General features: G+C 52.3%; 37 protein-coding genes. 17 read left to right on the top strand and 20 right to left on the bottom strand.

The features are described 5' to 3' along the window. Positions 1-466 precede the first annotated feature (466 nt). The 3 genes from uraH (at position 467) to H8B15_RS20060 (ending at position 2,966) form a co-directional block, all read left to right on the top strand. A complete protein-coding gene (gene uraH / locus H8B15_RS20070) occupies positions 467-886 on the top strand; it encodes a hydroxyisourate hydrolase (RefSeq protein WP_185284508.1) in 420 nt (139 codons plus the stop codon). Positions 887-1,167: 281 nt separating this feature from the next. Further along, a complete protein-coding gene (locus tag H8B15_RS20065; RefSeq protein ID WP_187321433.1) occupies positions 1,168-2,394 on the top strand; it encodes an amidohydrolase family protein in 1,227 nt (408 codons plus the stop codon). 65 nt (positions 2,395-2,459) lie between these two features. Then, positions 2,460-2,966, top strand: a complete 507-nt coding sequence (locus H8B15_RS20060; RefSeq protein WP_185284510.1) for a nucleoside deaminase — start codon at positions 2,460-2,462, stop codon at positions 2,964-2,966. Positions 2,967-3,218: 252 nt separating this feature from the next. On the opposite strand, the gene H8B15_RS20055 is transcribed toward H8B15_RS20060, so the two are convergent. From H8B15_RS20055 to H8B15_RS20015, 9 genes are all read right to left on the bottom strand, one after another. Then, positions 3,219-4,658 (bottom strand): bifunctional metallophosphatase/5'-nucleotidase, encoded by a 1,440-nt coding sequence (locus H8B15_RS20055; RefSeq protein WP_216859221.1) that lies wholly within the window; start codon positions 4,656-4,658, stop codon positions 3,219-3,221. 66 nt (positions 4,659-4,724) lie between these two features. Then, positions 4,725-5,087, bottom strand: coding sequence for a hypothetical protein (locus H8B15_RS20050; RefSeq protein WP_185284511.1), 363 nt, complete (start codon positions 5,085-5,087; stop codon positions 4,725-4,727). 161 nt (positions 5,088-5,248) lie between these two features. Continuing rightward, a complete protein-coding gene (gene rnk / locus H8B15_RS20045; protein ID WP_185284512.1) occupies positions 5,249-5,647 on the bottom strand; it encodes a nucleoside diphosphate kinase regulator in 399 nt (132 codons plus the stop codon). 133 nt (positions 5,648-5,780) lie between these two features. Next, positions 5,781-6,200, bottom strand: a complete 420-nt coding sequence (gene rnk, locus H8B15_RS20040) for a nucleoside diphosphate kinase regulator (protein WP_185284513.1) — start codon at positions 6,198-6,200, stop codon at positions 5,781-5,783. Positions 6,201-6,530: 330 nt separating this feature from the next. Then, positions 6,531-7,913, bottom strand: coding sequence for a HAMP domain-containing sensor histidine kinase (locus H8B15_RS20035; protein ID WP_185284514.1), 1,383 nt, complete (start codon positions 7,911-7,913; stop codon positions 6,531-6,533). Between the two features lie 164 nt (positions 7,914-8,077). Further along, positions 8,078-8,752 (bottom strand): response regulator transcription factor, encoded by a 675-nt coding sequence (locus tag H8B15_RS20030; protein ID WP_185284515.1) that lies wholly within the window; start codon positions 8,750-8,752, stop codon positions 8,078-8,080. Positions 8,753-9,340: 588 nt separating this feature from the next. Further along, positions 9,341-9,613 carry a CPCC family cysteine-rich protein gene (locus H8B15_RS20025; RefSeq protein ID WP_185284516.1) on the bottom strand — a complete coding sequence of 91 codons (273 nt, stop codon included), beginning with the start codon at positions 9,611-9,613 and terminating at the stop codon, positions 9,341-9,343. Between the two features lie 155 nt (positions 9,614-9,768). Then, entirely contained in the window at positions 9,769-10,905 is a 1,137-nt protein-coding gene (locus H8B15_RS20020; protein WP_187321432.1) for an acyltransferase family protein, read from the bottom strand. Between the two features lie 219 nt (positions 10,906-11,124). Then, on the bottom strand, positions 11,125-11,445 hold the full coding sequence (locus H8B15_RS20015) for a hypothetical protein (RefSeq protein ID WP_185284518.1): 321 nt from the start codon (positions 11,443-11,445) through the stop codon (positions 11,125-11,127). 196 nt (positions 11,446-11,641) lie between these two features. On the opposite strand from H8B15_RS20015, the gene H8B15_RS20010 reads away from it, so the two are divergent. From H8B15_RS20010 to H8B15_RS19985, 6 genes are all read left to right on the top strand, one after another. Continuing rightward, a complete protein-coding gene (locus tag H8B15_RS20010) occupies positions 11,642-12,148 on the top strand; it encodes a hypothetical protein (protein WP_187321431.1) in 507 nt (168 codons plus the stop codon). 196 nt (positions 12,149-12,344) lie between these two features. Continuing rightward, positions 12,345-12,701 (top strand): hypothetical protein, encoded by a 357-nt coding sequence (locus H8B15_RS20005; protein WP_187321430.1) that lies wholly within the window; start codon positions 12,345-12,347, stop codon positions 12,699-12,701. Between the two features lie 187 nt (positions 12,702-12,888). After that, positions 12,889-13,815, top strand: a complete 927-nt coding sequence (locus H8B15_RS20000; protein ID WP_187321429.1) for a hypothetical protein — start codon at positions 12,889-12,891, stop codon at positions 13,813-13,815. A 254-nt stretch (positions 13,816-14,069) separates the two neighbouring features. Continuing rightward, entirely contained in the window at positions 14,070-14,870 is an 801-nt protein-coding gene (locus H8B15_RS19995) for an AAA family ATPase (protein ID WP_187321428.1), read from the top strand. Beyond that, positions 14,870-15,190: a hypothetical protein gene (locus H8B15_RS19990; RefSeq protein ID WP_187321427.1), complete on the top strand. Its 321-nt coding sequence runs from the start codon at positions 14,870-14,872 to the stop codon at positions 15,188-15,190. Before H8B15_RS19995 ends, H8B15_RS19990 begins: the two co-directional genes overlap by 1 nt. A 414-nt stretch (positions 15,191-15,604) precedes the next feature. Next, positions 15,605-16,798, top strand: a complete 1,194-nt coding sequence (locus H8B15_RS19985; RefSeq protein WP_187321426.1) for a replication initiation protein — start codon at positions 15,605-15,607, stop codon at positions 16,796-16,798. Between the two features lie 345 nt (positions 16,799-17,143). Here the strand turns inward: H8B15_RS19985 and H8B15_RS19980 are convergent, their stop codons facing one another. Beyond that, positions 17,144-18,400 carry a hypothetical protein gene (locus H8B15_RS19980; protein ID WP_187321425.1) on the bottom strand — a complete coding sequence of 419 codons (1,257 nt, stop codon included), beginning with the start codon at positions 18,398-18,400 and terminating at the stop codon, positions 17,144-17,146. 1,131 nt (positions 18,401-19,531) lie between these two features. Here H8B15_RS19980 and H8B15_RS19975 point away from each other — a divergent pair. Then, the gene (locus H8B15_RS19975; protein WP_187321424.1) at positions 19,532-20,026 is read left to right on the top strand and encodes a helix-turn-helix domain-containing protein; all 495 of its coding nucleotides are present in this window, start codon (positions 19,532-19,534) and stop codon (positions 20,024-20,026) included. Between the two features lie 273 nt (positions 20,027-20,299). Here the strand turns inward: H8B15_RS19975 and H8B15_RS19970 are convergent, their stop codons facing one another. Then, positions 20,300-20,530 (bottom strand): XRE family transcriptional regulator, encoded by a 231-nt coding sequence (locus H8B15_RS19970; RefSeq protein ID WP_187321423.1) that lies wholly within the window; start codon positions 20,528-20,530, stop codon positions 20,300-20,302. Positions 20,531-20,686: 156 nt separating this feature from the next. Between H8B15_RS19970 and H8B15_RS19965 the strand changes: the two genes are divergently transcribed. Further along, entirely contained in the window at positions 20,687-21,895 is a 1,209-nt protein-coding gene (locus tag H8B15_RS19965) for a hypothetical protein (protein ID WP_187321422.1), read from the top strand. 389 nt (positions 21,896-22,284) lie between these two features. On the opposite strand, the gene H8B15_RS19960 is transcribed toward H8B15_RS19965, so the two are convergent. The 7 genes from H8B15_RS19960 to H8B15_RS19930 form a co-directional block, all read right to left on the bottom strand. Continuing rightward, complete coding sequence (locus H8B15_RS19960) at positions 22,285-24,780, bottom strand: S8 family peptidase (RefSeq protein WP_187321421.1); 2,496 nt, start codon at positions 24,778-24,780, stop codon at positions 22,285-22,287. A gap of 7 nt (positions 24,781-24,787) precedes the next feature. Continuing rightward, complete coding sequence (locus H8B15_RS19955) at positions 24,788-25,804, bottom strand: AAA family ATPase (protein ID WP_187321420.1); 1,017 nt, start codon at positions 25,802-25,804, stop codon at positions 24,788-24,790. A 529-nt stretch (positions 25,805-26,333) separates the two neighbouring features. Then, the gene (locus H8B15_RS19950; RefSeq protein WP_187321419.1) at positions 26,334-27,953 is read right to left on the bottom strand and encodes a type I restriction-modification system subunit M; all 1,620 of its coding nucleotides are present in this window, start codon (positions 27,951-27,953) and stop codon (positions 26,334-26,336) included. Next, positions 27,950-29,029, bottom strand: a complete 1,080-nt coding sequence (locus tag H8B15_RS19945) for an AAA family ATPase (protein ID WP_187321418.1) — start codon at positions 29,027-29,029, stop codon at positions 27,950-27,952. The genes H8B15_RS19950 and H8B15_RS19945 overlap by 4 nt, the downstream gene beginning before the upstream one ends. An 11-nt stretch (positions 29,030-29,040) precedes the next feature. Then, entirely contained in the window at positions 29,041-30,255 is a 1,215-nt protein-coding gene (locus H8B15_RS19940; protein WP_187321417.1) for a restriction endonuclease subunit S, read from the bottom strand. Further along, complete coding sequence (locus H8B15_RS19935; protein WP_187321416.1) at positions 30,252-31,265, bottom strand: PDDEXK nuclease domain-containing protein; 1,014 nt, start codon at positions 31,263-31,265, stop codon at positions 30,252-30,254. Before H8B15_RS19935 ends, H8B15_RS19940 begins: the two co-directional genes overlap by 4 nt. Further along, positions 31,258-34,227, bottom strand: coding sequence for a type I restriction endonuclease subunit R (locus H8B15_RS19930; protein WP_187321415.1), 2,970 nt, complete (start codon positions 34,225-34,227; stop codon positions 31,258-31,260). Before H8B15_RS19930 ends, H8B15_RS19935 begins: the two co-directional genes overlap by 8 nt. A 476-nt stretch (positions 34,228-34,703) precedes the next feature. Between H8B15_RS19930 and H8B15_RS19925 the strand changes: the two genes are divergently transcribed. The 6 genes from H8B15_RS19925 (at position 34,704) to H8B15_RS19900 (ending at position 43,322) form a co-directional block, all read left to right on the top strand. Beyond that, on the top strand, positions 34,704-36,791 hold the full coding sequence (locus H8B15_RS19925) for a DUF262 and DUF1524 domain-containing protein (RefSeq protein ID WP_187321414.1): 2,088 nt from the start codon (positions 34,704-34,706) through the stop codon (positions 36,789-36,791). Positions 36,792-36,918: 127 nt separating this feature from the next. After that, complete coding sequence (locus tag H8B15_RS21325) at positions 36,919-37,224, top strand: UvrD-helicase domain-containing protein (protein WP_343069188.1); 306 nt, start codon at positions 36,919-36,921, stop codon at positions 37,222-37,224. Between the two features lie 50 nt (positions 37,225-37,274). Then, positions 37,275-37,991 carry a UvrD-helicase domain-containing protein gene (locus H8B15_RS19915; RefSeq protein WP_187321412.1) on the top strand — a complete coding sequence of 239 codons (717 nt, stop codon included), beginning with the start codon at positions 37,275-37,277 and terminating at the stop codon, positions 37,989-37,991. A 33-nt stretch (positions 37,992-38,024) separates the two neighbouring features. Continuing rightward, complete coding sequence (locus H8B15_RS19910) at positions 38,025-38,579, top strand: 3'-5' exonuclease (protein WP_187321411.1); 555 nt, start codon at positions 38,025-38,027, stop codon at positions 38,577-38,579. 810 nt (positions 38,580-39,389) lie between these two features. Then, positions 39,390-40,088 (top strand): recombinase family protein, encoded by a 699-nt coding sequence (locus tag H8B15_RS19905; protein ID WP_187321410.1) that lies wholly within the window; start codon positions 39,390-39,392, stop codon positions 40,086-40,088. Between the two features lie 159 nt (positions 40,089-40,247). Continuing rightward, complete coding sequence (locus H8B15_RS19900; protein ID WP_187321409.1) at positions 40,248-43,322, top strand: caspase family protein; 3,075 nt, start codon at positions 40,248-40,250, stop codon at positions 43,320-43,322. 913 nt (positions 43,323-44,235) lie between these two features. Here H8B15_RS19900 and H8B15_RS19895 read toward each other — a convergent pair. Further along, positions 44,236-45,219, bottom strand: a complete 984-nt coding sequence (locus H8B15_RS19895) for a tyrosine-type recombinase/integrase (protein WP_343069187.1) — start codon at positions 45,217-45,219, stop codon at positions 44,236-44,238. 340 nt (positions 45,220-45,559) lie between these two features. Further along, the gene (locus H8B15_RS19890) at positions 45,560-45,946 is read right to left on the bottom strand and encodes a recombinase family protein (protein WP_343069189.1); all 387 of its coding nucleotides are present in this window, start codon (positions 45,944-45,946) and stop codon (positions 45,560-45,562) included. Positions 45,947-46,215: the final 269 nt, after the last annotated feature.

The following is a 46,215-nucleotide window of genomic DNA, read 5'->3' as shown; positions in this document are numbered from 1 at the left end:
ACTCTTTATTGCTTCGACTTCGCACAGCGTTATGTTCTGTTGACTTTCTACACAGCTTCCGTATGTAAAGGGGAAGCTGCTGCTGCGAAGCCATCAGTAATTCAGCGCTGAACGCAACGCATCTGGAAAATAACCGGGAGTAGACAAGCAGTTAGGGCGATACATATACCGCATCCGGTCCACTAGCCTGACCGCCACTGTATAAGAGCGACATCATGTTTGCTGGGCTTTTTTCCTTTGTGGTGGTCGCCGCTAAGCCTGAAAATCAAATCGCACCGTAAGTTCTGAGGTTGCTGTATAGTAAACTGTTTACGTGAATACTTACAAGTGTATCACCCGTACTCTCGTATAGCAGGCAGGTTCATGCTTCTTCATCCAAGCTCCTTTTTTGAAAATTGCTGCTGGGCGGCGGCATACCCGAGGCCGGCAGCACTACTTATTTAACTGCGTTTCATTTTTTGCCTGTATGAAAACCCTGCTTATTGTTCTGGCTAGCCTGTTGCCCCTGTTGGGTCTGGCGCAGCAAACGCCGCCTGCCTACCAACTCAGCACCCACATTCTCGACATCGGCCGCGGCCTGCCCGCGCCCGGCGTCACGGTGCGTCTGGAGAAGTATGATGGCGCGAAGAAAACCTGGAGCCAGGTAGCGGAGAAGCAAACCGATGCAGCCGGCCGCATCGGTGATTTCCTGCCCACCGCCGGCCAGAAAACGCCCGCCACCGGCACCTACCGTCTCACCTTCCTCACCAAGCCCTACTTCGCGGCGCAGCAGCAAACCTCGTTCTACCCTTTCGTGGAAGTGGTGTTTGAACTCACCGACGGCGCCCACTACCATGTGCCCATTACGCTGTCGGCCTTTGGCTACTCCACCTACCGCGGCAGCTGAGGTGGCTGACGGCCGCGGCCACCTCAAAACCCGTGACACCAAGGTGCTCTTCGGCGCGGGCTTCAGCAACGACTGCATAGTAGATGCTACTGCCTGTTTTACTGGCCCCTGTATTGGCCATAGAACCGGGGGCGGTGCGCACCGACACGCTGGCTACCGTGCTCACGCCCGAAACCGGAAAGCGCATACTGGCGTTTGCGAACGGCGGCGAGCAGACGCCGAGCCAGGGTGTTAATTCATTAAAAATAAGTAGCTTACATTTTTTTCTGTTGCCAACTTTCATGCTTGACCTACTCGTGAAAAATGCGCGCCTCGACGACTACCAGGCCAGCGTAGACATCGGAATCGTGGGCGAGCAGATTACGCTGCTGGAGGCCGACATCACGGCCCCGGCCCGCGTGGTGCTCGACGCTGAAAACCAGTTTGTGTGCGCTGGCTTCTACGAAACGCACATTCACCTCGACAAGGCCTGCATCCTGAGCCGCTGCCCGGTGCAGGCGGGCGGCAAGGAGGAGGCCTCGCAGCTCACCAAGGAGGCCAAAAAGGATTTCACCGAGCAGGACGTGTTTGCCCGAGCCAGTCGGGTAATCGAAATGGCTATCAAGAAAGGCACCATGGGCCTGCGCACCTTCGTCGAAACCGACCCCCGCGCCGGCTTGCGCTCGTTGGCGGCCCTCAAGCGGGTGCGGGAGGTGTACGCCCCGGCCATCGACATTGAACTGTGCGCCTTTGCTCAAGACGGTCTGACCCAGGAAATGGCTACCTACGAGCTGCTGCGACAGGCTCTGCAACAGGGGGCTGACCTAGTGGGCGGCTGCCCCTACACCGACCCCGACCCCGACCGCCACGTGGAATTGATTTTCGACTTGGCCGAGGAGTTTGAGGTGAACGTGGACTTTCACCTTGATTTCGACCTTAACCCCGCACAGTCGGGCATCCCCAAAATTGTCGAGCAAACCAAGCAGCGGGGCTACCAGGGCCGCGTGTCCATTGGGCACGTCAACAAGCTGAGCGCCATGCCCCCGGCCCAGCGTGCCGGGCTGGTGCAGCTGCTGCTGGAGGCCGAAATTGCCCTGACCGTACTGCCTGCTACCGACCTGCTGATGATGGGGCAGGAGCATACTCACCTCATTACCAGAGGGGTAGTAAACGCGCACGAATTGCAGGCGCAGGGCTTGCTTACCACCATTTCCAGCAATAACATCCTCAACGCCTTTACGCCCTACGGCGACGCCTCGCTGGTGCGCATGGCCAACCTATACGCCAACGTGGCCCAGCTTGCCACCGACGACGAAATCCGGGCCACTTACGAAATGGTAACCACCAATGCCGCCCGGCTGCTAGCCCGGCAGGCTCGCCTGCAAGTGGGTGGCCCGGCCACATTTGTGCTGCTGGAGGCCTCCAGCGCCACTGAGGCTATCCGCACCATCGCGCAGCCGCTGCTGGGCTACAAGAACGGCCGGCCCACGTTTACCAATCCGAAGGCCGTACTGTATCCAGCTGTCTGAGCCCTACTTCCCCTGCGGGGGGTAGGACTGACAAGTGCCCCTCGGCCCAACCTACTTCTTCCTTTATGCCCACCAACCTCCCCCTCACGCCCACCGACCTGCCCCACCTGCGCCAGTGCCTGGCCCTGGCCGCCGAAGCCCTGCACGCCGGCGACGAACCCTTCGGCTCGGTGCTGGTGGGCACTGACGGCACGGTGCTGGCTCAGGCCCGGAACCGCGTAAACGAACTCAACTCCCTGGCCCATCCCGAGTTGGCGCTGGCACAATGGGCTGCTGCCCACCTCGCGCCCGACGCCCGCGCCGCCGCCACCCTCTACACCAGCGGTGAGCACTGCCCTATGTGCGCCACCGCCCACGGCTGGGTAGGCCTGGGCAAAATCGTGTATCTCGCCTCGGCCCAGCAGCTTACGCACTGGCTTCAGGAGATTGGGGTACCGCCCGGGCCCGTGCACATGCTGCCGGTACAACAGCTTCTTGCCGATGCCCAGGTAGCAGGCCCCGCCGAGGGCGAGCTGTTGCAGGCCATTCGGGCCTTGCACGTGTCCTATCATACGCGGCCGAAAACGGCTTAGCAGCCTGAGCCAGGGCACCTTGCTGAGGCGCTCTTATGCCTGCAGAAGCGGATAACACGGCTTTCCGTAGAAGTACAGCGTGCCCACGTGGAGTGCTATGCAGGTAGCGCTTCGGTACGCGGTAAAACCTAGGCGGATTATCTACCAGCAGTAGGGTAGGGCGGGTGCGCCAAATGTGAGTATGCGTCGGACACTGGCTCAGGTTAAGCAAGCTGTGGCCTAGCGGACACTGTGTACTCACGATATCAAAGTTTACACTACTACGAACGAATCGGGGCAGCCCACGGCCAGCGGGCGGTGCTGGTCGAGGTAGGCGCGCATGGCGGCCACGGCGTGCTGGCCGGTGCTGCGGCGCGCGTGGCCCAGGTGGGAGGGCACGGCCTGCCCCGTCACGAAAGCCACCAAGTAGGTGCGGGCCGGGTCGAGCAGCTGGCCACCCACGAGGGCGCGCTGCACGCGGCTGCCAGCGGGGTTTTCCATCTTGAAGTACACCTTCAGTCCCAGGCCCCGCTTCACGTAGCCGCCCCGCTGGCGCAGCGCGTCGGGGCTGTAGGTGCTTTCCAGGTTGTCTTCCAACAACTGGTGCAGCTCGATGCCGGTCAGCTCCACGGTTTCGATTTCGGGATCCATCGGCACGATGTGGTAGAGGTCTTCCAGGCGCACGGGGCCGGGCAGCACGGGCGCGCCGTAGCGCCAGCCGTTGGACAGGTACACGTCAGCCGGTACGCAGGCGCGCAGGCTTTCGAGCAGGAAGTCGTCCATCGGCGCATTCACCGAGGTGCCCCGGTGCAAGGCGCCGCGCACAATGCCTACCATCTCGCGCAGATACGCGTACGGGAGCAAGGCTTGATCAATGAGGGCCTGCACCACCGGATCGGGGGCAATGTCGGCCCCAATTTCCCGTAGTTCATGGTCATACGCGGTGATGCGGCCTTCCTCGAGTGTGAGGGTGAGCCGGCCGGCAAAGGAACCATGCGAACCGGATTGCATCACCAGGCAGCGGCCTACCCGCACAGGCTCGTAGAGCCGGTTGTGGGTATGGCTGCTCAAGCACACATCGATGCCTTGGTGGCGCGTCAGCAGGTCTACATCCTGGGGAAAACCGCAGTGGGAAAGCAGCACGACCAGATCGGCCTGCTCCTGCTCGCGCAGCCGACTTACGCAGCCGGGTAGCTCCGCGTCGCCGGTAGTGAAGCGCAGCCCCTGGCTAAAGTGGGCGGGCATATTGGTGCCTACAGCAGGGCAGGCCAAACCAATTACCCCTACCCGCCGCCCGCCGACTTGGTAGACCCGGTAGGGAGGAAAAGCCAGTTCGCCCGACTGCTCGTTGTACACGTTGGCGGCCAGCAGCGGGTAGTTGAGCTGCGCAAGCAGCTGCTGCAAATGGGCCGGGCCGTAGGCAAAATCCCAGTGGGCCGTCATGCCCGCAATATCCAACTCGCGAAGAATGGGTAGTAGAATCTCGCCCTTGGTGCCTACTACCGGCCAGGTGCCGTGAAAGGTGTCGCCCCCGTCGAAGAGCAAGCTGTTGGGAAAGAGGGCCCGCCACATCCGCAGCGTGGTGGCCAGGCGAGCATACCCGCCGCAGGGACGGTACTCAAAATCGTCAGCCCCAGGAAACAGCTCCTGGTGCAGGTTGAGGTAGCCGTGTATGTCGTTGAGTTGGAATAAGGTAATCGTAGTGGTGGGCATGCGGCAAGGAAACTCTCGGGGAGAAGCAGGCTGATTGGGGAAGGGGGGTAGGTGAAGCGGCGGGCGTCAGCGGCTTTCCAGCAGGTAAATAGTTTCGGTGGAGGCCCCGGCCCCTACGGTGCTTTGCGCCACACTAACCAGACGCCAACCCTGGGCGTATAACTTATTGATCGTGACGGACTCAGCTTGGTGAATATCCACTGCGCCTGCCGGGCTGGGACCTTCCTTGCTCACCGGAATATCGGGGAGGGACTGCACCTGCCGGCGACCATTCGGCTGTATAATGGTGATTTCCGCCCGGTTTGAATTACCTGGCCGGCCGCTGCCTATCACCATCAGGTAGCCCGCCGGAGCGACTTCTTTTGGATAGGACGCCAACCCAGCGCAGGCCAACAGGCCGAGCACACAGCACAAAAAGACTTTTTTCATAAGGATAGAAAGCTATTTTATTTGAGAAGCGACAGGAGCCGCAGCAAGCCGCGGTGCGCCCGCCGAACAAAACGTTACCTTGTTTCTGCCTGCAAGTGCCAGGCGTTCATCGCTTTGCTAATGCTGGCTCAACCCGCAACAGCCTGGGGTGGCACCTGCTCTCACAGCGGTCCAGCAGCTTCGGGCTGATACAAAATGGCTTCTATTGCGTATGTAGCCGTGCCTTTTGGCAGGGGCCACTCTACCTGGTCGCCTACCCGGCAGCCGAGCACAGCGGTAGCCACCGGAGCCAGAATCGAGATTTTTCGGCGCCCCACATCCGCGTCCTTGGGATACACCAACGTGATTTCCAACTCTGTCTTGCTTTTCAGCTCCCGGAGGCGAACCACCGAGTTCATCGTGACAACATCTGGCGGCACGACTGCTGAATCAACCAGCTTGGCGCGTTTCAATTCAGTATCCAATGCCCCCACAGGCTGGTCGCCGCCGACTTGACGCTCCGCCTGTATTAGAGTTACTAGCTTAGCATGGTCCGCTTTCGTGATATAGATGGGCTGCATGTGTATGTTGTAAAGAATAAGGTGAACCAGGGGTGATTTACTGTTAAGCAGGTGGTTGGTGGTGTGAGTCCGTAGCCCCGGTAGCATAGTGCAACTGGCTGTGCTCCAGAAAATAAGCGACTGCGGAGCGTCTCTAGCTCACCCAGTCGCCGGCGGCTTCCGGTTGGTGCAGAACTGCTTCAATCCAGTAGCTGGTTGGCCCTTCCGGCGTACTCCACCGGACCTGGTCACCCAGCCGGCAGCCCAGCACGGCAATGCCCATGGGCGTCAGCACGGATACCCGTTCCCGGGCTTCGTTCGCCTCCGACGGGTATACCAGCGTGAAGTACCGCTCGTCGTTGGTTGTCGCCCGCAGCTTCAGGCGGGAATTCATGGTGATGACATCAGGAAGAACAGCGTAGGAATCAACAAGATGCGCGTGCTTGAGCTCCTGTTTCAGCACCTCTATCAGGTCGCTCATATCCGCTGGCTGCTCCTGCTGCACCAGGTTGGTTAGTCGCTCATGATCCAGCTTCGTGAGATAGATAGCATGAGCAGAAAGCTTGCTGTGCATGGCGTTAATCGTTTAGGTAGGGATGGGGACAGCGGCGGAAATGGCGGCCCGAGTGTGCAGCGGTGGTAGGGCTTCAGGTGGGCAAACGATGAATAGCCCAAACCTATACGGCACGGGTACTGCCTGCTAGTGTAGTACCCGGGCCATCTGGGTTCAAACGGCTTCCAACCAGAAAAACGCGCCGCAACCTGATGCAGATAGGCTAGGCAACGACCCGTATAAAGGTCCCGCCCCGGCATGAGAACGAGATGAGAAGCACATGAGAAAACATGAAAAAGCCCCCGGCCAGGCCGGGGGCTAACGGTACAGATGGCCGCCACCCTGCATCCGTTAAGAAGGATGAATAGGTAGCCAGACCTCCGCTACGGTACCTTGGTTAGGGACGGAAGTCAACTCGAGCCGCCCGCCGTGGCGCTGGATGATGCGTTGCGTCAACGGTAAGCCCAAACCGTAGCCCGGGCGGCCCTGGGCCCCGGCCGACCGATACAGCGGCTCGTAGATGTGGCTGAGCTCTTCCGCAGAAAGGCCGGGGCCCTCATCGGCTACCGCCAAGCGTAGGGTGGTGGCATCGGCATACATCACTTCCGTGCGCACCGGCCCACCAGAGTATTTACCCGCATTGTCAAGCAGGTTGAGCAGCGCGGTCGTGAGCAGCTCGGCGTTGCCAGTCAGCATAAATAGGTGTGCTTCGGGGCCAGTGGGTACGTTGCGGAAGGAGAGGTGCCACTCGCGGTTGGGGTACTTGGCCCGCGCCAGCGCCAGGGCGTGGCGGAGACATTCGTCGAGGCGCACGGGGGTAGCGGCCGGCAGGGCGCCGTCCACCTTCGCCAGGTTAAGCAACCCATTGGTCAGGGCGCTGAGGCGGCGGGCGGCCTCCAGGCTTTGGGTCATGCTCTGGCGGGCATCAAACAGGGTAGTATCGTATTCGAGCGCCGTTTCCAGGGTGCCAACCAGTCCTGTGAGCGGCGTGCGCAGCTCGTGCGAAGCATTGGAAAGAAAACTCTTCTGCGCTTCAAACGCCTGTTCCAGACCGGCCAGCATCGTGTTGAAATCGCGTGCGAGCTGGGCCAGCTCATCGCGACCGTTGCCTTCTGCTAGGCGCAGCTGCAGGCTACTAGCTGAAATGCGCTGCGCCTGCTGGCTGATTCGCGCGAAGGGCCGCAGGGCACCACTGGCGAACAGCCAGGCAGCGGCCAGCGTGAGCAGTAGCGCCCCACTGTTAGCCAGCAGCAGCAGCCGGCCCAGTTGCCGCTGCTGTGCCCGCCCCACTTGGTCCTCGGCCGACACGAAGATGCGGTAATACCCTTGGGCCCTACCCTGCGGATACGCAAAGCCAATGGTTTCGAGCGCCCCTGTAGTCGGATACCGCACCAACTGGCCCGCGCCTACGCTGGCGAGGCGCCTTCGGTTAGCCGCTTGGTCGATGTGGTCGGCGCTGCTGTAGCGCAGGGTAGTGTCGGGGCCGTAGAGGCTGATTTCTTCGTGGGGTAGGGTAAGCAGCACTTCCCGGCGCAAACCGCGCAGCCGGTTTGTTTCCGGCGCAAGCCGGGGTACGAGCAGGCGCCCGGCCAGCGTGGCGCTATTAACCAAGCGGTGTTGAAAGCGCTGCGCCCGCATGGTGGCATTAAAGTAATAGACGCAAGCGGAGAAGCACAGCTGGATACCCAGGGCTAGCAGGGTAAAGCGCACCATCAGCTTATTTCGAATCAGCATGTTCTCACGTATACAGGAGCCGTTAGGAGCGAAAATATACGACCCGTTGGTTAGTCTGGCCAGCCAGGAGCCAGGGCTTTTTGCACTCGCCTACCGTATTTATGCTGCGCTACTGAATAGCGGTAGGCGTCGCGTTGAGGGCCAAAACGAGCGAAGCGCCCTACTCAATCAATTCGCATCACGTAGCCCATCCCCACAACGGTATGAATAAGCTTCGGCGTGAAGCTTCGATCAATTTTTTTTCGCAAGTAGCCAATGTATACGTCAATGATGTTAGTCGTGGTGTCGAAATCCACTTCCCATACCCGCTCGGCAATGTCCACGCGCGACACGATGCGTCCCTGGTTGAGCAATAGGTGCTCCAGCAGCGAATACTCGCGGGTCGTGAGGTCAATGCGTTGCCCGGCGCGGGTCACAATCTTGGAATCTAGATTCAGCTCCAGGTCAGCCAGACGTAGGTGTTGCGGGGTACTGGTTTCGGCATAACGCTTGGTGAGGGCCCGTACCCGCAGCAGCAACTCCCGAAACGCGAAGGGCTTCACCAAGTAATCGTCGGCCCCGGCAGCAAACCCCGCTTCTTTGTCGGCCAGACTATCCAGGGCCGTAAGCAACAGAATGGGTACCCGTTGCCGGCTGCCGCGCAGAAGCTGACATAATTCCACCCCGTTGAGGTAGGGTAGGTTGACGTCCAGCACCACAATGTCGTAGGGCTGCTGCTGGTAAAGCGACCAGCCCGAGCGTCCATCGTAGGCCACTGTTATCTCATATCCCTCGTGCTTAAACCCTTTCTTCACAAAAGAGGCTACCTGCGGGTCGTCTTCTACCAGTAAAACTTTCATATGAGGGCAAGATAATCAGTTGTAGCAGGTAAATTAGGACCTATGCAAAGCGCGAAGCAGAGTGCGTGAGTTCGCGGCGTAAATAGGTATTGAGGAGTCCCTGTTTGCGTTGATAAACGGTGGTTTCACTGAACTGTATTCTCTATAGAGAACCAAAAAATTATAACGTTTACCGAGGTCCCTTCAATAAAGGTTATAAGCTTGACTGTAGCTAAATACCAGCTGTTTTTATGGCTTCTTGGCAAAGGCACGGTATTGCTGTACGAATTCTCGAGCTTCCCGTAAATTCTCCGGATAGGGTACATAGTTCGCCGGTATTGCCACGTGCTTCGTAGGCTCCGCTACCGGGAAGATATGCTCATAGTAGAACCCCTGCTCCACTAAGTACTGTGCGGTATTCCACTTCTCGTCCTCTCGCTTTTTCGGCGGCCGAAAGCGATGTGGCAAAATAGTTAAGGCTCCGGCACAGTGGGGACACTTTAGGGGGCCAACGGCGCCGTAGGGTACATTATAGGCGTTCCGACAAGCAAAGCACACATGTTTGGCACCCATAGAAAAACAGATAGAACTGGTAGGAGAAAAATAGCGCTACTGATCAGGTAGCTCTTCTGTAGTGGGCAGCCGAACCTGACGCTTAAAGGTAGGATCGGAAACCCCAAGCGCGACAAAGTTGACTTGTGCTTGGCGTAAACTCACCTGATTAGCGCCACTCACGAAGGTGGGTTCAACCGCTTGCACCGGATCATCCTCCCAAAAGCAAACCGGGCAGATGATATATTCTCCTGTTGCGGGCTCTTGAAAGGTGTGATAGTGACAACACGGACAGGGATAACGTCCAAACTGATTAGGGGCTAACGACATCTAGTAATATTTGCACTCCTCTAAGAGCGCGCATATAACTACCATTATGTCAATCAACTATTTCAAGAACTAAAGGAGGACGGATATTAGCATGGACTATTGTCAAAATTCTATTCAAGTAAGCCTTTCTATATTAGCGAAGGGATGAAATGACCCTACGCTCCCACCGGGGCTGTTTTGGAAGATTTTTTCCGCAACCAGTGGCGGACCGGCTCATCATACCATTTCAAGGCCGCATAGGCCAACACGATTGCCCCAAGCAGAATGAGTAACGCGTAGGGCCATGCCTGCTCAAGCGTGACGCCCTTATGATTGCTGATCCAGGCCACATAAAAATAGACCAGCGGGTAGTGCACCATGTACAGCGGATAGGAGATCTCCCCTAAGAAGGTACAGAGCTTGTTCTCGCGTTGTGTCGACAGCACGCCACTGGCACCCAAATAGACGATGAGCGGAAACACGAGGATGATGCATACCGACTCATAGAGCCCGTTCAGCCACAGCTGCTCCGCGCCGCCAATGCGCGGCATGTACAGCACGAGCGCCACGAGCAAGCTGCACCAAAGAAAGGCGTTTTTAATCCGCGTCGGCTTGGCTACCCGACACAATAATAGACCGGCAAAAAACGGGTACATCGTACGGGTAAGCCCAATGCGGACCTGTTCCACATTCAGCGTCCAGCCCCCACTCACGTCGCCATGGGAGATGGCTAGGTGGGCTAGGGCAATAGCCGAAAGGCCGACGAGAATAGTGAGTGCCGTGTTGGAAAACTTTCGGATCCAAAGAGCATACAGCAGGTTGGCGATGTATTCGAAGAACAGGGACCAGCCCACACTATTGAGTGGGTGCATCTCCTCCCACCCCCGGATATCCAGCGACAGGGGCACGGGTAGGATCGTATAGCCGATCAGCAGCACCAGCAGCAGCTTCCAGACGGGAACCGTATGGATGAGTGGCCAGATGGTGGAATCTGTAAAATAGAAGCCGAGAGCGCCCAGCGTCATGCCCAGCACGACCATGGGTTGCAGCCGTTCAATCCGGCGTTTGCTAAAATTGCCTACGCTCATTTTCGGCCAGCGCTCATCATAGGCGTAGCCGATCACAAAGCCCGACAACAGAAAGAAAAAGTCCACGGCCAAGTACCCGTGATTGACCAGGATGTCCAGATGCCCGGTTCCTAAAGGCTCGGTCAGGTGAAAAGTGACCACGATGATGGCCGCTACCCCGCGCAGGCCGTCTAATATAGGATAGTGGGGCTTGGGAGCCAACGCCTGATCATTCGTTACTACCATTGGCTGTACATACCATAAGTTAAAACGGGCGCAAAGTATAAAAACGGCTGCATCAGTTCCTTGCCGGACAGTAGCAGTCTGTAAAATAGAGAAATAGCCATAGCACGCTTAGGCCGTTGAATTATCCCGTGCTGCTACCAGAACGTAATTCATAGCAGTGGTTAGCGGTCTTATAAGTAAAGATTATGTTCAATAGAGCAATCTATAGGTTGGTCACTGCTACGTCCATAGATACTGACGCACCTTAATTAAGCGGATTAGCATCTGAGTATCCTCTTCGTACTGTTTCTTCGTCCAGATTGGATCTACCTGTTGCTGCCGTTCTACTGTGCTCCGTTCTTGCCACCACTGATGCAATGCTTCAAGCTCTTGCTTGGTGTGCTGGGTCGCTTCGTTTTCCTCCCACTCGGTCGCCGTGAACAAGTGTTCCTGCTCAATGCAGTTGGTTAACAACTGGAAGCAGGCGTGAAGCATCATCAAGTCATTGTCCACCCAGCTGTCACCAAGAGTGGTAATGGGTAAAAGATTACCTGGTTGCATAAGTTAACATAGGTTGCTTTTTTGATAAGACTATTAATTAGATAAAAGTAAGAAATAGGCCTATTCATCAAATCAGGTGGTTTCTGAGAAAAGTTGCTTAACGTAATGTTGCTTCTCGGACAAGCCTTGAAATAATAGTAAGTTTATTCCTCTACCTTTTACTTTTATCTATGGTACTTTCCCTTTGTATTGCATTATGAATAGCTGCATTTATCGAGTTACCTTTCTTCTGTTCCTTATACTCCTTAGCAGCGTAGATCTCTATGCCCAACAGGTCGGTAAGAGATCGTCAAAGCCTTTCAAAAATGCCGATACCATCTTGCTGACTACTGGCGATAGCGCGCATGTCGCTTTGCAACGATTCAGCGATATTCTCTTGCAACAAGGCTATACCATCCATCGCCTCGATCTTAAGTTACTCACCCTCGAGACGGCACCACAACAGCTTATACCTGCTTCCTTTGATTATGGCTTAGAGGAATGCATCGTACACGTTATCACTTCTCCCAGTGCACACAGTACGCTGACCATTATGAGCCAATCACGCCAGACTGCATCAGATACAATAGGCGAGATAGAGAGCCGCTATTTACCTGACGAGGAGGAGCCACAAAGCCGGCTGTGCTGTTTTACTAGTGCACAAGCAGCGGCTAAGACTTATCCAGGGGGGAAAGTGAAGTACATGATTCGGTTTAAGCCTTAGCAGGGCGCATGGTGAGAGATCTAAAAGCTTATAACATTTAGTAAAGGGACTTCGGCAGACGTTATTAGATGCACTATAATTATCCGTTTGCTTGCCTATTGTAGTCGGAGTTGTTGAGCAAGAAGGCTTCTGTTTATGCCATATCGAGTAAGAAATATAGTCTTCAAAAACAGATATAGAAGCCACCCCCTCTCCCATGGCATTTCCTAAGAAAAAGTCTCGAACAATTACCATAGAAGGCATCCAATATATTTGGTTGGTAAGCCCGAATGATGGCTTCAATGTTTTTGTCGCCCAGCAAGCAGGTTGTCAAGGCCGCAAGATTGAAGTCTATTTTGATACGGATATCAACGCCTATTGGGTAGCGTTCCCTCACGTTAGCCAGTTGAACTTACAGATTATTAGACCAAAAGAGGCAACTCTAATTATTCAACAAGCACGGCAACTAGGGTGGGAACCAGAGCAAAAAGGAAACCCCGTGGTTTATGATTGGATAGGAGAAAGCGTAATCCCACGAAAACAACCAGCTAGAGCATTTATTGTCACTTATTGAATCGATGCAGCGCTTTCGTCAGGGCTTAGTATATAGCTTCAGTATAAGCTTATCAATTTCTTCGTGGGCCGTATCGGCCCAAGCCCAAACGGACAGACCACTGTCTGTCCGGCGGCCGCAGGTGCAACGAGCGCAGCCAGTGGCTGGCTCGTACGAAGGGGCATTGGCTGGTAAATATCGCATCCGAATGCAACTCAGTACTCGGGATTCCGTCCTGACTGGAGCGTACTACTACGTGCGCAATGGCCGGCTACTGGACCTCACGGGCGATGTGGCACCCGACGGAGTGGTGGCGCTACGCGAATCAGCGGTTTTTGATACGGCATCAACGGGCCGGTTTGAGGGGCGCGTACAGCCTGACGGAAAGCTGATAGGCAGTTGGCACAACGCGGCCGGCACTGTCCATCTGCCCTTTGCGCTAGCGCGCGTGGGGGGCACTACCCCGCCAGCGGTTACGCGGGCACGAGTCGGCGCGAAAACGTATTTCAAGACCTTCACCATTCCCCTGCCCATGGTGCCCGATGTCGGCATGAGCAAGCTGTTGGCTGAGTATTTTTCCCTAGAAAGCCTTATTAGTGAAACGCCCATGAGCTTGCGGGACAAATTAGCAGATGAGCAGGAAAACGGCCTCCACTATGGTCCGCAAACCCTGGGCTACGACGTGGGCTACAATGCGCAGGGCATACTTAGCATTACGACATCATCAGAGGGGTTGGGCGCCAGCGTGTGGTATGACTACCGCACACAAACGCTGGATCTGAACACGGGCTTTCCGGTGGTCGTAGCCGATGAAATACGGCCCGAGTTGGTGCCGGCATTTCTGGCGCTAGGTCAGCAGAAGCTACAGGAAATAACGCGGCAATACGTACCGACGCAGGAAGGTTTTCTCCAACCGGATGATGTAGCGGGCGTACTGGGTCAAACGTTTTCCTTAAGTAGCACGAAAGAATATACAGTGTCGTCAACCGGTCTGCTCTTCGATCATCCGGTGAGCTACGACAGCCTGTCAAACTTCGTTTGGAAAACGCTGAGGGGCAACTTTCAAGTAACCTTCAGCCACGCTGAACTGGCCCGCTTTCTTAAGTCAGACAGCCCATTGCGGCGGTTGAAATAAACTCCGCTTCCTTGTAATGTCTATACTCATACGGCGTTATGGGGCACTGCTTACTATTGCTAACGGGCTAATTTGATAAGAGAGTACAGAATCTCTATCGGCTCCTGCCTATGTTGGTGATATTGCATTTGTGTGTTGCACATACGAACAATACAGAGCATACTATCAACATTTACAACATCTCCAACATTTACAATATCATGAATATTGAGAATACGTTATGCATCTTATGGTTCGTGTTGTGAATACTGTGTATGTTTACTCGCAAGCTTCTCAACACTACCAATACGATGCAGATACTAACGTTTACAAATCGAAAGGGAGGAACAGGCAAATCCACTTCGGCATGGGCCGTTGCGCACTGTCTTGCTCATGATGGGTACCGGGTGTTACTTGTTGATGGTGACCCACAGATGAATCTTACGCAGGCACTCCCAACCAGCTCACAGGACAAAAGCCTGACCCAGATACTTGATGGCTCCCTTGGCTTCCCACAGGCCATGCAACAGGTAGGCACTAACCTGTGGCTGATACCCGCTTCTCCATCGTTGGCTGCTGCTGAAAAGTTGCTGGGTACCGATGCCATGTATCCGTTGGCGTTCAAGAACCTGGTAGGCGATCTGCGCAAGCTGGTGGACTTTGTGATTTTCGATACCGGGCCCAGCCCCAATTCGGCCCTGGCCATGGCAGCGATTACGGCATCAGACCAAGTCTATATTCCTACAATGCCTGAGTACTTTGCTTTCAACGGCTTAGAGTCACTACTCGACCTCATAAGTCGCATTCAGAAAAACTTCTCACCCAACCTACGGGTAGGAGGGGTGTTTCTGACGAAATACGCCAAGAACTACCGCAAAAGCCTGCATCACCAGTTTGTCGATGTCATGCAACAGCACCCCAACCTGGGGGCCCATCTGATGGAGTCTACAATCCGTGATAATGTCGCAGTAGCCGAGGCTCAAGTCAACCAGCAGTCATTGTACGAGTGGGCCCCTCAATCTGCGGCTTTGCAAGACTACGAAGCGCTTACCCAAGAAATTCTACGCAAGAAGTAATGTCAAAACTGAAAGTAACCCTTGGCCATCTACTCCCAAAGCCCGCCCAATCGGTGGACGATCTTCTTCTGGGCAACTCACCCTCCCCGCAAATCGCGCCCACACCCGAGCCAACAGCAGGTGATGACGCTAAGATTCGTTTTACCAATGCGTTACCACCAAACACCTTCCGTCGTTTACAACAGTACACCTTCTGGTCGCATGAGACCATCGGTGACGTACTAAACGATGCGTTGCTGGCCTACCTAGACGGTAAACCTGAAGCAGATCGAGAAATCCCGGCAAAGCAAGCGAAACGTCGTCGATTGCCCCCGATATAGAAGGTAATATGGGCTATGTCGCGAAGGTACGGTATACTATATAACTCACTGATTTATAGGTTATAAACCCACAGTATCAGAAAGTATAAAAACGCACAAAAACGCGCGGTGTAAAATTGCGCTTGTGTGCTAATTTATACTCATCAGGACTTGTTGAACCGCTACAAAAATGACGTCAAAAAAAGCTAGCTAGCTTTTACTACTTGTTACTATATTAATAGTATTATAGGTCTCATAACTTACAGTATAACAGACGTTTAAGGGCATCAATCGCTACAAAAATGACGTTATGCGCTACAAAAATGACGTCAATCAGCTACAAAAATGACGTCGATCAGCTACAAAAATGACGTCGATCAGCTACAAAAATGACGTCAATAGGACTTCAACCGCTACAAAAATGACGTCACTTCCATGAAGAGTCCAGCCAGCAAGATTACAGCCGTTGTTGCACAGCACAATGCGCTTGTGAATGCCCGATTTAGCTTCGCTCCCATGCAAATGCGGCTTTTCATTGCCCTACTCACACGCATTGATTTCAATGACGAAGAGTTTCAGCCTCAGTTCATTCCGTTTGAGGAGCTATTGCACTCCAAGAGCAAGAAAGGTGGCTCCAGCTACGAAGCAATTGCTGACATGTGTCGTGATATCACAAAATTCACGGTGCACATAGAAGAGCTGGATGAGCAGACTCGGAAGCGAAAGAAGAAGCCCGTGTATCTCAACCGACCGCTTATGGCGCAAGCGGACTACCACGGCGAAATGGGCGGGGTGGTGGCTAGCTTCAACCCACTGATCATGCCCTACCTGCTGCAGCTTCGAGAAAGCGGCAACTTTACCACGGCCGAAGTAGAGCAGCTACACAAACTGAAAAGCCCATATTCGCTTCGCATCTACTTCCTGCTCCGTGAGTATGGCGATTTTGGCAAACGGACTATGACGCTAGAACAGTTGCGGTTTGCTTTAGACATAGATGAGAATGAGTACCGTGAGTTTAAGAACCTAAAAGCCCGGGTACTCGACAAAGCACAAGACGAAATTGCCACAACGGATATACCATTCACCTACAATGTAGAACGCAGTGGGCGTTCTGCGAAAAGCATCATCTTTTCCTTTCCTCCAACGGGAACCGCTACAATTATGACGTCCATTGCGCGTCCCGTGTGGCAGCAGCGTTTGATAGAAAGTGGGGTGGGGAATCGTAGTATTGCCACCATCGAAGCGCAACTGAGCGCTGGTGAATACGATGAGGGGTACGTGGAATACGTGATGCGTGTTGTGCAGAGTCAGTTCCGTAAGGGCAAGATCAAGAAGCCCGCTGGGGCCATCTACAAAGCCCTGGTGGAGAAGTATCTTCTGGAGGATTACGCTGCTTCTCAAACGCCTCGGCAACTGGCAAAGAAGGAGCTGCCCAAGGCTACTGAGAAAAAAGAGGAGGTGGCTTTTCGGCTAAGTGAAGTGCGGGAGATGTATGACAACCCCGGACCCTACGCGCTACGTCAGAAACGAGCAGACACCTTCGAGCAGCATCTACAGCAGGTTTATCTACAGGATGGCTTCAGAATAGAAAAGCGCGGGCAGGAAGACTGGCTGGTAAAGCAGAGCTAAGGCCGGAACCTGGGCGACAATAGCCCTAGAAAGCTAGTGACTACACTTCCTGTGGAAGAGCCTAGTAATAGAAACACGGCGCAACTCGTTCGGTAGAAGTAGCCGATTTTGTTCAATGTATAACCCACTAAACATTGGTTGCTACATCCCAGCCTCACTCTACCTATATCCGTGGCTTTTGCAATTATTTGCGTTACTAAAATTACGAGTCGGGAGCTGGCGCAGAGCGTCGCCCACCATAATTACCGCACGCAGGAAAGACCCAACGCGGATCCCAACTTGCATTAATTGAACCGGGAGCTGATCAACTACTCCCTGCGCAGCTACTCATTCACGAGGCGTCACCTAGTACTTGCGGAGGACTTGGCGCACTTCGGCCGCGGTAGACAACTCATCAAGGTAGGGGCGGGCCATTGTATCTTGTCGGTACTGTGGCCGGCCGGTGCGGTCGGTGCCCGCGAGGCGAAACACGTCCGTGGCGTAGTGGGGTGCATGACCGTAACCGTGCTTGTCGGTCCAAGCCACGTCTTTGAGGCTACACTCCTTCAACGCCAGTAGTTCCAGACGCCCGTCGTGGTCTACATCGACAAAGAACAGGGACTCCAGGTTAGTCAAATCACCCATATCTCCCAGCGCCAGAATCTGCAGGGCGTACGTATTAGGGCGGTAGGGGTCCAGTACCAGCAGGTCCGTGCCGTACACGTTCTCGCCCTGGCCCCGGGTAGCGAGGAATAGCTGTTTGCCAAAGGTGCTGGGTCGCCACGCGTAGGTCAGTAGGTGGTCTGTGGCCGCCAACGACAGCGGCAGCACCCGGCGCAGGAAGTGCGCATCTGTTTCGCCCGGACGCCGCTGGGCCAGTCCTTGCTGCCGCGTGTGCGCTTCGAGACGCTCGGCCTCGGTCTGCCGTAAGGGGGCATTGGCCCCGGTTGGCTCCAGAATCAGCCGGAGCGCTACTCGCACGGGCCGTCCCTGGTGCTGCCCGGGTACCAACTTTTGCAGGTTGCCTAGGCCGGCAGTCAGCGCTACGTCGATGGTGGGGCTGATGTGCTCTTCCACCCGGTACCCCCTCACGTGCCCATCTTTGTCCACCACCAGCACCACCACTATGCGGCTGTGCGGCGGGAGGTGCTCGTTGTCGGGCAAAATAAAGTGGCTGAGTGCCTCTCGGCGTAGCCGGGGCAAAATAGCCTCGCCATTGGCGAAGGTGGGCATCTGCTCGACCTCAGCGTAAATCGGGTCCTCTCCGGGCGGCGGGGTGGGCGGAAAGGTTTGAGGCGGGCCCTGGCCCGAGAGCGTTGGTGAGAAGTGTAGTGTCACGCGTACAGGGCGGCCGTGTAGGCGGCCGGGCACAAACCGCAGGCATCGCAGCGTATCCAGCATGGTGGAATCCACCCCGGGGCTGATTTGTCCGCCCAACTCGAGGCGCTCCACCGCGCCATGTCGGTCGGCGCGGGCGGCAGCGGCCGGCACCGGCGACAGAATGTCGAGCCAGCCATCCCGGTCCAGGTCGGCTAGGCCCAACTCTTCCAGGCCAGTGAAAGGCGTGGTGACGTGGTAGGCGAGTTCGAACCGTGCCTGGCCGTCGTTGAGGCGCACCCACATGTCCTCCCCAAAGTTGGTTAGTCACAGCTGCCTTCCTTATTCAGCTCATATCCTTCATAAAATATATCCTTCATAAAATACTACTAGTCAGAGAGACATCTGATTGGATGGAAACACTTAGTTGAAGCGGCGCTGGTGCTGGTAGCGGACGGGACGGGGAAGGGCTGGTTCATCGCTTCTTTCAGCAAAAGCAACAGGCTACTGGGACGATGTGGTCACATGACGGTAGGACTAGGGCAGCACCTGCGCTTACTAGGCCATGCGCATGCTGGGATCGACTCGATTTGTTTCCAACGGGAGCAGTAGATTCCGGTTCTGCCTCTGCGCGTCACCCTCGGATGGCCCAATAGCGAAGTTGAGAAGAGCGTAGTTCTGTGGCGTGGGAGGATACTTGCTTACTTGGTAGCACAAGGCCCGTCCTCAAACGGCTGGTGGTGGGAGGAATGCGGAACGGTAATGCCCAGAAAACTCACTGCGCGTCAGCGCAGATCGAAAACTACCCCGCCCTCTTTCCTGCTAGATCCAGTCTATGCGTCAGAGAAGGGAACGGGGTAGTCAACACCTGCTGTGCCTTCGCCAACTACGGTTACGCTGTCGGCGGGCAGCATGCGTCTACGGACGACTTTATTCCTCACTGGTTGCTCTCCAGCAGAGCCAGCTATGCTTCAAGTCGTGCTCAAAGATACGCATGAAGACAGTATGAGTTTAGTTGAGTCATCTTTCGTGGAGCTAGCGTGAGGCGAGCGGCCTTACGGTGGGCTTAGTTTCTGTGCGTTGTTCGGCGCCATGCATAGCTGCCCACGTAGTGGGCATGAGTGATGCGACTGGGGCAAAAGCTAAGCTGAGGCAATGGCAGCATAAGTCGCTTTAATTTCAGTGACAAAATACAGTAAGCTGCTGAGTCCTAGCAGCACTAAGCTCAGTACTCTGAGACAAACTAGAATAGAAGGCCGGCATTCTATGGGTTTGACCATAAGTATGTTGCGCGGCGCAACCGCCCTGCAGTGAGGTGTGCAGATCAGCTGCCATCCGTGTGGTGCCGATCTGCACATTTCAGATGGGGGCAGATTGGCACACTTCCTGTGCTGTGCGAAGAAGCAAATTCGTAGTCCTTCATCCTTTTCCTTTCTAATGGCCCTTGCTCTTGATACCAGAAGCTCGCCTGCTTACAAAACCGACGAGTCTCTAGCACTATTTTATCAGATGTACCAGGATACGCTCCCCGTTCTACGTATCATGGTAGCGGAAAACCCTACGGCGCTCCAGCTTCTTCTCTTCTTGATCGAGAAGTCTACGAAAGCGAATGTGTGTGTCGCCAATCAAGCGCAGCTCAGCAAAGGGCTCGGCAAACACCGCAATACTGTTTCCAAGGCGGTGCAGTACCTGAAAGAGAATAAGTTGATCCGGGTGGACAAACTTGGCACGACCAACCAATATGTACTGAATGCCCGTGTCGTCTGGCAGGGAGCTTCGAACCAGCGTCATCAGGCCCCTTTTGCCGAGGAAATTGACTCCGTTGGCAAACAGCAGCATGCGAAGAAAATGAAGGAACTCTCTGGGCGCCTCGCACGCAAAGCTCAGCAACAGGAACAAGCGAAGATGCACGAGAAGCCTCTGCGGCAGTGAGGCCCGAAAAGACAGGCCGTGCCTGGTCTGAAACGGACTTTGACTTTCCGGGACCTGTAGCAAGCAGTAGAAAAAAATTAAAAAATTTTTTTCTACATCCGAGGTTAGGGCATCCCCTCCTGACTCCCCCCCATCGCTCGCAGGGGGAAACCAGAGCGCACGAGACGGTTGCCCATCGATTTACCCACCACCCGTGCGTGGCAACGCCGCATCCAGCCTTGGATGCGGCGTTGCCACGCACGGGTGGTGGGTAAGTTTTAGCGAGAGTGAAACTCACTCCATGCCTGCGAAGAACTCTGGTAACGTCAACTGATGGATATCGAGGAGCCTGAGTAAACTCTTCAGGGTGAGGTTACTACCCTTTTCGTGCTTGCCGTAACTCACGCGGGGCAGGTCGTGCTCAAAAGCAAAGGCCTCATATGATGTGTAACCTGCTGCCAGGCGTAGCTGCCGGAGACGGGCCGCAATTTTCTGCAAGCGGGGATCAAGAGGGAAGGCATTCATACTAGCCGGAAATTCCGGGGAAAGCCTCTAAAAAGTAACCTTGTATAATAAACATACTATAAAAAACATATTATAGTATGTTCTGATTTGCTCGTAGTTTGCGTCTTTGGTTGCCTGGCCCTGGATTTATCACCCTTACATTCGCTACCGTTTTTTATGGTTACTGCTTCCTCCACCTGTGTTGCGCAAGTACGCACACCGAATGGTCCATGGTTCGTCAGCCAAGCGGTCAACTACCACGGATTTCTCGTGCAAGAGCGTCGGTATGGTGTAGGTGCTGTAAAAGCTGGCCGGGAGCTGGCGGAGAAGCCTCTGACTTGGGGAGACTACGAAGAGTATGCGGATTACTGGAGGCCGTTTTTACACCCGCAGCTAGCGCAAGCAGCCGGCGTAGATGCTGCGATGGTCGAGCAGGATCTTCGGCGCTATGGCAACCGCATCTTTGAGCTATCGTCACACTGCTCGTTGTTTTTGCGCTGGGGAAACAATGCGCAGGGCTACTACGTGGAGCCTGTGCTGGAACCAGAATGGACTGCGGATACAGCTGAGTTGGTAGCCCTCACGCCCCATACGTGTTGGAAGACGGGCCAGACGTACTATCAGTTCTCGTCTTTACTTACGGGCTATGAGGTGCATTGTATGCTGCTACCTGCCGAGAAACATCTTCTCCCCAGTCATACGCAGGAGCAGGGGGAAGAAGGAGAGTGGCCGGGATACTACACGACCGATCTACCTAGGCTACAGCAGCTGCTTGCCCGCGAGGGGAAGCGGGCGGTGCTTGCTCAAGAACACACCACGTATTATGTAATGACAGTAGTTGATCCGTCCCAACAGAGATTTACCGATTCCGTGCAGCATTTCGCGACGAGGGAGGAAGCGCAACACTGTTTTGATCAACTCCCCACGGCGACGGACGAAGCGATACAGGCAACGGCCTTTCCACGCGCCCGGTTGTGTAGCACGCAAGTCTTATTAGGGAAAATAGAGTTTATCTATAATCACGCTGAGAAAAGGCTTCCGCCATTAGGTCTCCCCTATTATCCATTCATGGACTATACGAAACCAGACTACCTGAAGCCTTCGACCGGGCCAGCGGAAGGGAGCTTGGCCGCCATGCAAGCCATACGTGATAGCACTGCTTTGGCGCAGGCCCCGAAGGCAACACAGTCTGCGTTAGCACAGTACTTAGGCATGACGGTTGTTACTTTGCAGAAGCGGCAGCGGGAACCAGAAACTTGGCGCCTGCATGAACTTCAGCGCCTAGCAACACTGCAGCAAGTGCCTCTCCCGGAAGTGGTGGAAGGCTTTTGTGCTAGCGCCCCGGAGCAGGCAGTTAAGCAGCAGGGTAGACGGAGTAAGAAGTAAGCGACCGTATTGCCTCCTCGTGTCTGACTAGCTGGTTAGAGAAGAGACTAGACTGCACCTGCAAAAGCGAGTTGTAGCGAAAGGTACTTGCTGCACAATCTTCGTGCAGCCTTCGGCAAGACGCCATGAAATATATGCAGTAGTTGAGCTGCAAGTAATCGTACGAGCATTGTCGACTTGCGTAGCAGTTACCTCATGAAGTCATGGTGACAAAGATAGGCGAGCATAGTTTCATGAGATACAGCAATACGACAGCTTAAACAATGATTTGGAGAACGCTTCCCGAGTGCCAGCTTGTCACCGGAAAAGTCCGTTTTACGGGACGGACGAGACAGGCGAGACAGCTGGCACAAACCTAGATAGGTAGAAAGGCTGACAGAGAATTTTACTTATACCGTCACCGGAATCTGATTAGCAACCCGAATGGTTTCGTAGATGGGTACTCCAGCCAGAGAGGTGATGGATACTGTAAATGCGTACGGCACCTGTTCGCCTGACTTGTCCCATCCTTTGTGAGCAGTTACAGCAAATAGCAAACGGTCACGGGAAAGCTCATATCCTTTGACAAAAGCCCAGTCTTTCTGCAGCGTGTTATTCTGGCGGCGTACCCCTCGTGCACTGCCTTTACTTGTTATAGTAGAGCCTATCTGCCAAAAAATACGGTTTGTCCCCGCGCCGGTATCGGTAGTGTCATCTTCGTAATCTGGATGCAGCGTTACATCCACCTTGCCTAGAAATTCCTCTAAATCTTGCCCAAGGTCGGCCGCCTGCCATTGTAGACGTGTCGAAACGTAGTTACGTAAGCCTTGGCGGGTGCGACGAGGGCGAGCCGCGTAAGAAAGCGTAACATCTAACCGATACAGCGTTTCATCGTCCAAACCCGCCAGTTGGTTGAGTCGGACTTGGTAGAGGTGGGCGCTACCTGCGCTGAGCTGATCTTCCGTGATAAAGGTAACCCGGGCGTCAGAGTTTTGCGTTGCGCGGTCTTTGTCGGGAATGCCATATCCCAACGTTCGCAGATGAAATAGTTTTTCGGCTTGCGATTGTTCTTCCAGCGCCGTTGGCCACTGTGCTGATTGCGCAATCAATGCCCGGTACAAGAGCGTGCTGTAGTTTGGCAATACCCGCTGCAAAACGGCGGCAATGTGGGTGACTTTGGGGGTGGCAAACGAAGTTCCCGGCTCTGTGCGTGTTACGGCCGGGTGCCCTCCCAGCGTAGAGGTGACAAGCTCAGGCAGCGCTGTGGGGATGTTATACACAAAATCCCCGGTTGCGGTCTGTACCAAGTCACCGCCGTATTCTACAACATCCGGTTTGATGGAATCCCACAGGCCAAGGCCGCTGCGAGAGAAGGCGGAAGGAGCTTGAAATTCGCCGAAGGACGTATGCGTGCCCGTATTAATTCGCTCATAGCTAACGGAGCCGACCGTTAAAGCCTGCATGCTCTGCGCTGGATTGCCGATTCGAGACGTAGGCTCGGCCAAGTAATGCGGATAACTTCGGCCGGCGGCCAAGTGCTGAGCAACACTAAGACGCACCGGGTGGCTGCCGTCGGCGCCGATGTTGCCGGCGCTAGTAATAAACAAGATGTCATTCTCAAAGCTCAGCTGATCTAGCTCGGCAGCCCACGAAGACATATGCTTTAGGCGGCAGGGACCAGGCGTTTGAACCGAGAGATTAAACAACCGCGTGCCAGACGGCATAAAATCGTAGACAATCCGGCGCATTATCTGGGCCGGAAACATGTCGGGCTCCATGCTCTTGCCTGCGTTCAACACCCGCGCGTTCTGCAACCATGCCACCGGTTCCACGGTGCCCGAAGCCGGAATGCCATCAGGAAAAAGCACGGCTCCGGCAACGCGGGTACCGTGGCCGCCATTGGGAACCATATCGGCAGTGGCAATAACTCCAGGCAGATAGCATCGGGCAGCGGCAGCATCGACGGCGGGTTGCAGTAAGCGGTGCCCCGCTTGCATGCCGCTGTCAATGATACAGACGCTGGGTGCATTGGGCGGAGGCGCCAGCACTTCTACATCATAGTCGTGCACAAACCGAGCAGACTGATCGTCTGCTTCTACTTCCCAATCCCACTCCTCAACTGAGAAGGTATAGGGAAATTGCGCCAGCTCTTTTACCCCGCGGCCGGGTATGAACAGCTTATAATTGATTGTATCTGATTGCGGTAAGGGTGAGCCTTGAATTTCGCCGCCGTAGAAGCGTACCAACTGTTCGAAGCGGCTAATTCGACTGTAGCCTTTCTCTAGCCACTCATCATTCAACCGGTCCCACTCTTCTTCCTGCTCAGGCGTGGCGTTTGCCGCAAGGGGTTCGGGCTCGGTAGCTTCGACAGCTACGGCGACTTCCACCCAACACCCAGTCTCTTGATCGATAGTTTCCCACCGGTCCAGCAGGCTGAACGACACCACCCGGTCAAGACTTTGAGCGCGAGGAAGTATATCCCACAGCGCGGCTACTTCGCCGATGGCTTTGCCACGCAACAGTGTATTAAGGCGTTGATTTAGCTCTGGAAAGTCGGCGGAAGTGGCTACACCAATAATATACCCATCAGGCTCTACAGACACGACTTCGATGCCCCAACGCCGCAGCGTTTCTTCATCAAACGCTTTGGGGTCGACCTGCAGAAAGAGGGGTACTACCTGGGCAGTTGCACCTTCATTCTGAAACCCTTCCTCCGCTAACCGCTGCAGTTCGGCCTCCCAATCAGCCCGCACGGTTTGTAACCGACGGCGTAACGCTCCGCCGTGCAGCCTCGGATTTGCTAGGTTACGACGGGTATGTGCCGCTAATTTTTTACCAAATTTCCCACTGTATTTATAGGTTCCTTCGACGACTCGAAGGAAGGATAGATGCTCGAACGGAGGCATTTATTACTTATTCGTTTTCAATAGTAGATAATTCCTGAAACGCTTGCTGAAGATGGCCAGTAGTCAGTTCCGGGTCGAGGGCTAAAATACATAACTTAGCTGCGTCCTGGGCTATTTTAACGACCTGAGCCGCCGATAAGTCTATTAATTGTTTGGCAAAAGAACCTAGATTTAAGCCACGGCTTATGCGCATTGCGCCTAATGTATTGCGCAGCAGCTGATCAATCTCTGGCTGACCGGGTCGCGGAATGCTGAGGACCTCGTCGAAACGGCGAAACAGGGCTTTATCCAAGGCGTGCTCCAGATTGGTGGTGGCAACGAGTAGGCCGGGAGCCTGGTAATCCTCCAGGAGAGAAAGCAGCATGTTGACCAAGCGAAACATCTCGCCGACGTCCTGTCCATAGGTACGGGATTTGGCAATAAAATCGCATTCATCTAGCAATAGCACACAAGGTTGGGCTTGGGTAGCCTCAAAGAGGGTACGCAGGTTGTTAGCGGATTCGCCTAGAAAAGAGGAAATAAGTGTATCGAACTGCACCTTGAAGAAGGGCAGCCCGATATTCCAGGCCAAGCGTTCGGCCCCCATGCTTTTGCCGCAACCCGGAGGACCGTAGAGAAGAATTTTCCGGCGCGGCGTCAGGCCGTACTCGGCCAGCCGGTCGCGGCTTACATACTCTCGCTCTATACGGGCAAAGCGGCTTTCTACTTCGCCCGGCAATATCATATGATGTCGCAACTCGGGCCGTGGCACTTCCTTCAGCAGCGGCTGCTGGTATCGGCGGCTCAAAGGTAACTCAGTCAGTTGGGACACGGCCGACTGGGTGCGTCCCGGCGTGGGCCTGGTTCGTTCGCTGCTTCGGGGATGGGCTTCAGCAGCGTGCAGCAGGCCTTCTAACTCCATCACTAATAATAAGTGGCCCTTACGCCGCTCATCTTCCACAATACCCCGCGCTACGCTGAGCAACTCCGGGCTCGGACGTTGCTGGATGGAGCGAAATAAGCGTTTAAGAGTATCGGATTTCATGAGCTATGCGCGTATAACTGCGTTTATAGAGTAACAACAACGCATCGGATTGTGTCGCAATCTAGCGCGAAATCGGGTAGTATTTTCAATGCAGTAATAGGCTCTGAGACACGGTGTCAGTTTGTAGCGATAATGCGTAGGCCGAGAGAAGGTTACTACATGAAATACGGGCGGAGTGATAACGGCCGCTCAATTGAGCTAGAGGTTTGCTAATTGGCCTACACACCGGCGGAACAGCAGACAGGCAAGTTCAACAAGCGGCGCGTGGGCTTGTTGTCTATCTTTTTTCACTTGTCTATTTTACATAGACAGGGCACTAAAAGTAGACAAACAGATAGCACCCCAAGCGGCGGGATGTGGCTGCCGCTTAGGGTGCTACATGAGTTTGATTTCGTCCTGAACGGTGTAGAGGCGCAACCTTGTATCTAAGTCGTTGAATGACATATGGCCACCTGGCGCGGCCGACGAGACGCAATTATGCGTCTCTACATCATTCAAGGGGACCGGAAAGCTAATTCAAGCGACTTCTTTAGATAAGCGGTAAGCCCAGTTCCTGTAGAAACGCGTTGTGGCGGGCGGTGGCAGCGGCAATATCCTTTCCAATGTTCACCAACTGTTGGTGCACCTCATCCAGCTTCACTTCCTCCTCGGCTGTGGCCGTGCTCACGTAGCGTGAGATGTTCAGGTTGTAATCGTTCTGCTCGATTTCTTCCATCGACACGCGGCGGGCGTAGCGGTCCTCTTTGTCGGGCCGCTCGCGGTAGGTGTCCACGATTTTCTCGATGTGCTTCTCATTCAGAAAATTCTGACGCTTGCCCTTCTCGTACTGCTCGCTAGCGTTGATGAACAGCACGTCGTCGAACTGCTTGCACTTTTTCAGCACCAGGATGCAGACGGGGATGCCGGTGGAAAAGAACAGATTGGCGGGCAGGCCAATGACGGTGTCGATGTTGCCGTCCTTGAGCAGCTTGCGGCGGATGCTGGCCTCGGCCCCACCCCGGAACAGCACGCCATGGGGCAGGATAATGGCCATGGTGCCTTCCGCGCTCAGAAAGTGGAAGCCATGCAGCAGGAAAGCAAAGTCGGCAGCCGACTTAGGGGCCAGGCCGTAGCCTTTGAAGCGGAAGTCTTGGCCCAGGGTTTCGGTGGGCTCCCAGCGGTACGAAAAGGGCGGATTGGCCACGATGGCGTCGAACTCCATCTTTTTGGCCGGGTTCTGCTCATTCAGCAGCTCCCAGTCGTTGAGTAGGGAGTCGCCGTGGTGGATGTCGAACTCGGTGTCCTTCACGCCGTGGAGCAGCATATTCATGCGCGCCAGGTTGTAGGTGGTGATGTTCTTTTCCTGGCCGTAAATCTTGCCGATGCCGCCGGTGCGGGCCATGTGCTTGCGCACGTTGAGCAGCAGGGAGCCGGAGCCGCAGGTAATATCCAGTACCCGTTCCAGCCGCTGACGCTTGCCGGCGGCGGGGTTCTGGCTGTCGAGCACTACAATATCGGATAGGATATTGGACACGAGTTGTGGGGTGTAAAACTCGCCGGCCTTCTTGCCCGAGCCCGCCGCGAACTGACCAATGAGGTACTCATAAGCGTCGCCCAGCGCGTCGGAGTCAGCCGGGAGCTGGCCGATGCCTTCCGCTATTCGTTGGATGATGATTACGAGCTTGGCATTGCGCTCGGCATAGCTGCGGCCTAGCTTTTCGGAATACAGATTGATTTCAGAAAACAGTCCCTGAAAGGCGCGGTCGAATGATTTTTTTTCAATGTATGTAAGCCCTTCATCCAATGTGTTCAGCAGGTCACTGCTTTGGGTGCGAGCCAGCGCGGCGATGTGGCCCCAGAGGTAGTCGGGCTTGATAACGTAGTGCACGCGCTTGCGCATGAGTTCTTCAAACGCTGCTATGTCGTCGGAATTCTCCTTGTACCAAATTTGCAGCGGGGTGAACACGCCCGCTTTCTGCATGTCCTCGGTGGGCGCGGCCGGGTAGTCGGGGCCTAGCTCTTTGCGGGCGGCGGTTTCGTAATGGTCGGAGAGGTAGCGCAGGAACAGGAACGACAGCATGTAGTCGCGGAAGTCGTCGGCGTTCATGGCGCCACGCAGGTCGTCGGCAATGCGCCAGAGGGTAGCGCCTAGTTTGTTTTGGGTACTCATGGTGTTGTAGGGGCAGCGGGTTTCTTACTCGAAACCGCGGGTAATTCAAATTCGTGTTTTTCCAGGAAGGCGGTCAGGATTCTGACAAATAAGTCCTGGGTGTCTTGGCCCATGTTGCGCGGCTCATACACCGAGTGCTTGCCATGACTCAGGAGGTTCAACGCCCGCTCAAACAGGATTTCATCCTCCACGCCCTTAATACACCGGCCGAAATCGTTGAATCCGAAGAAGGACGACGTTTTTTCCAGAATGCTGCGCAAAGTGTTGAAATGATGCGTCTTGATGTGGCCTCCGCCCAGCAGCATAGCATCGCGCAGCTCGCTTAGGGCGGCTACGTGGTGGTAGTAGGGCGTATCGTTGGTGGGGCGCACGGTGTAGCCGTCGGCGCCTTGCTTGTGGAGGAAATACTGCTTGTGGCTGTAGGGGCGCAGCTCGTTGCACATGACGTTGAAAAACAGCATGTGATGCGAGGAAATAACGGTTTTGATGGTGCCGCGGCCCTTTTTCAGGAGCTGGGCCAGGTCGCTGGCTACCCCAATGGCATTGTTTTCATCCAGGGACGAGATGGGGTCATCGATGTAGAAGAACTTCACCCAATTATAGGCTTCGGCTCCGTCCAGGGTCAGCTCGCAGATAGCCAAGAAGATGCACCAGATAAACAGGCTTTCTTCGCCGCGGGAGATTTTGATGTTGGTGTGTTCGCCCTTGTTGAAGCTGATGACCCAGCTTTCGTAGTCAATTTTGAAATCGAAATTGACGTAGCGTTCCAGGAAGGCGAATATTTTTTCTTCCAACGCCAGCTCCTTGAAGCCTTCAAAGAAGCGGGAATTCGAATTGATGCGCAGCACCCGCCGGGTATCGTGGTGCAGGTCGTTGTCCCAGCTAAATAGGTCTTCCGTGAAAGCGTTGAAATACAGCGTATCGCGCTGGTTGCCCTTTTTGCCTCGGTTTTTGAACTCCGTAGAAAGGCGGGTTTTGCCGGTGCCATTGTAAGCGTACAGCAATACAAAATCATTGGTCCGTAAGTCGTCCCGCAGACGAATGGCCAACTTCTGCAAATTTTTGTAGGTGGACATGGCTTCTTAGGCTAGGCACTCTGTTCACTAGCTGCCGGAAACAGCGCCTGCATCAGCCCTTTCTTGTGCCGCTTGAGGGCCTCTAGTTTCTGGCTTTGCGCGATGATGAGGTTGTCGAGTGAGGAAAGACAGTTGGCTATTTTTTGCTGTTCGGTTTCAGTCTGTGGAATTCTGATTTCGACCTTTTCAAGGTTTTGAACAGCAAGCCCAGGTTGGGCTGCACCGGTTGCGTACTGATTTAGGTTTAAAATCACAAGCAAATAGTAAAACCAATCGGTATCAATTTTTGAATTTGGTGTTGTAACTACCGCGTGTTCTGTCGCATGAAACTTTCCAGCCGCTAGCATCACATTGCCACAAAGTGCGCCTTGTCGTCCGATAAGGGAATATTTTCCTTTGTGCGTAAATGTTTTCGTGTAACCGCGCAAACCATTTCCACCATAACAAGGGAATAAGCTTTCATGAGATTCTGCGTAAATATTTGAGGCATTTACGAATTTTCCAGCCTGCATTTTGCAGATATCCCCCAACTTCTTCTCCTCCCATTCCCCCGCATCCCGAAACTCCGGAAACCGCCGCTTCGGCACCGTTTCTCCGGCGGCGGGAAAGAGTCCCTGCATCAGGCCGCGTTTGTGGTCTTGCAGGGCTTCCAACTTGGCGCTTTGGGCAGTGAGGAGGTCGTCGAGGGAGGAAAGGGTGGCGGCTATTTTTTGCTGTTCGGGGAGAAAAGGAACCTCGATTTTAATTGTTGCAAGGTTCTCATAAAATAAATAGCTCCTTATTCCACCTTCAACAGTATTATTAACTGCTTGATTAAATTTGTCTGATTTGAGAATATTCCAAAGGAATTTGTCATCTAGGTTATCATCAGTTTTAAAGCAGACATACAAAGAGCTAATTAGCACTTCGCTTAGCTCTCCGCTATAGCCTATAGACCCAACATTAATCCTAGCAGGGTTATAAGCAAAAGTATTCTTGTCTACTATTTTATAAAGCGTAATATCGTAGCCTCTTTCGTGGCTATCCACTCCTTCAAACTGTGATGATTGTGGAACAAAGCCATTTATATTGCTTATTGAGTAGATAGGGAGCTTTTTATCCTTCTTGTTTCTTTCACTGATTGAATAAGTAAGCTCACCTAATTTTTTTTCTTTCCACTCCTCCTTACCTAAAAACTCCGGAAACCGCAGCTTCGGCAGGGCCGTTTTGGTTATTTTTTTACTCATAAATTGTTGTTAGCGGGCAACTCGCCGCGCAGGAGTTCGTGCAGGTGGGCCTGCAATAGTTTTTTATCGGGTAGCTGAAGCTGGTATTGGGCCACAAGGGTGGGCGAGAGGTGGCGCGACAGGGCGTACTCTACCACTTCTTGGTCGTGGTCGCGGCACAGCAGCACCCCAATGCTGGGGTTTTCGTGGGTCTTTTTCACGTCGCGGTCGAGGGCTTCGAGGTAGAACGTGAGCTGCCCCAGGTGCGCCGGCTCAAACCGCCCAATCTTCAGCTCCACGGCCACCAGCGCCGCCAGGCCCCGGTGAAAGAACAGCAGGTCAACGTAAAAGTCCTGGTTGCCTACTTGCAGGCGGTATTCTTCGCTCACGAAGATGAAGTCGCTGCCCAGCTCCAGGATAAAGCTCTTCATCTGGCCCACCAGCGCCCGTTGCAAGTCGGCTTCGCGGTGCGGCTCCGGCAGCCCCAGAAATTCCAGCACGTAGCTGTCTTTAAACACCTGGTCGGCAGCCGGATGCAATTCTCTCAGCACCGCTGAGAGTTTTGGCTGGCCGAGCTGGGCGCGCTCAAACTGGGCACTGCTTATCTGTCGTTCCAGCTCCCGAGAGGAATAGCGTTCGGCTAGGCACTGTCGTAGGTAGTAAGCCCGCTCTTCACTGCTTTTGCAGCGCGAAAAAATAGTCAGGTTGTGCGTCCAAGATACTTCTCGCACCAGTGGTGCGAGAAGTGCGTCCCCCTCGTAGGTCTCGTAAAATTGCTTCATCCGCCAGAGATTTTTGTCGCTGAAGCCCTTCATCTCCGGCGCGTGCCGGGCCAGGTAGCGAGCCAGCTCGGCCACCACGCCCTTGCCCCAGGCTTCGCGCTGCACCTTCTGGCTAATCAACTGCCCCACGGACCAGTACAAGTCAATCAGGGCCGTATTGGCGTGCGCAAACACAGCCTGCCGCGTTTGCCGGATGCGGTGCAGCAGCTCGTCAAACGCTTGTTCGTTGTTAGGGCGCACGTTACTCATAGGCGTTTAGGCCGGAGATGTCGCGGCCGTGGGCTAGTTTCTTCAAGTGCGGAATCAGCTCGGCCATCAGCTTGCTTTCCTGGGCGGCACGGGCTTTCCAGCCCAGGCCCAACGGGGCCAGCAGGTCGCGCAGCTGGTCGGCGTCCAGAATCAGGCGTTCCAGGGTACCCTGCACAAAGGCCGTGAGGGCCGCCGGGGCCAGACCGTAGCGGGCGGCGGTAGCGGCCAGCTCAGCGGCGTTCTGCTGCTGCTTAAAGGTTTCGTAACCTTCCCGGATTTCGGCCTCGGTATAGCCTCGGTTGGTAGGCAGTTGAGTGAAGTAGGCGGCCAGGTCGTCGGCCTCGTCCATGAGGTTGGCGCTGGAGCCTAGCAAACCGATGATTTGCTCGCGCGTCATCTTCTGCTTTTTGGGCGTGCCCGGCGTGGTGCTGGCGGCCATGAGCCCCACAATGTAGTCGTAGTCGATGACGGCCGAGGCGAAGAGCACAAACTCGAAGTCGAGCTGGTCAACGTCGTCGTGGCCGGCGCCGCCCGTGTGTTGTTTGTAGCGCAGGTCTTTGGCCACTTCCAGGTACTGCCCCCGGAAGGCACGCAGGTCGTCGGTAGGCAGCAGCGCTTCGAGCTGCGCCTGTTCCGGCGCGGCTAGGTCGGTGTACTGGTCGAGCTGGGTGCGTAGGCGCTGCACTTCCTTAAACTTCTCCACGAACTCGCCGCGGGCCACGTCGCCGTGTAGGTTATTGACCTGGCCGGGGTCGGTGGTCAGGCCCTGGCGCTCCATAAACGTTTCCAGCTGCTCCACGGCCTGCGCGTAGCGTTCCAGCACCACCGGGGCGGGGTCTACGAGCCAGATTTTCTTGGGGTCTTCGCCCTGCTTCAGGCCCGCAAACAAGCCAATGGCCGCGTCTACGGCGGGCTGCTGCTGCCGGAAGTCGAGAATGTTGCCGGCGGGCTTGGTGGCGTTCAGCACGCGGTTGGTGCGCGAAAACGCCTGAATCAGGCCGTGGTGGCGCAGGTTCTTATCCACGTACAGCGTGTTGAGGTACTTGGAGTCGAAGCCCGTGAGCAGCATGTCCACCACGATGGTGAGGTCGATTCGCTCGCGGCGCGGGAAGTCGGCCAGCGGCCACTTCTGGTCTTTGATGCGCTGCTGCACGTCCTGGTAGTACAGGTCGAACTCCGCCAGGCGGTGGTTGGTACCGTACTGTTGGTTGTAGTCGGCAATGATGGCTGTGAGGGCGGCTTTCTTGCCTTCGGGGTCCTGCTGGTTGTCCTGCTTTTCCTGTTGCAGGTCTTCCTGTAGCTGCTGCACGTCCTTGTTGCCTTCGGCGGGCGGCGAAAACACGCAGGCAATGTTCAAGGGTAGGAAGTCGGGGTCGTCAACCTGGCGGCGCTGCTGCACTTCCCGGAAGAGACGGTAGTAAGCAATAGCGTCGCTGATGCTCTGAGTAGCCAGGATGGCATTGAAGCGGCGCTGGTGGGTAGCGGCATCGTGCTTCTGCAAGATGGCCTCCATCACCTTGGCTTGCGCCAGGCCGGTGCCGGGCTTAGGCTTCGTTTTGCCCTCGGGCTTGAAGTAGTCCACGTGAAAACGCAGCACGTTCTTGTCCTCGATGGCGTGGGTGATAGTGTAGGCGTGCAGTAGCTGCTGGAAAATGTCTTCCGTGGTTTTGAGAGTTTTCTCCTCGCCTTCTATCTGGGTATAGGTGGCGTTCTGCTCGAAAATGGGCGTGCCGGTGAAGCCGAAGAGCTGAGCTTTCGGAAAGAAATCTTTAATGGCCTGGTGGTTGTCGCCGAACTGGGAGCGGTGGCACTCGTCGAAAATAAACACCACGCGCTTGTCGCGCAGCGGTTGCAGCCGTTTCTTGTATTCCTTGCGGTGGTTCTGGTCGAGGGCCAGCCCCAGCTTCTGAATGGTGGTGACGATAACCTTATCAGCATAGTCGGTGGAGAGCAGGCGGCGCACCAGCGTTTCTGTGTTGGTGTTTTCCTCCACGCAGCCTTCCTGAAATTTATTGAATTCCTCGCGGGTCTGGCGGTCGAGGTCTTTGCGGTCGACCACAAACAGACACTTCTCGATATCGGGGTTGTCCTTGAGCAGCGTGGAGGCCTTGAAGGACGTAAGCGTTTTGCCGCTGCCGGTGGTGTGCCAGATGTAGCCGTTGCCCCGGTTCTGGTGGATGCAGTCGACAATGGCCTTCACGGCGTAAATTTGGTAGGGGCGCATCACTAGTAGGCGCTGCTCGCTTTCCACCAGCACCATGTAGCGACTGATGGTTTCGGCCAGCGAGCATTTGGCCAGGAACTGCTCGGCAAACTCGTGCAGGCTGGTAGGCTTGCGGTTGTCGAGGTCGGCGTATTCGTACACCGGCAAAAACTGCTCGTCGGCCGCGAAGTTGAAGTGCTGAGTGCGGTTGTTGGCGAAGTACAGGGTCCGTTCGCGGTTGGAGACGATAAATAGCTGCACGAAGCACAGCAACGTATTAGTGTAACCGTTGCCGGGGTCGGCCTTATAGTCGGCAATTTGCTGCATGGCCCGGCGCGGCGACACCCCTAAGGTCTTCAGCTCCAGCTGCACCACCGGAATACCATTGATTAGCAGAATAACGTCGTAGCGGTGGTGGCTTTTGTCAGTAGTAATGCGCAGCTGGTTAACGACCTCAAACTCGTTTTTGCACCACTCCTTGATGTTGACCAGGGTATAGTTCAACGGCGTGCCGTCTTCGCGGATAAAAGTGTTGCGCCCACGCAGGGTTTTGGACGCCAGAAATACGTCGGGGTTGATGATTTCATCCCGCAGGCGGCTGAATTCCGCTTCGGACAGCTTGACGCGGTTTAGGGCCTCGAACTTCTCCCGAAAGTTGCGTTCCAGAGCGACATTGTCGTGGATGTCGGGGCGGTGGATGTATTTCAGCCGAGTTAATTCGCCGATAAAGCCGTATTCAATTTGCTGCTCGTTGACCATGTAATGAATGGGAATTATTTGTCGAAGCTAAGCGCCGATAGGATAATCAATTATAACCTGTACCTGAGTAGGATTCACAAGCGCCGCAGTAAGCTAGCTCAACGGCTTGGTAACTTGGCGGCGCAATATCGGTAGAATAGCCGGTGAAGATAAATTCAGGCTACGCTATATAAAGAGCCTTCTTAGCACCTGATATCTGTAGCCTAGCCGTGAAGGGAGTCTATGCACTCGGCACGTCCATGACGTTGCGTGGCTTAAGGCCGATGTAGAAGAATAGACGCTTAAGCTGGTCCATGAATAATTTAATTGGGATGCCGCACGTAAAATCTTTAGGATAGTGGTTGGCGTGACTTATTACCTAGCAAGCTTCCCGCAAAGTAAATATACTTGCTACAGGAAGCAGCAAAGGGCAAGCGACGCCGGAGCGCACTCTTCATATCAAAACGAAATCTACTACCGAGTAATTATCCCATCTGATGAAAGCCAAACAGGCCAATCTTCTTAAGTTTCTGCAAACCTCTAAGCAGTTTATTATCCCAATCTATCAACGCACTTATAGCTGGCACGAAAGCCAATGCAACCAGCTCTTCAACGACATTTTGAGCGTCAGCCAGGCAGAAGATGGTACAGGACACTTCGTAGGCTCGGTGGTTTACTTCGAGCAGGACCAGCACAATGCTTCCGAGGTACCTGAACTGTTAATTATCGACGGGCAACAGCGAGTTACAACATTGACGTTATTGCTTGCAGCCCTGGCTGAACTGGTACAGCAGCAGCCTGGTCTATTGGAAAGCACGTCGGCTACTAAGCTTAAGAACTACTATTTGTTCAACGCAGAGGAGGAAGGCACACTACGCTATAAGCTGATGCTGACCCGCGGCGACAAGCAAGCATTGATTGACGTGTTGGAAGGCCACCCAGCACCACCGGTTGACGTGCCTAGCAACGTACGCCGCAACTATAACTATTTCCGTCAGCGCCTAACTGCGGATAATGCCAAGGCTGTGTATGCCGGACTGCAGCGGCTTTTCATTGTGGACGTGGCCTTGGAAAGAGGCGTCGATAATCCACAGCTAATTTTTGAAAGCATGAACTCGACGGGTCTGGCACTGTCACAGGCTGACCTGATCCGTAATTACGTGCTGATGGGCCAGCAACCCAAAGTGCAAACTCGACTCTACGAGCACTATTGGTTTCCGATGGAGCAGCTGTTTGGAGAACATTATGCCGGGCTATTTGACTGGTTTGTACGTGACTACCTGACAGTACGGACTGGCACCATCCCGCGCATTGATGATGTCTATACGAGTTACAAAGCTTTTCTAAAAGGAGCTATTACGCCGGCTGCTGTAGAAGAAAAGCTGCGCGATTTGCATCTATATGCTGGCTTGTACGTGCGCATTGTGCTACCTGAGCTAAAGCATGAACCGAACGGGCAGCTACGACAGGCTTACTCGGACCTGCTGGAATTGCGGGCCGATACTGCAACTCCTTTTCTCCTCGAAGTGTACGCGGACTATCTTGATGAACACCTATCGGCGGCGGAGCATCTGCAAATAGTGCGCATGGTAGAGGCTTATGTGTTTCGCCGCGTTATATGTGGCATCCCAACCAATAGTTTGAATAAGACTTTTGCGGCCCTGGGCCGGCTGGTGCGCAAAAACCGCTACGTGGAAAGCCTAGCTGCCGCATTTCAACTCAAAGACAGCTACCGTCGCTTTCCGACGGATACGGAGTTTCGCCGGGAGTTTCAGCATCGGGACGTGTACAATTCGCGACTACGCAATTATCTGCTTGAACGCTTGGAGAACTTCGGCCGGAAAGAACGGGTGCCCGTGGAAGAATATACTATCGAGCACATTTTACCGCAGAATGAAAACCTGTCGAAAGCATGGCGCGACGAATTGGGTCCGGAGTGGCGTCGCATTCAGGAAGAACACTTGCATACAATAGGTAATCTGACGTTAACTGGCTACAACTCCAAGTTGAGCGACAAGCCCTTTGCCTACAAGAAAACAGTAGAGGGTGGTTTTGCCGATAGCCCTATTCGTCTAAATGCCAGCGTGGCAAAAGAAGAGCAGTGGACGGAAGATGCGATACTACAGCGCGGTCAGGCCTTGGCTACCAAAGCCCTAAAAATATGGTCAGCCCCAGCCTTAACAGAAGCTGAGCTAGCGCCGTATCGGGAGCCTGAAACAGTTGACGGAACATACAAGCTAGAGCAATTCAATTTTTTGAATGGGCAGATGGGTGAGCTGTTTGGGGCCTTTCAGAAGCGCGTGCTTAATCTGGACGCGGCCGTCAAACAAGAAATCAAAAAGCTGTACGTAGCCTTTAAGCTGGACACTAACTTTGTAGATGTGGTGCCACAGAAAAGCCGTTTGCGATTGTCGCTTAATTTACCTTTCGATGAAATCAGAGACCCGCGTAACCTATGCAAGGACGTAAGGGGAATAGGCCGCTGGGGAAATGGCGATGTAGAGGTTGGGTTGGCATCGTTCGAGGAATTAGACGACGTGATGCACTTGGTACGCCAGGCCTATGATTGGCAATCGGAGAACTAATTAGCAAGTATTTAACTAGAGCGGCAGGTTACAGATGTGATGTGAAGCTTGTGACGCATTGAAGTTGTTTAGAAATTCTAGCGTAATCGCCTTTTAAGGATAATAAAGTATTAATGTATTGATCGTTATGCATCTTACAGCCGAACAACAAGCAATTCTTACTGCCACTGGTGACTTAAAAATCAATGCCGTAGCCGGGAGCGGAAAAACTACTACTCTGATCGAATATGCTAAAGCCCAGCCAGCTAGCACACGCATACTTTACCTAGCTTTTAACAGAACTGTGAAGCAGGAGGCTGTGCGCAAGTTTGAGGCAGCCGGTCTGTCGAACGTGCAAGTTGAAACGGCGCATTCCTTGGCGTACCGGCACGTGGTGCGTGGCAGCCGCTACCAGTTGCATCCCAAAATAATTATAAAGCGCACGAGCTGGTAGAGCTGCTGAAATTACCTCGTGGCACTCAGGAAAACCACCACCAAGAATATGTGCTAGCAAATCACATTCTGAAGTTTATCACCTACTTCTGCAACAAAGCAGAAAGCAAGGTACAGGAGTTGGATTACCTAGCTATAGTATCGGACGCCAAAGCCCGGGAGTTTGTTACGAAGCATTACGCACTAATCGAACGTAATTGCCGGGAGCTACTGGCGCGTATGAAGCGGGCGGAGGTACCTATCAGTCACGAGTTTTACTTGAAGCTGTTTCAGCTCAGCAAACCAAGACTAGCAGCTGACATCATCTTATTTGACGAAGGGCAAGATGCTTCAGAAGTGATGCTGGATATTTTCTTCAAGCAACCGGCTACGAAGGTGATTGTGGGCGACACGCACCAGCAGATTTACGGCTGGCGTCACGCGGTTAACTCGCTGGAGAAAACCGACTTTCAGGAGCAGCAGCTCAGTACCAGCTTCCGGTTTCAAGCCCCAATTGCGCAGCTCGCGACTCAAGTGCTGGCTTGGAAGACGAAGCTAGGTGTAGGGCCCCAGCTGACCGTTACAGGAGCCGGCAAGGTGACGGATGGCAACACGACGCGGGCAATAATAGGGCGCACTAATTTGCAATTGTTGCTGAAGGCCATTGAATACGTGCGCCAGCATCGACAGCAGCTGCGGCGCGTGTATTTTGAGGGGCATATCCAGTCGTACACGTATGCCGACGAGGGAGCTAGTTTGTACGATGTGCTGGCATTGTATAATGGGTGAAGCACAACCATCAAGGACCCGCTGATTCGCAAGATGGCCAACATTGAGGAGCTGGAAGAGTACGCGGAGCAGACGGAGGACCGGCAGCTGCAAATGCTCATCCAGATTGTCGAGGACTACGGCAATGAGGTAGTAGACTTGATTAAGGAGCTGAAGCGGCTGCACGTGGCGGACGGAGCCCGCGACCAAGCTCAGCTATATTTTTCAACAGTGCATCGCTGCAAGGGCTTGGAATATGACGAGGTGCAGCTCGCGCCGGGATTTATTACGCAGGCAATGATTGATAAGCTGGCAGAAGAGTTTCGGGCGGAAGCACCGGAGGCGGGATACCGTGGCAAGGTGCTGGAGGAGATTAATCTACTCTATGTCGCGTTAACGCGGGCCCGGAAGCGGGTGTACGTGACCGCCGACAGTTTGCCGATGGGTTTTCAGCCCCATGCAGATGTGCAGGTGATGTACGGCAACAGTGGTACAGTGCTGCTTGAGCACTTGCAAACTCCTACGATAAACGCCTGGGATACACCTGACGCAGGGCCGCTGCCAGCCCTGCATTCGCTGCAGAAGCGGTTGGACGCGAGCGGCAGATAAGGTCGGCTACCTGCCTACTGCTGCTTATCCAATGCTTGGGCAACCGTTGCCCGAACTCTACATAGCGAGGATGATTGTTTAGGACAATGAGGTTTTCCCGCGTGCGCGTGAGGGCTGTATAGACAATAGCATTCAACTGGGACTCTGGTTCGGGCGTTTGGTCGATAAATAGGCCTTCTTATAGCAGCGGGGGGATAAAGTTACTCTAAGGACTTTGTAAACCATCAATAGTATTAATTGAAGTCGATAATAGAACTTTATTTTGAACTACAGCATCTATATGGTTCAAAAAGCAAAGTGCCTATTTTTTCTGAACCGTCTTATTGAACCCTATTTGCGAAATTATTGGACTTGACGTGCTGCAATCAGTAGTATACCAATAAGTTGTGACTTTATGGGCCTGCCTGCTGATTGCTTAGAGTAACTTTATCTCCCCGCTGCTATAAGAAGGCCATATTGGTGTCGTTGGCCAGAGCCTTCGACGTGCCCCTACGAGAGTTGGTAGATTTTCCGGAGCCTTCGCAGCTAGAATAAATAAGAGGATAGCCAGGCGCTACAACCCAGTTGAGCCGTTTGTGACGTTCTAGGAAGATCTGTGACTGTTGCAGAACTCTCATAAACTGATTCTCGGAGCGAGAAAGCCCACATCTAAGTGCCAAAAAGGCTCCCCAATGGGCCATTCGGACAAGTTAACGCGCCCGGTGGTCAAATGGAGCGCCAATTCAAGCGTTCTGCATCAGCCACATCTGTTTCTGGAACGTCACAAACCGATTATCTTGGCCGGGCGCTTCTATTCCAAGCGCTTTGCTTATGCTTTACGTGGCGTATCGCTGGGTCAGCACCGCTCGCCAAGGGCAATCCGGTTTAGGGCTCGAAGCCCAGGAAGCAGCTGTGCTTGCCTATGCCCTAGATCCGGCCGCTATTGTAGCGCACTTCCGGGAGGTGGAGAGTGGCAAGAACAACCAGCGGCCGCAATTCGCGGCCGCCATGGCCGAGTGCCGGCAGCGCGGAGCAATGAGCAGCATTGCTAAGCTAGACAGGATGAGCCCGGATGCGGCATATGTGTTGCAGTTGGACGTGTCCTTTGTGGCCATGGATATGCCGGAGCTGAATACGTTGACGAAAGGCATGATGGCCCAGCACGAGCGCGAGCTGATTAGCAAATGCATTACGGAGGCCTTAGCGGCGAAGAAAGCACGAGGGGAAGCCCTGGGTACGGTAGCGAACCTGCCGGCAGAAGGCCGGCAGAAAGGGCGCACTGTCCAGCAGCAGAATGCGAGGCAAGCGGAGGCTAACCGGGTTGCAGGGGCGTTGGTAGCACTTTGGAGTCAAGCACCGGGCCAGGCCTATACGCTGCGGCGGATGGCAGAGGAGTTGAACAGGTTAGGGTTACGTACGCGACGAGGCTGTATATTTAGCGCAAAATCTGTGCAGCGCCAACGCAATTCAATGTGTAGGAATGATACTATGCTCTTCAGCAGCTGTAGAACACTATTATTGTATATTTAGCTACTGTGATATTAATATAATGTTTATTAATTTAAATATGTTTATATTTAATAAAGCTGTTTTTGAATGTTATTTTTTTTGTAAAGCCAGGCTTTAACTTATTGTATATAAGATAAAGTCGTTTTATTTTCATAATAGCAAATAATTTAATTTAAAAAAATGGCTAATAAACTGTTTTTGATGGGAATAGATAAATACAATTATCATCCTGTTTTAAATAATTGTGTGAAAGATATTATTGATTTCAAAGAAATACTGTTAGAAAAGTATGATTTTGATGAAGAAGATGTATTTGAATTATATAACGAAAAATGTACAAATATTAACATCCAGAATCATATACAACAATATTCAAAATTATTAAAACCAGATGATAGTTTGATAATATATTATTCAGGGCATGGATATGTCATAGATGATCCATATAGAGGATTTTGGGTGCCAGTTGACGGCAATACTGATTACACATCTTGGATCGCAAACGAAACACTAATAGCATTACTAGATAATATTAATTGTAAACATATTGTATTGATATCTGATAGCTGTTTTTCAGCAACAATTTTAGCTACGGACCCTACAAAAGCTATAGGTCAGTATGCTGAGAGAAGCTCAAGATGGGGTTTAGCCTCTGCATTCGATCAGTCATTCGATTCTCCTAATGGTATAAATAGCCAATTTGCTGAGGCAATAATTCATGTGCTAAATGCTAGCGCTAAGAATATCAGAATATCAGAATTAATAGAAAAAGTAAAGTTTGAATTTAATCACAACCCATTGCAGGCTCCTCAGGGTGGCCCATTAAGGTTGAAAGCACATAAAGGAGGGGAATACATATTCACTATTAAACAAAATTTAGATACAAGAGATTTTAAAGGATATAATAATTTCTTAAAAATATTAAAATTATATAAAAGGAACTCTGTGTTTAATGAAGTGAAGATATTTGAAGATAGAACAAAAAAAATAGGTTTTAAGCTGTTTATGGAAATAGATGAAGTAGTAAAATCAAAAACTTATTATTTGTATTTGTATGAAGGAATATATCAGAGTCAAACTTATAATTATTTAAAACAAAGACATAGTGATATTTTTAGCGATAAAAATTTAATTATTTTTCTTCCAAAAGAAAAAGATCAAACTAATCTTTTGATTAGGAAAACTAATGTTCAAAGAAAGTTTAAATCTATAAATACTTTCTATATAGATGAATTTATTCGTAAGCAGTGTACACCTAAAGTAAACCAAGATGATAGTGGTAAATATTTAAATATATCAAATTTTATTATACCTAGCTTTAATGGTCTCCATTATAAAGAGGAAGTCAATCATTTTATTGATACTTGGTTTAAGAAAGATAGTGAGCCTATTCTAGTGGTGAAAGGAACAGGAGGGGTAGGTAAAACAACTTTTGCTCAATTTATAGCAGATAATGCAATAGCAGAAAATCCTGATATATCTATTATATTTATAGATTCTCTTCAAATAAAAGATATTTTATTAAAAAGCAGAATGCATCACGATCAAATAAGGGTTTATGACTTTTATGCAGCCTCATTTGATTACAATGGTTTATCGCAAGACAAACTAAATGAGGAGATATTTAATTTGAATATAGATGCGGGCAATATAATGCTCATTATTGATGGATTAGATGAGGTGATATCAAAAATTCCAAATTTTGCTGTCGAAGGATTTATTAAATCTATTGATGAAGCATCAAATGAGTTAGGAGGGGGTAAAGTAATTATTACTTGTCGTTCATACTTCTGGGATAAAGCAGAGTATCCTAAAAGGGAATTTATGACAGTGGAGTTGCAGCCTTTTAATAAGGAACAGATGGTGAGTTTCTTTCAAAAAAGCTTTAATGCTCCTGCGAAAGAACAAAAAGCATTAAAGCTTGCAGAACAATTTAAGTATCCGGAAAATGATGATGATTATATTTTTCACCCATATGTTTTGGATATTATTAGATCAATTGTTGATTCAAGCCAAGAAACTATTGATGTAGATCTTTCTTCTTTTGGTTCAAACACTTTGAATCCTAACATAAAAAACGATTATATCATATACAGGATTTGTGATAGGGAGAGAAAAAGAGTCGGTCAAATTCTGGTTGATGACCAAGTGAAACTATTTATACACTTAGCAATAGAACGACGCGGATTAGTTTTGATTAAAAATTTTAAAAACGAAATTGAAGATGCGCTTGGAAGAAAAATAGATTTAACAACAGTTGAGGCATTTAAATCTCACCCATTTCTCAAATGCCATGGATCATATATAAGTTTTAAGTACGATTTTTTTGCTGATTTATTCAAAAGCATTTACATTGCTAAGTTTTTTAACTTTGAAAGTTATCAAACAAATCACAATGACTTTTTCATTGAAATGATTAGCGAAAATTGCTGGCTTGGCTCAGCTATTAACAATGACATTGTTAATAGAATAGTTAGTTGGAATGAGAATGATTTGCTTTTAATATCCGATACTATTAATCAGATTAATAAAAATACTACTATTAAAGAAGAAAAAAGAAGAAAAATAATTGCTAATATCTTCAATCTATGTATTGAAATAAATCATAAGTTTTTTAACAATAATGTTTTTAATAATACAAAACTACTCAAAGATATATTTGAAACTTCTAACGGTATTATTGAAAATTTATCTATAATAAACGTTAATGCTGATCAAAATATTCGATTTAGTTTTGAATCTCTTACGTTTAATGAAGCTTACATTGACAATTTATCTACTTTTTGGGACTGTAATTTCGATAGTAAAACTCAATTTAATAAATGTCATTTATTAAATTTAAAGTTAAATAGAAAAGTATCATCTATTGATGAAACGAATTTTATTGATTGTGTTTATGATCATGAGCTAGATAATGCATTTAAGATAATACAAGCCAGTAATGTTAGCAAATCAGAGCAGGCAAAAATATTTTTAAGTGATTTCTTTCATCTGTTTTTTAGTAATGGTAGATTAGGAAGGCAGTATGAGGATAAAGTTATAAAGCCTAGATTTACAGGTATTGATAAATTTAATTTTGGTTATAAAAAGACTATACGTATTCTAAAAAGTAATAATGTTTTAAAGATTACAACAGAGATGAGTAAACAAAAATTTGAAATAGAAGATAATTTTAAGGAAGCCGTTGTAAAATTTATAAAAGATGGTACAATATCTGAACAAATGAAAATATTAATAGTGGGTTTTTCAGAATAATAGTAAAGTAAAGTAAAATAATTAAATAAGATGAACGAAGCATTAAAAAGTAAGTATTTGTACATACAGGGTAAAATTGATGATGAGCTGTTCTCGTCTCTTCGAGAAATTAGCGTAACGCCTGTAGAGAGGCTAACTGTAAAGTCGTCCTTCACTGATATAATTAATTTAGTTTTTAATGACTTTAATTCTGTCAGCTTTACTAGAGATCTTGTTATAGGATCACTATTATCTGCTTCATACAACGAAATAAAAAATGTAATCAATTTTCTATTTAAATCAAAAAGAGAAATTGGACGAATAAAGTTTGTTTACAATATTCATTCGGGTAGAAATACATTTAATGTTTGTATTGAATCTAATATTAGCCAATTGGATATTCTTATACGTAAAATAGATAACTATTTTAAAAAAGATAATATACTGAATGTAGAATATATCAGCGAAATAAATATAGTAATTAATAGCGATAATATAATTACAGTTATAATTGTATAATTAAGTGTGTTGTCGGTTAAAAGTTTAGTGTCAGAAAGCAGGGGAGTTGCTTTCAAGATCGACAGTACCACGCTAACGTGAACTAATTACTTACCCGTGCTTTCGTTCCTCCTCTTGCTCTATTCCTTATTAGGGCAGCAGTTAAAAGGCTGATTTGCTTTTTTCGCCGCCTAGTATGGAACGCAAGGGATGAAGCACAAAAACGAAAGATTTCCGGTACCAGCTACTTGCTGCTTCTTCCGGACTGCTGGCCCAGCAAAACCTGGTACCCGAAACCCATAGCGGCAATCAAAGTATCTGCTAGGCCCTTTTTGAAGTTTTCAGGTACTCTCAACCACATTTGTATGCTTCCCTGAATAGTAGGCCAGTTTCTAGTAGTGAAAAGCCTGTACCCCTACTTGCACCGTCGGGCCTGTTACAACCCCAAGGCCTGGGCGGCATTGTAGGCCACGACGTTGTTGAGCTGGGTGTAGCGCTCAATCATGGCATCGGTCTTCTGCTTGGTCTGGTTCTTAATGGCCTTGTGCGACTGCCCATTGAGCACGGCCACCGTCACAAACGACACGCGCAGCGAGTGGGCCGAGTAACCCGGCCCCAGCCGCTTTTGCACCAACTTGTTGATCGAGATGTCGGACAGCCGCTTCTGCGAGGGCACCGCCATCTGCCCCGGCGTAGTACGGGGAATTTTCACGAACAGCGGCCCGGTGGTGCGACCCAGCAGGTTCAGCCAGGCCCGCAGACAGCGCACGGGGCAGTAGTCCAGGGTGGGCGCATAGAAAATCGCCTTGTCCTCGACGGCGCCGTACTGGTTGGTCTTGCTCTTGGCCAGGTGCACGAGCAAGGCTCGCTCGGTGAACTCCAACTGCTCGATGTTCAGGTCGACCAGTTCCGAGCGGCGGAAGGCCCCCGCGAAGCCCAGCAGCAGCAGGGCCCGGTCGCGAATGCCGGCCGACGTGTCCAGGTCGATGCGGCGAATCGCGTGCTTGAGCTCGTCGACGGTGAAGGCCGGCGCCTGGTCCTGGCGCTTGCCCAGGGTGCGGGCAATGCCGTCCATCACCACGTTCAGGGCATCCAGGGTGGCGGGCAATCGGTAGCCGGCGAGCTGATGGGCTTTGCGGATGGCAGCCAGGTGGCGCTGGATGGTGGCCAGCGCGTGGGGCCGGGTCAGGGGCTGCTGGCCTTTCTGTTTCTTCTTCTCCCCACTGCCTCCAACGCTAGGTTTGGGCGCTGGCTTCTCGGTGGCCAGGTAGGCCACGTACTCAGTCAGGGTGTCCACGTCGGCGGGCACCGCCTGCAAGCCGTGCCGCTCGCAAAAGGCGACGTAGCTTTTCAGGTCCGAGGTGTAAGCGCGCTCGGTGTTGGCCGCGCCCTGTAGGCCGGCCTCGAGAAAGCCCGCCACCTTAGTCGAAGCCCGCGCCAACTGGGCACTGACCGTTTGGGTAGCATTGGACGACGGGACGAGAGACAGATCTTCGCTCATGGAATAGATTGTAAGGGCGGATCAGGCGAGTTGTTTCGAGCGTTAGCCAGACCACTGTTTCGGCACCTATATTATATAGGAGTGAAAACCGGAAAAACGCGGTCTTTTCGCCTGGTAAATATAAGTTATGATAAGTGAGCGTTATCATAACTTGTTTGTCAATTGCGCAATGAGCGAAGCAGGCTGCTACCGCACCCATCGGGCGCGTATATTCCCCACCCTACTTGGGCGCCTCTCAAAAAACGGGATAAATAGCACGTTAAGGAATTTGACCTATGAACAGATACAAAACTCGCTCGGTTAACTTAGCTGCTGCAGCTTTTCGGTGACTGTGGATGACGACGCCCAGGTGACGCAGGTATTTGTACAGTGTAACTTTGGAGATGCGCAAGCGCTGAACGATTTCGTTGACGCCCGGTTGCTGTTTCTTATAAAGCGTCTCAGCTACGGTGACCGTGCGTTCGGCTTCTTCCGATAGTTCGCGGCGGCGCCCCCCGACGCGGCTCTGCGCCCGCGCGGCAGCCAGGCCGGTGTGAGTTCGCTCCCGAATGAGTTTCCGCTCAAACTCGGCCAGCGAGGCAAACAGGTTGAACACCAGCCGGCCCTGGGCTGATTTGCGGGCTGATATTTTGAGTTGGTAGCCCACCGCCAAGCGGTCAAGAGGTGAAGCTGTATGTGGTTGGGGCATGGCCTTCGCTGACAAGCACGGCTTTCCAACTTAGCAGAAAAGCTGCTGACTCCGGCTACCCCACACTTTTTGATGCGCCCCGTGTAATCCGGGTAGCGCTGGTACTGTCCGCGGCTCAGGTTTTAGGCATCGTCGGAGGTCTTTTCATGCTTTCTCATTTATTTCTCATCTCATTCTCATGCCGGGGTATGACTTTTAGGCTAATCATCTCTTAAGTGGGGGAGAAC

Source organism: Hymenobacter citatus (assembly GCF_014333615.1).
In the GTDB taxonomy this organism is placed as follows: Bacteria; Bacteroidota; Bacteroidia; order Cytophagales; family Hymenobacteraceae; genus Hymenobacter; species Hymenobacter citatus.
This window is presented reverse-complemented; position numbering and strand designations above follow the sequence as displayed.

What these genes read in the sequence shown, in the direction of transcription:
- H8B15_RS19950 (WP_187321419.1), bottom strand. Translation starts at nt 27,953, where the DNA reads ATGAGTACCCAAAACAAACTAGGCGCTACCCTCTGGCGCATTGCCGAC.
- H8B15_RS20000 (WP_187321429.1), top strand. Translation starts at nt 12,889, where the DNA reads ATGCAACTCAGTACTCGGGATTCCGTCCTGACTGGAGCGTACTACTAC.
- rnk (WP_185284512.1), bottom strand. Translation starts at nt 5,647, where the DNA reads ATGCAGCCCATCTATATCACGAAAGCGGACCATGCTAAGCTAGTAACT.
- H8B15_RS21325 (WP_343069188.1), top strand. Translation starts at nt 36,919, where the DNA reads ATGCATCTTACAGCCGAACAACAAGCAATTCTTACTGCCACTGGTGAC.
- H8B15_RS19970 (WP_187321423.1), bottom strand. Translation starts at nt 20,530, where the DNA reads ATGAATGCCTTCCCTCTTGATCCCCGCTTGCAGAAAATTGCGGCCCGT.
- H8B15_RS20015 (WP_185284518.1), bottom strand. Translation starts at nt 11,445, where the DNA reads ATGCAACCAGGTAATCTTTTACCCATTACCACTCTTGGTGACAGCTGG.
- H8B15_RS20030 (WP_185284515.1), bottom strand. Translation starts at nt 8,752, where the DNA reads ATGAAAGTTTTACTGGTAGAAGACGACCCGCAGGTAGCCTCTTTTGTG.
- H8B15_RS19925 (WP_187321414.1), top strand. Translation starts at nt 34,704, where the DNA reads ATGAAAGCCAAACAGGCCAATCTTCTTAAGTTTCTGCAAACCTCTAAG.
- rnk (WP_185284513.1), bottom strand. Translation starts at nt 6,200, where the DNA reads ATGCACAGCAAGCTTTCTGCTCATGCTATCTATCTCACGAAGCTGGAT.
- H8B15_RS20005 (WP_187321430.1), top strand. Translation starts at nt 12,345, where the DNA reads ATGGCATTTCCTAAGAAAAAGTCTCGAACAATTACCATAGAAGGCATC.
- H8B15_RS19965 (WP_187321422.1), top strand. Translation starts at nt 20,687, where the DNA reads ATGGTTACTGCTTCCTCCACCTGTGTTGCGCAAGTACGCACACCGAAT.
- H8B15_RS19930 (WP_187321415.1), bottom strand. Translation starts at nt 34,227, where the DNA reads ATGGTCAACGAGCAGCAAATTGAATACGGCTTTATCGGCGAATTAACT.
- H8B15_RS19940 (WP_187321417.1), bottom strand. Translation starts at nt 30,255, where the DNA reads ATGAGTAAAAAAATAACCAAAACGGCCCTGCCGAAGCTGCGGTTTCCG.
- H8B15_RS20055 (WP_216859221.1), bottom strand. Translation starts at nt 4,658, where the DNA reads ATGCCCACCACTACGATTACCTTATTCCAACTCAACGACATACACGGC.
- H8B15_RS19985 (WP_187321426.1), top strand. Translation starts at nt 15,605, where the DNA reads ATGAAGAGTCCAGCCAGCAAGATTACAGCCGTTGTTGCACAGCACAAT.
- H8B15_RS19990 (WP_187321427.1), top strand. Translation starts at nt 14,870, where the DNA reads ATGTCAAAACTGAAAGTAACCCTTGGCCATCTACTCCCAAAGCCCGCC.
- H8B15_RS20060 (WP_185284510.1), top strand. Translation starts at nt 2,460, where the DNA reads ATGCCCACCAACCTCCCCCTCACGCCCACCGACCTGCCCCACCTGCGC.
- H8B15_RS19900 (WP_187321409.1), top strand. Translation starts at nt 40,248, where the DNA reads ATGGCTAATAAACTGTTTTTGATGGGAATAGATAAATACAATTATCAT.
- H8B15_RS19945 (WP_187321418.1), bottom strand. Translation starts at nt 29,029, where the DNA reads ATGTCCACCTACAAAAATTTGCAGAAGTTGGCCATTCGTCTGCGGGAC.
- H8B15_RS19995 (WP_187321428.1), top strand. Translation starts at nt 14,070, where the DNA reads ATGTTTACTCGCAAGCTTCTCAACACTACCAATACGATGCAGATACTA.
- H8B15_RS20050 (WP_185284511.1), bottom strand. Translation starts at nt 5,087, where the DNA reads ATGAAAAAAGTCTTTTTGTGCTGTGTGCTCGGCCTGTTGGCCTGCGCT.
- H8B15_RS20065 (WP_187321433.1), top strand. Translation starts at nt 1,168, where the DNA reads ATGCTTGACCTACTCGTGAAAAATGCGCGCCTCGACGACTACCAGGCC.
- uraH (WP_185284508.1), top strand. Translation starts at nt 467, where the DNA reads ATGAAAACCCTGCTTATTGTTCTGGCTAGCCTGTTGCCCCTGTTGGGT.
- H8B15_RS20020 (WP_187321432.1), bottom strand. Translation starts at nt 10,905, where the DNA reads ATGGTAGTAACGAATGATCAGGCGTTGGCTCCCAAGCCCCACTATCCT.
- H8B15_RS19975 (WP_187321424.1), top strand. Translation starts at nt 19,532, where the DNA reads ATGGCCCTTGCTCTTGATACCAGAAGCTCGCCTGCTTACAAAACCGAC.
- H8B15_RS20010 (WP_187321431.1), top strand. Translation starts at nt 11,642, where the DNA reads ATGAATAGCTGCATTTATCGAGTTACCTTTCTTCTGTTCCTTATACTC.
- H8B15_RS20025 (WP_185284516.1), bottom strand. Translation starts at nt 9,613, where the DNA reads ATGTCGTTAGCCCCTAATCAGTTTGGACGTTATCCCTGTCCGTGTTGT.
- H8B15_RS19910 (WP_187321411.1), top strand. Translation starts at nt 38,025, where the DNA reads ATGGCCAACATTGAGGAGCTGGAAGAGTACGCGGAGCAGACGGAGGAC.
- H8B15_RS19955 (WP_187321420.1), bottom strand. Translation starts at nt 25,804, where the DNA reads ATGAAATCCGATACTCTTAAACGCTTATTTCGCTCCATCCAGCAACGT.
- H8B15_RS19905 (WP_187321410.1), top strand. Translation starts at nt 39,390, where the DNA reads ATGCTTTACGTGGCGTATCGCTGGGTCAGCACCGCTCGCCAAGGGCAA.
- H8B15_RS19935 (WP_187321416.1), bottom strand. Translation starts at nt 31,265, where the DNA reads ATGAGTAACGTGCGCCCTAACAACGAACAAGCGTTTGACGAGCTGCTG.
- H8B15_RS20035 (WP_185284514.1), bottom strand. Translation starts at nt 7,913, where the DNA reads ATGCTGATTCGAAATAAGCTGATGGTGCGCTTTACCCTGCTAGCCCTG.
- H8B15_RS19960 (WP_187321421.1), bottom strand. Translation starts at nt 24,780, where the DNA reads ATGCCTCCGTTCGAGCATCTATCCTTCCTTCGAGTCGTCGAAGGAACC.
- H8B15_RS19980 (WP_187321425.1), bottom strand. Translation starts at nt 18,400, where the DNA reads ATGTGGGTGCGCCTCAACGACGGCCAGGCACGGTTCGAACTCGCCTAC.